Origin of the sequence: Actinomadura geliboluensis (assembly GCF_043197915.1) — a bacterium.
GTDB classification, from domain to species: Bacteria; Actinomycetota; Actinomycetes; order Streptosporangiales; family Streptosporangiaceae; genus Spirillospora; species Spirillospora geliboluensis.
The window spans coordinates 1-45,724 of the sequence record NZ_JBICUA010000025.1 but is presented as its reverse complement, the minus strand read 5'-3'; the positions used below and the strand labels follow the sequence as shown (position 1 = coordinate 45,724).

At 71.9% G+C, this 45,724-nt stretch carries 47 protein-coding genes, 1 tRNA gene and 1 riboswitch; of the genes, 9 read left to right on the top strand and 39 right to left on the bottom strand.

Going from position 1 to position 45,724, the window contains the following annotated elements:
• Nucleotides 1-420: 420 nt before the first annotated feature.
• The 9 genes from ACGFI1_RS44295 to ACGFI1_RS44255 all read right to left on the bottom strand — a co-directional run bounded on the left by ACGFI1_RS44295 (nt 421) and on the right by ACGFI1_RS44255 (nt 9,145).
• Nucleotides 421-777 (bottom strand): hypothetical protein, encoded by a 357-nt coding sequence (locus ACGFI1_RS44295; protein ID WP_392793632.1) that lies wholly within the window; start codon nt 775-777, stop codon nt 421-423.
• A 61-nt stretch (nt 778-838) separates the two neighbouring features.
• Complete coding sequence (locus ACGFI1_RS44290; protein ID WP_301177557.1) at nt 839-1,426, bottom strand: phospholipid scramblase-related protein; 588 nt, start codon at nt 1,424-1,426, stop codon at nt 839-841.
• A 345-nt stretch (nt 1,427-1,771) separates the two neighbouring features.
• Nucleotides 1,772-2,356, bottom strand: a complete 585-nt coding sequence (locus ACGFI1_RS44285) for a phospholipid scramblase-related protein (RefSeq protein ID WP_392793631.1) — start codon at nt 2,354-2,356, stop codon at nt 1,772-1,774.
• Nucleotides 2,357-2,512: 156 nt separating this feature from the next.
• The gene (gene groL / locus ACGFI1_RS44280) at nt 2,513-4,141 is read right to left on the bottom strand and encodes a chaperonin GroEL (protein ID WP_089330919.1); all 1,629 of its coding nucleotides are present in this window, start codon (nt 4,139-4,141) and stop codon (nt 2,513-2,515) included.
• Nucleotides 4,142-5,570: 1,429 nt separating this feature from the next.
• On the bottom strand, nt 5,571-5,921 hold the full coding sequence (locus ACGFI1_RS44275; RefSeq protein ID WP_392793630.1) for a hypothetical protein: 351 nt from the start codon (nt 5,919-5,921) through the stop codon (nt 5,571-5,573).
• A 27-nt stretch (nt 5,922-5,948) separates the two neighbouring features.
• Nucleotides 5,949-6,341: a DUF5959 family protein gene (locus tag ACGFI1_RS44270; RefSeq protein WP_138638698.1), complete on the bottom strand. Its 393-nt coding sequence runs from the start codon at nt 6,339-6,341 to the stop codon at nt 5,949-5,951.
• 60 nt (nt 6,342-6,401) lie between these two features.
• Complete coding sequence (locus tag ACGFI1_RS44265; protein WP_089330924.1) at nt 6,402-6,677, bottom strand: MoaD/ThiS family protein; 276 nt, start codon at nt 6,675-6,677, stop codon at nt 6,402-6,404.
• 14 nt (nt 6,678-6,691) lie between these two features.
• Nucleotides 6,692-7,936: a threonine synthase gene (gene thrC / locus ACGFI1_RS44260; protein WP_387078395.1), complete on the bottom strand. Its 1,245-nt coding sequence runs from the start codon at nt 7,934-7,936 to the stop codon at nt 6,692-6,694.
• 15 nt (nt 7,937-7,951) lie between these two features.
• Nucleotides 7,952-8,092: riboswitch (SAM riboswitch) on the bottom strand.
• A gap of 114 nt (nt 8,093-8,206) precedes the next feature.
• Complete coding sequence (locus ACGFI1_RS44255; RefSeq protein ID WP_386877061.1) at nt 8,207-9,145, bottom strand: cation diffusion facilitator family transporter; 939 nt, start codon at nt 9,143-9,145, stop codon at nt 8,207-8,209.
• Between the two features lie 131 nt (nt 9,146-9,276).
• Between ACGFI1_RS44255 and ACGFI1_RS44250 the strand changes: the two genes are divergently transcribed.
• On the top strand, nt 9,277-10,767 hold the full coding sequence (locus ACGFI1_RS44250; protein ID WP_387078398.1) for an alpha,alpha-trehalose-phosphate synthase (UDP-forming): 1,491 nt from the start codon (nt 9,277-9,279) through the stop codon (nt 10,765-10,767).
• Nucleotides 10,768-10,789: 22 nt separating this feature from the next.
• Here ACGFI1_RS44250 and ACGFI1_RS44245 read toward each other — a convergent pair whose 3' ends face one another.
• Together ACGFI1_RS44245 and ACGFI1_RS44240 are read right to left on the bottom strand one after the other, a co-directional pair.
• Nucleotides 10,790-11,812 (bottom strand): sulfotransferase family protein, encoded by a 1,023-nt coding sequence (locus tag ACGFI1_RS44245; RefSeq protein WP_392793629.1) that lies wholly within the window; start codon nt 11,810-11,812, stop codon nt 10,790-10,792.
• 115 nt (nt 11,813-11,927) lie between these two features.
• Complete coding sequence (locus ACGFI1_RS44240) at nt 11,928-12,479, bottom strand: RNA polymerase sigma factor (RefSeq protein WP_089330928.1); 552 nt, start codon at nt 12,477-12,479, stop codon at nt 11,928-11,930.
• Here ACGFI1_RS44240 and ACGFI1_RS44235 point away from each other — a divergent pair.
• A complete protein-coding gene (locus tag ACGFI1_RS44235; protein WP_392793628.1) occupies nt 12,473-14,566 on the top strand; it encodes a serine/threonine-protein kinase in 2,094 nt (697 codons plus the stop codon). The two genes, ACGFI1_RS44240 and ACGFI1_RS44235, sit on opposite strands and share 7 nt — an antisense overlap.
• Before the next feature lie 157 nt (nt 14,567-14,723).
• Nucleotides 14,724-15,341: a PadR family transcriptional regulator gene (locus tag ACGFI1_RS44230; protein ID WP_392793626.1), complete on the top strand. Its 618-nt coding sequence runs from the start codon at nt 14,724-14,726 to the stop codon at nt 15,339-15,341.
• A gap of 69 nt (nt 15,342-15,410) precedes the next feature.
• Here ACGFI1_RS44230 and ACGFI1_RS44225 read toward each other — a convergent pair whose 3' ends face one another.
• The 3 genes from ACGFI1_RS44225 to ACGFI1_RS44215 all read right to left on the bottom strand — a co-directional run bounded on the left by ACGFI1_RS44225 (nt 15,411) and on the right by ACGFI1_RS44215 (nt 18,037).
• Nucleotides 15,411-16,217: a hypothetical protein gene (locus ACGFI1_RS44225; protein WP_392793625.1), complete on the bottom strand. Its 807-nt coding sequence runs from the start codon at nt 16,215-16,217 to the stop codon at nt 15,411-15,413.
• A 619-nt stretch (nt 16,218-16,836) separates the two neighbouring features.
• Complete coding sequence (gene otsB, locus ACGFI1_RS44220; protein WP_392793624.1) at nt 16,837-17,661, bottom strand: trehalose-phosphatase; 825 nt, start codon at nt 17,659-17,661, stop codon at nt 16,837-16,839.
• Between the two features lie 19 nt (nt 17,662-17,680).
• Nucleotides 17,681-18,037 carry a DUF3263 domain-containing protein gene (locus ACGFI1_RS44215; protein WP_387078406.1) on the bottom strand — a complete coding sequence of 119 codons (357 nt, stop codon included), beginning with the start codon at nt 18,035-18,037 and terminating at the stop codon, nt 17,681-17,683.
• Nucleotides 18,038-18,361: 324 nt separating this feature from the next.
• Between ACGFI1_RS44215 and ACGFI1_RS44210 the strand changes: the two genes are divergently transcribed.
• On the top strand, nt 18,362-19,024 hold the full coding sequence (locus ACGFI1_RS44210) for a MarR family winged helix-turn-helix transcriptional regulator (protein WP_364547568.1): 663 nt from the start codon (nt 18,362-18,364) through the stop codon (nt 19,022-19,024).
• Nucleotides 19,025-19,103: 79 nt separating this feature from the next.
• Here the strand turns inward: ACGFI1_RS44210 and ACGFI1_RS44205 are convergent, their stop codons facing one another.
• The 7 genes from ACGFI1_RS44205 to ACGFI1_RS44175 form a co-directional block, all read right to left on the bottom strand.
• The gene (locus ACGFI1_RS44205; RefSeq protein WP_364547565.1) at nt 19,104-19,406 is read right to left on the bottom strand and encodes an SHOCT domain-containing protein; all 303 of its coding nucleotides are present in this window, start codon (nt 19,404-19,406) and stop codon (nt 19,104-19,106) included.
• Nucleotides 19,407-19,515: 109 nt separating this feature from the next.
• On the bottom strand, nt 19,516-21,729 hold the full coding sequence (locus tag ACGFI1_RS44200; protein ID WP_392793623.1) for a S8 family serine peptidase: 2,214 nt from the start codon (nt 21,727-21,729) through the stop codon (nt 19,516-19,518).
• A 273-nt stretch (nt 21,730-22,002) separates the two neighbouring features.
• Nucleotides 22,003-23,667, bottom strand: coding sequence for a solute symporter family protein (locus ACGFI1_RS44195; RefSeq protein ID WP_392793622.1), 1,665 nt, complete (start codon nt 23,665-23,667; stop codon nt 22,003-22,005).
• A complete protein-coding gene (locus ACGFI1_RS44190; protein ID WP_301176146.1) occupies nt 23,664-23,951 on the bottom strand; it encodes a DUF485 domain-containing protein in 288 nt (95 codons plus the stop codon). Before ACGFI1_RS44190 ends, ACGFI1_RS44195 begins: the two co-directional genes overlap by 4 nt.
• A 133-nt stretch (nt 23,952-24,084) precedes the next feature.
• Nucleotides 24,085-26,058: a TerD family protein gene (locus ACGFI1_RS44185; protein WP_392793621.1), complete on the bottom strand. Its 1,974-nt coding sequence runs from the start codon at nt 26,056-26,058 to the stop codon at nt 24,085-24,087.
• A gap of 208 nt (nt 26,059-26,266) precedes the next feature.
• Nucleotides 26,267-26,551 (bottom strand): GlsB/YeaQ/YmgE family stress response membrane protein, encoded by a 285-nt coding sequence (locus tag ACGFI1_RS44180; RefSeq protein WP_301176148.1) that lies wholly within the window; start codon nt 26,549-26,551, stop codon nt 26,267-26,269.
• Nucleotides 26,552-26,581: 30 nt separating this feature from the next.
• Nucleotides 26,582-27,241 (bottom strand): TetR family transcriptional regulator, encoded by a 660-nt coding sequence (locus ACGFI1_RS44175; RefSeq protein WP_392793620.1) that lies wholly within the window; start codon nt 27,239-27,241, stop codon nt 26,582-26,584.
• 196 nt (nt 27,242-27,437) lie between these two features.
• On the opposite strand from ACGFI1_RS44175, the gene ACGFI1_RS44170 reads away from it, so the two are divergent.
• Complete coding sequence (locus tag ACGFI1_RS44170; RefSeq protein WP_392793619.1) at nt 27,438-28,610, top strand: FAD-binding oxidoreductase; 1,173 nt, start codon at nt 27,438-27,440, stop codon at nt 28,608-28,610.
• A 34-nt stretch (nt 28,611-28,644) separates the two neighbouring features.
• Nucleotides 28,645-30,105 carry a DHA2 family efflux MFS transporter permease subunit gene (locus tag ACGFI1_RS44165; RefSeq protein ID WP_392740031.1) on the top strand — a complete coding sequence of 487 codons (1,461 nt, stop codon included), beginning with the start codon at nt 28,645-28,647 and terminating at the stop codon, nt 30,103-30,105.
• A 36-nt stretch (nt 30,106-30,141) separates the two neighbouring features.
• Here the strand turns inward: ACGFI1_RS44165 and ACGFI1_RS44160 are convergent, their stop codons facing one another.
• The 4 genes from ACGFI1_RS44160 to ACGFI1_RS44145 are packed head-to-tail and all read right to left on the bottom strand — an operon-like array spanning nt 30,142 to nt 33,826.
• Complete coding sequence (locus ACGFI1_RS44160; RefSeq protein ID WP_392793617.1) at nt 30,142-31,431, bottom strand: cytochrome P450; 1,290 nt, start codon at nt 31,429-31,431, stop codon at nt 30,142-30,144.
• A 46-nt stretch (nt 31,432-31,477) separates the two neighbouring features.
• The gene (locus tag ACGFI1_RS44155; RefSeq protein WP_301176152.1) at nt 31,478-32,137 is read right to left on the bottom strand and encodes a response regulator transcription factor; all 660 of its coding nucleotides are present in this window, start codon (nt 32,135-32,137) and stop codon (nt 31,478-31,480) included.
• Nucleotides 32,134-33,591: a sensor histidine kinase gene (locus ACGFI1_RS44150; RefSeq protein WP_392793615.1), complete on the bottom strand. Its 1,458-nt coding sequence runs from the start codon at nt 33,589-33,591 to the stop codon at nt 32,134-32,136. Before ACGFI1_RS44150 ends, ACGFI1_RS44155 begins: the two co-directional genes overlap by 4 nt.
• Nucleotides 33,575-33,826, bottom strand: coding sequence for a small secreted hydrophilic protein (locus ACGFI1_RS44145; RefSeq protein WP_138642342.1), 252 nt, complete (start codon nt 33,824-33,826; stop codon nt 33,575-33,577). The genes ACGFI1_RS44150 and ACGFI1_RS44145 overlap by 17 nt, the downstream gene beginning before the upstream one ends.
• 119 nt (nt 33,827-33,945) lie before the next feature.
• Here ACGFI1_RS44145 and ACGFI1_RS44140 point away from each other — a divergent pair, with 119 nt between their 5' ends.
• From ACGFI1_RS44140 to ACGFI1_RS44130, 3 genes are all read left to right on the top strand, one after another.
• The gene (locus ACGFI1_RS44140) at nt 33,946-34,527 is read left to right on the top strand and encodes a DUF4956 domain-containing protein (protein ID WP_138642341.1); all 582 of its coding nucleotides are present in this window, start codon (nt 33,946-33,948) and stop codon (nt 34,525-34,527) included.
• Nucleotides 34,524-35,363, top strand: coding sequence for a polyphosphate polymerase domain-containing protein (locus ACGFI1_RS44135; RefSeq protein WP_392793633.1), 840 nt, complete (start codon nt 34,524-34,526; stop codon nt 35,361-35,363). The genes ACGFI1_RS44140 and ACGFI1_RS44135 overlap by 4 nt, the downstream gene beginning before the upstream one ends.
• A tRNA-Thr gene (locus tag ACGFI1_RS44130) sits at nt 35,326-35,398 on the top strand. Before ACGFI1_RS44135 ends, ACGFI1_RS44130 begins: the two co-directional genes overlap by 38 nt.
• 69 nt (nt 35,399-35,467) lie before the next feature.
• Here the strand turns inward: ACGFI1_RS44130 and ACGFI1_RS44125 are convergent.
• From ACGFI1_RS44125 to ACGFI1_RS44060, 14 genes are all read right to left on the bottom strand, one after another.
• The gene (locus tag ACGFI1_RS44125; RefSeq protein ID WP_392793614.1) at nt 35,468-36,796 is read right to left on the bottom strand and encodes a site-specific integrase; all 1,329 of its coding nucleotides are present in this window, start codon (nt 36,794-36,796) and stop codon (nt 35,468-35,470) included.
• Nucleotides 36,796-36,978, bottom strand: coding sequence for a helix-turn-helix domain-containing protein (locus ACGFI1_RS44120; protein WP_243714359.1), 183 nt, complete (start codon nt 36,976-36,978; stop codon nt 36,796-36,798). The genes ACGFI1_RS44125 and ACGFI1_RS44120 overlap by 1 nt, the downstream gene beginning before the upstream one ends.
• Nucleotides 36,972-38,381, bottom strand: a complete 1,410-nt coding sequence (locus ACGFI1_RS44115; protein ID WP_392793613.1) for a replication initiator — start codon at nt 38,379-38,381, stop codon at nt 36,972-36,974. The genes ACGFI1_RS44120 and ACGFI1_RS44115 overlap by 7 nt, the downstream gene beginning before the upstream one ends.
• A 99-nt stretch (nt 38,382-38,480) precedes the next feature.
• Nucleotides 38,481-38,636: a hypothetical protein gene (locus ACGFI1_RS44110; protein WP_392793612.1), complete on the bottom strand. Its 156-nt coding sequence runs from the start codon at nt 38,634-38,636 to the stop codon at nt 38,481-38,483.
• Between the two features lie 14 nt (nt 38,637-38,650).
• Nucleotides 38,651-38,839, bottom strand: coding sequence for a hypothetical protein (locus ACGFI1_RS44105; RefSeq protein ID WP_392793610.1), 189 nt, complete (start codon nt 38,837-38,839; stop codon nt 38,651-38,653).
• On the bottom strand, nt 38,839-39,273 hold the full coding sequence (locus ACGFI1_RS44100) for a hypothetical protein (RefSeq protein WP_392793608.1): 435 nt from the start codon (nt 39,271-39,273) through the stop codon (nt 38,839-38,841). The genes ACGFI1_RS44105 and ACGFI1_RS44100 overlap by 1 nt, the downstream gene beginning before the upstream one ends.
• A 19-nt stretch (nt 39,274-39,292) precedes the next feature.
• Entirely contained in the window at nt 39,293-40,159 is an 867-nt protein-coding gene (locus ACGFI1_RS44095) for a DUF2637 domain-containing protein (RefSeq protein WP_392793606.1), read from the bottom strand.
• On the bottom strand, nt 40,156-40,476 hold the full coding sequence (locus tag ACGFI1_RS44090; protein WP_392793604.1) for a hypothetical protein: 321 nt from the start codon (nt 40,474-40,476) through the stop codon (nt 40,156-40,158). The genes ACGFI1_RS44095 and ACGFI1_RS44090 overlap by 4 nt, the downstream gene beginning before the upstream one ends.
• 107 nt (nt 40,477-40,583) lie before the next feature.
• The gene (locus ACGFI1_RS44085) at nt 40,584-41,924 is read right to left on the bottom strand and encodes an FtsK/SpoIIIE domain-containing protein (RefSeq protein WP_392793603.1); all 1,341 of its coding nucleotides are present in this window, start codon (nt 41,922-41,924) and stop codon (nt 40,584-40,586) included.
• A 14-nt stretch (nt 41,925-41,938) separates the two neighbouring features.
• A complete protein-coding gene (locus ACGFI1_RS44080) occupies nt 41,939-42,319 on the bottom strand; it encodes an SCO3933 family regulatory protein (protein ID WP_392793601.1) in 381 nt (126 codons plus the stop codon).
• Nucleotides 42,320-42,453: 134 nt separating this feature from the next.
• On the bottom strand, nt 42,454-43,278 hold the full coding sequence (locus ACGFI1_RS44075; RefSeq protein ID WP_392793599.1) for a protein phosphatase 2C domain-containing protein: 825 nt from the start codon (nt 43,276-43,278) through the stop codon (nt 42,454-42,456).
• A gap of 10 nt (nt 43,279-43,288) precedes the next feature.
• A complete protein-coding gene (locus ACGFI1_RS44070; RefSeq protein ID WP_392793597.1) occupies nt 43,289-44,134 on the bottom strand; it encodes a sigma-70 family RNA polymerase sigma factor in 846 nt (281 codons plus the stop codon).
• Nucleotides 44,135-44,256: 122 nt separating this feature from the next.
• A complete protein-coding gene (locus ACGFI1_RS44065) occupies nt 44,257-44,670 on the bottom strand; it encodes an ATP-binding protein (protein WP_392793596.1) in 414 nt (137 codons plus the stop codon).
• A 73-nt stretch (nt 44,671-44,743) separates the two neighbouring features.
• Nucleotides 44,744-45,529 carry a Scr1 family TA system antitoxin-like transcriptional regulator gene (locus ACGFI1_RS44060; protein WP_392793594.1) on the bottom strand — a complete coding sequence of 262 codons (786 nt, stop codon included), beginning with the start codon at nt 45,527-45,529 and terminating at the stop codon, nt 44,744-44,746.
• Nucleotides 45,530-45,724: the final 195 nt, after the last annotated feature.

Genomic DNA, 45,724 nt, shown 5'->3' with positions numbered 1-45,724 from the left:
CTCCGATAACGCCCATCCGATTCCGCTTTCGCGGCGCCTTCCGGGCGGTGGTGCTATTTCATCAGATCCGGCCCGATTGTCAAAACGGAGCCTTTCCGACGCCACCACGGCACAGCGGACACAGCACAGCCATGTCGACCGATTCGTTGGTGGTTTCCCCTCGGGCCGGCCGCCGACAGGCGTCCCGCACCCCGTGGGGCGAAGTGAACAGTATGCCCAGGAGGCAGGGACGTCAAACCGGCTCGCGCAGCCGGATCGCGTCCGCGTCGACCTGCCGCCGCGCCGGCCCACGGCACCAACCCGCCCACATCACCCGTTCTACCTTGGACTTCGTCCCGATTCACTCCGCCTTGGGCGTCTCGGCCGCACATTCCGAGCAGCCAATGTTTCTTTTCGGCAACGCCGGAGGAACGGCGGAACTTACGGCTTGGCCAGGTAGCCGCCGACGAAGAGCACCGCCTCGGCGAGCACCCAGGCAAGGGCCGCGACGGTCAGGAACGCGTCCAGCCGGTCGGGTCGGCGGCGGATACCGCGGGCGGTCCATGCGACGACGGCGACCGCCGCGGCCAGAAGAGCGACGGGGGACGACAGCCTCACCGCGTCGTCGAAGCCGGCACCGCATCCCGGATCGTGCCCGTCGTCCTCGCCGCAGAACGCGGCGTCGCCCCAGCCGCCGAGCGCGGAGAAGAACCAGAGGGCGGCCAGCAGGCAGTTCGCGATCGTCGGGATCGCCGGCGAGATGCGCCAGCTGTTCGACCGGTCCGGCGTGGCCTGCACGAACGGACGGTACCCCGCCCCGCGGACGCCGTGAAGGCCCATCCGCGGGGCGACGCGCAGGTCAGGTGATCTCCTTGGCCTCGTGGAGGTTCATGTCCATGACGATCGCGGTCATGACCGCCATGGTCCGCAGCGGTTCCCGGACGGGGTCGGCGATCTCGACCGCGTACTTGTCCGCGGTCGTCAGCAGGTGCGTGGCGAGCCCGGCCCACTTCTTGCGCACGTGCGCCACGTTGCCGCCGTCGGCGTCCTTCACCTGGAAGTTGTTGCGCGGCACATCGACGTCCACGGCTCCGATGAGCGTGCCGTCGTCGTCGTAGATGACGTAGCGGCGGCCGACCCGTTCGGTGACGAACGACCCGACCCGCTCCCCGTCCGGCCGGAGGATCTCGGTGTACTCGCGCCCGCTCTGCTTGTCCACGATCAGCAGCGGCTCGCCGTCCGGAGTGGTCAGCGTGACGGCCCGCGCGTCGAGGTTCGACTTGCCCGGGAGCAGGCCCCGCATCTCTGAACGGCCCTCGTCATTCGTCTGCCCCGCGATGGCCAGGACGGTTCCGTCACCGTCCATCACCTTGTACCGCGACTTCGCGAACGGGCCCCGGCGAGGCTGTTCGATCCTGAGCACCGGGGAGCTGAACACTTCGCTCACGCGTTCTCCTGCCTCATCAGCCGCATGTGCGCGGACCGCGTCACTTCCCGACCTCCGCGCCCTCGTCATGCGACGGCGTCCAACCGGCGATCCTGCCAACGCCGGACGCGCAGGGGAAGCTCTTTCCCGGTCCGGGCCCGCCCACCGGCCGTGCCGGGCCCGGACGGCGGGTCGCTGACCTGCGGGAACGGGAGTCAAGGCATCCTTCGAGAAATACTTCTGTTCCGGTCAAGCGCGCTCTGAGCAGGCCGTGGGGCCACCCTCCGGCCGATGTGGTGATCGCTTGCTCGGCTTGGGCTCGGGGCTCCGCCCATCAGGAGGACCAGGTCGCCGCCAGTGGACGGGTCATTCGATCGGCCAGTCCTTGGACTCGTACAGCATCAGGTCGATCGCGAGCGGGGCGGCGACCACCAGGACCCGGAGCGGGTCGGCGAGCGGCCGGAAGATCTCCAGCGAGTACCGGTCGGCGGTCGTCAGCGCCTCCGTGGCGGCGCCCTTCCATTTCTTGTCGAGCTGCGCGACGTGGTTCCCGTGGACGTCCAGCACTGGGAACTTGCGGCCGAATCGGCTGCCGTTCAGGTGGCCGATGGGACGTTCCGCCGCGTCCAGCAGCGCGTAGTCGTAGCGCTCGCGGTTCTGCACCGACCCGATGTGGACGCCCTCGGCGGTGTTCACCCGGGTCCTTCTCTTGTTCTCCTTGTCCACGATGAGCAGCGGGACGCCCCGGGCGTCCTCGACATGGACGATCCGGCGGCCGTCGCTGCCGCCGAGGGCCGTCCTGACCGCCTGCCGGAGCAGCGACACATCGCGCTCCTCCGCCGCGGCGAGCAGCCTCCCGCGGCCGTCGGAGACCTTGTACCGGGAACGGGCCGCCGGCGCGCCGCGCGGCTGGTCGATTCGCAGTACCGGGGAGTTGAACAGGTCGGTCATGCGCCCGAATGATGGCAGCACCACCACGGCTCGCGGAACCGGTGCCGCACCGCCTCCCGCCCTCGTCCGCCGTGATGGTCCTCCGGACGCCGGGCGCACAAAAGGGGCGGCCCGCGGGGCCGCCCCTCTCATGTCGCGTCGGTTACGCGTCGCCGATCAGAAGTCCATGCCGCCGGCGTCGGGCATGCCGCCCGCCGGGGCCGGGTTCTTCTCGGGCTTCTCGGCGATGACGGCCTCGGTGGTCAGGAACAGCGCGGCGATCGACGAGGCGTTCTGCAGCGCGGACCGGGTCACCTTGGCCGGGTCGAGGATGCCCGACTCGAACATGTTGACGTACTCGCCGGTGGCGGCGTTCAGGCCCTCACCCGGGGTGAGGTTGCGGACCCGCTCCACCACGACGCCGCCCTCGAGGCCGGCGTTCACGGCGATCTGCTTCAGCGGCTCCTCCAGAGCGCGCTTGACGATGTTGGCACCGGTGGCCTCGTCGCCCGCGAGCTCCAGCTTGTCGAACGCCTTGGTGCCGGCCTGCAGCAGCGCGACGCCACCGCCGGGGACGATGCCCTCCTCGACCGCGGCCTTGGCGTTGCGGACGGCGTCCTCGATGCGGTGCTTGCGCTCCTTGAGCTCGACCTCCGTCGCGGCGCCGGCCTTGATGACCGCGACACCGCCCGCGAGCTTGGCCAGGCGCTCCTGGAGCTTCTCGCGGTCGTAGTCGGAGTCGGTGTTGTCGATCTCGGTGCGGATCTGGTTGACCCGGCCCGCGATCTCGTTGGCGTCACCGGCGCCGTCCACGATGGTGGTCTCGTCCTTGGTGATGACGACCTTGCGGGCGCGGCCCAGCATGTCGGTCGTGGTGTTCTCGAGCTTGAGACCCACGTCCTCGCTGATGACCTGGCCGCCGGTCAGCGTGGCGATGTCGCCCAGCATGGCCTTGCGGCGGTCGCCGAAGCCCGGGGCCTTCACGGCCACGGACTTGAAGATCCCGCGGATCTTGTTGACGACCAGGGTGGCCAGGGCCTCGCCCTCGACGTCCTCCGCGATGATCAGCAGCGGCTTGCCGGACTGCATGACGCCCTCGAGGACGGGCAGCAGGTCCTTGTTGGCCGACGCCTTGCCCTGAACGATCAGGATGTACGGGTCCTCGAGGACCGCCTCCATCCGCTCGGGGTCGGTCACGAAGTAGTGCGAGATGTAGCCCTTGTCGAAGCGCATCCCCTCGGTGAGCTCGAGCTCCAGACCGAAGGTCTGGCTCTCCTCGACCGTGATGACGCCTTCCTTGCCGACCTTGTCCATCGCCTCGGCGATCATCTCGCCGATCTGCGGGTCGCCCGCGGAGATGGACGCCGTGGAGGCGATCTGCTCCTTGGTCTCCACGTCCTTGGCCAGCTTGGACAGCTCCTCGCTGACCCGCTCGACCGCGGCCTCGATGCCCCGCTTCAGCGACATCGGGTTCGCGCCCGCGGCCACGTTCCGCAGACCCTCGCGCACCAGCGCCTGGGCCAGCACGGTCGCGGTGGTGGTGCCGTCACCCGCGACGTCGTCGGTCTTCTTGGCGACCTCCTTGACGAGCTCCGCGCCGATCTTCTCCCACGCGTCCTCGAGCTCGATCTCCTTGGCGATCGACACACCGTCGTTGGTGATCGTGGGGGCGCCCCACTTCTTCTCCAGCACGACGTTGCGACCCTTCGGACCAAGGGTCACCTTTACGGCATCGGCCAGCTGGTTCATGCCGCGCTCGAGACCGCGACGGGCCTCCTCGTCGAACGCGATCATCTTTGCAGCCATAGGCTCCAGTCCTCCCGGAACAAGGTGGCTTAGACGGATCGAGCCGACGCCCGCGACGGACGGCCCCCGCCGACGACTTCCATTCCGCCGCCGGACTGAGGCCTCATCGCCCCGACCCAGACTGTGAAGCTGTCACTCTCCACAGCAGAGTGCCAACCGTTTGTTTAGCACTCTACCCTGCCGAGTGCAAGCGCCACACATCCTCGCCGGGGGAAGGTTCACCTACCCGTCCAGACCCGTTCTCACCTGCGACGGGAGCTTTTCCGGGAGTCTCACGGGTGTGTCGCCGCGCCCCTCTGAACGTGCTCGTCCAGCGGCAACGACGTCCTGTTCCGCGCGTTCGGCAGCGGAGGTGGGAGGGGTCCAGGCCGCTACCGGACGCGCCGGCGGCCGCGCCGCGACGGTCAGGAGCGGCGCCGCGAGGAACTCGACCCTCGCTTGATGCGAGCCGCCCTCCGCTCGGACAGGTGACGGAGGAGCAGGCGAAGCACGACCAACGCCGCCTCGCGTCGCTCCGGCGTCCTCGACCACACCGCCGGGACGATGACGACGGCGATGAGAGTGAAGAGGATCAGAGCGACAAGACACGCCCCGAGCCCGGGGAGCAGCGCGATGTTTCCGAAATTATTCTGGGCCTCGCCCATGAAGACCTCCGGGCAGCAGAAAAGCAGCTCCGAAGGTCTCTCCCGCCGTGCGAACGCCACGGCCGAACGGCCCGGTCCGCCATGGACGGACGTGATGACGGGCTCGCCACTTTGGGGATACTCCCCTTCCGGGAGGTAAGCCTAGCCCGTCGCCTCTGGCCGTGCCCCGGGTGGCACGGAACAGTCACGGAACGGACAGCCTCGTGGGCCGGTCCTGTAGGGACGCACGCTGCCCGTGCACGTAGGAGACGAGGTTGCGTACCTCCTCCGCTGGCGGGGCGTAGCCATCCCGCCTGCTCCGCTGCCGCCGCCACCGCGCGGGCATCGGCGAAGCCCCCGAAGTTCGGAACGTTGATCGATGAGCGCATCCTGGCTTGCTGCCGTCCGTCAGCGAACGAGGCGGCTCATTAACGAGTTCACGCACGAACTGGTTCTCGACGGACGGATGCTCACCTTGTCACTCAATGACAGTTGCTCGGCACCTGGCTTTTGGGCGCTTTCGGAGAACGCGTTTGCGGCGACGTCTGCCCGGTCAATCTGGTCGCATTGAGAAGGGCCGGCAGATGAGTTTCTAGCGGCGCTTCAGAGCAACTCGTGATCCGGATTAGAGGGCGATGGGACGATAGGCGAGGATCTCGTCGGCGCTTTGTTCGGGGTCGTCGAGGTCCGTCGGGATATGCCGGGCGCGCTGCCTCCAGGGCGAACTCGTCGAGAGTGCGCTAGTCGCGGTAATCCGTGAAGTCACGGGCGGCGTAGCTGTGCCCGGCCCGGTCGGGCCGGAGATGCTAGAGAGCGGTGCGGGTTTGGTCGGAGAAATCGTCCACTACCTGCGCTGCTGCTTCGACCAGGGCCTTGCCCGTCGGGTCGCCGGTCACTGTCCAGACTTCGCGGTCCTCCTCCTCGACGTCCGTAACGCCGGGGACGGCGCTCAGTGCGTCGGCGATGCGGTGGCGCAGTTCGGATTCGAGGGGGTCAGTGCGGATGAATTCCATGACCCAGACGCTGACGTGCCACCACGGGCCCTCGCGGAGTTTGGAAGCCGATACGGCGCGCAGGTCCGGCTCGTCGGTCTTGCGCAGCCACTCTTCGGCTATCGCGGAGTCGAGTGGCTGAACCTGCTGGATGTCGTCGCTCACGCGGTGGAGGCTATCGGTGCGCGTCCCTTATTCGGGGAGCAGTGCGCGGACGGTCGCCAGGCGTTCGCGGTGGTCCGCCAGCCAGTCGTCGGCGACTTCGATCGTGAGTTCCACGGTCACCAGGAAAGAGTGCGAGTCGACTACGGCCACGTGAACGCGGTCGTAGTCATCGATTTCCAGGTGGATCTCGGTCGCGCGCTGGCCCTCACGCCAGGCGGCGTCGCCTCCCTGTGCCAGGGTGTCGAGGACCTTTTCCCAGGCGGTGAGGTCTTCGGCGTCCAGCCAGGTTTTGATGCCGCCGCTGACGAAATAGCTGCCGACCTCGATCTCTCCGGTGAGGCCGTGGCTCTCCTGGCCCGTCACCCGCAGCACGACGCTGTTCCCGAGGTCGTCGGCGAGGTTGATCAGTTCCGCTGGCACCGCGCCATCGTAGACCCGCGCCCGGCCCCGTGCGGACGGGACCGGGCGGCGGGCGGGGCGTCAGCCTCCGGCGACGGCGGGGATGATCGAGATCTGCGCGCCGTCGGGGGTGGCGGTGTCGAGGCCGTCGGCGAAGCGGACGTCCTCGTCGCCGACGTAGACGTTGACGAAGCGGCGGATCTTGCCGGCGTCGTCCAGGATGCGGGCGGAGATGCCGGCGTAGCTCGCCTCCAGGTCGGCGACGACGGCGCGCAGGGTCGCGCCCTCCGCCTTCACCTCGGACTCGCCGCCGGTGTAGGTCCGCAGGATCGTCGGGATGCGCACGGAAACGCTCATGGGTGCTCCTTTTCTCAGGCGAGGCCGGCGGCGCGGAACGCCTCCAGGGACGGGGCGATGTTCGCGGACGGTGCGACGACCGGGGCGACGGCGTCCAGGGTCTTCAGCCCGTCCCCGGAGTTGATGATCACGGTCTCGGCGGCGGGGTCGAGGGTGCCCGCGTCGATCAGCTTGCGGAGGGTGGCGACGGTGACGCCGCCGGCGGTCTCGCCGAAGATGCCCTCGGTGCGGGCGAGGAGGCGGATGCCCTCGACGACCTCGGCGTCGGTGACATCCTCGACGGCGCCGTTGGTGCGGCGGGCGACGTCCAGGACGTAGGGGCCGTCGGCCGGGTTGCCGATGGCGAGGGACTTGGCGATCGTGTCCGGCTTCACCGGGCGGACGACGTCGTGCCCGGCCTTGAACGCGGCGGCGACCGGGTCGCAGCCGGCGGCCTGGGCGCCGAACACGCGGTACGGGCGGTCCTCGACCAGGCCGAGCTTGATCAGCTCCTGGAACGCCTTGTCGATCTTGGTGAGCTGGGAGCCGGACGCGACCGGGACGACGATCTGGTCCGGGAGCCGCCAGCCGAGCTGCTCGGCGATCTCGTAGCCGAGCGTCTTGGAGCCCTCGGCGTAGTAGGGCCGGACGTTGACGTTGACGAACGCCCAGTCGTCCTGCTCCCCGGCGATCTCCGAGGCGAGCCGGTTGACGTCGTCGTAGTTGCCGTCGACCGTCACGAACGTCCCGCCGTACACGGCCGTCGTGATGATCTTCTGGGCTTCGAGGTTGGACGGGACGAACACGGCGCTGCGGATCCCGGCGCGGGCCGCGGCGGCGGCGACCGCGTTGGCGAGGTTGCCGGTGGACGGGCAGGCCAGCACCTTGAAGCCGAGTTCGCGGGCGGCGGCGAGCGCGACGGCGACGACGCGGTCCTTGAACGAGTGGGTCGGGTTGCCGCTGTCGTCCTTCACCCACAGGCTCTGCAGGCCGAGGCTCTCGGCGAGGTTGTCGGCGCGGACGAGCCGGGTCAGGCCGGGCTCGGTGTTGGGGGTGTCGGCGACGTTCGCCGGGACGGGCAGCAGCCCGCGGTACCGCCAGATGTTGCGGGGCCCGGACGCGATGGACTCCCGGGTGACGCCCTGGAAGTCGTAGGCGATCTCCAGGGGGCCGAAACACTCTTCACAGGCGTAGAAAGGGCCGAGATCGCGGGTGGTGCCGCATTCGCGGCAGACGAGCGCGGTCGCGGGTCCGAGGTCTGTGGCAGGCGTGAGTGCCATGAAGCGAGGCCTTTCTCCCCATCTTCCCTGCGCCACCTTGGTCGCAGGCCGGAGTTGGCACCATCTCCCGGCCGGCCTCGCAGGATCGCGACGCGCCACAGCCGGGTGGTTGCCGGGGCTTCGCAGGGCCGGTCCCTCCACCCCTCTGGATGAGCGGTATTCAGTTGTCGTCACGAGTGCTTTGAACTCGTATGCGTGACTTTACATGAACTGACCGGATGCCAGACAGCCGGGTCCACCGGTTGAGACGGTACCCGGATGAGGTCTTGATCACGCCGCCGACCCCTCGCGCGCGGGGCGCTGGGTCGGGTCGAGGAACACGTGCCGGATGATCGGGATCCGCTCGCGGAGCCGCCGGTCGATCTCGCCGGCGACGTCCTCGGCCTGGTCGGCGCTGATCGCGTCGGAGAAGTTGACCTTGGCGGCGACGAGCAGCTGCTCGGGCCCGAAGTGCATGGTGAGCAGCTCGTCCACGCCGGTCACGCCGGGCGCGCGGAGGATCTCCGCGCGGATCACGCGCTGGTCGGCGGGGTCGGCGGCCCGCCCGATGAGCAGGACGGAGCTCTCCCGGCCGATCAGCAGCGCGAGCCCGGCGAGCAGCACGCCGATGAGGACGGACGCGAGCCCGTCCCAGAAGTCCGACCCGGTCAGCTGCCGCAGCACCAGCCCGCCGGCGGCGAGCGCGAGGCCGACCATCGCGGCGCTGTCCTCGAACAGCGCGGTCTTGAACGTCAGGTCGGGCGACCGGCGGACGTGCTCGACGAGGTCGCGGCCGTTCTCGCGGGTCTCCTTGCGGGCCTGGTAGAAGGCGCGTATCCAGGACGTGCCCTCCAGCACGGCGGCGAGGGCGAGGACGGCGTAGGCGAGCCAGACCGCGGTGCCGGTGCCGCCGTGACCGGTCATGGTCAGCACGCCCTCGAAGATCGAGAACCCGGCGCCGGCGATGAAGATGCCGAACGCGGCGAGCAGCGACCAGACGTACCGCTCGTTGCCGTAGCCGAAGGGGTGCCGCCGGTCGGGGGGGCGTTCGCTGCGCCGCAGCGAGGCGAGGAGGAAGGACTGGTTGAGGGTGTCCGCCACGGAGTGGGCGCTCTCGGCGAGCATCGCGCTGGATCCGGCCAGCAGGCCGGCGACCAGCTTGACGATCGCGAGGACGAGGTTGGCCGCTCCGGCGACGAGCACGGTCTTCGTCGTCTCGGACCTGCTCATCCGAATCGGTTACCCCGCGCGCCGCCCGCTAATCGCGCCGGATCCGGCCGCCGCGGGGGCTTGCGGCGCCCGTGGTGCAAACCACGCGGGTCACTGTGGAGCGCCTGCGTCCCAACTGAGACCCTGCCGGTATGAGCCAAGTGCTGGTGGCGTCCAACCGAGGCCCTGTGTCGTTCTCGCTGTCGGAGGACGGGGAGCTGGCCATGCGGCGCGGTGGGGGCGGGCTGGTGTCGGGCTTGGCCGCCGTCACGGGCGCCCCGCGCGACCCTGGGCCGCCACGTCCCGCGCAGCAGGCGGAGGCGCCTTCTTCAGCCGCGGACGTGCTGTGGGTGTGCGCGAGCCTCGGTGAGGGCGATCGGACTGCTGCTCGCCGTTCACCGGACGGCCGCATAGACCTGGCGGGTTACGACACCGGTGGCGCGGCCGTACGGATGCTCGACATCCCGGAGGCGACCTTCGACCGTGCGTACAACGGCGTGGCCAACTCGACGCTGTGGTTCGTCCACCACCTGCTGTACGACACCCCGCGCAGCCCTCATTTCGACGCGCGCGCACGGCGTGACTGGCAGTCCTATGAGGCGTACAACGCGGCCTTCGCGGACGCCTTGGCACGGGACGCCTCCCATGGCGCGAAGGCGGCGATCCAGGACTACCACCTGTCGCTCGCTCCGCGGATGCTGCGGGACCGTCGGCCCGACTTGAGGATCGTCCACTTCTCCCACACGCCTTGGGCGCCGCCTGAGTACTTCAGGCTGCTGCCGGACGACATCGGGGCGCAGGTCCTGATGGGCATACTCGGCGCCGACCACGCCGGGTTCCTCACTGAGCGGTGGGCTTCGGCGTTCCTCGACTGCTGCGAACTGCTTCCGGGTGCGCGCGTCGACCGGTCGGCCCGGACCGTCACCTGCGCAGGGCACACCACACACGTGGGCGTCCATGGCCTCGGCGTGGACGAGGCGGCACTGCGCAAGCGCGCGTCCCAGCAGGACGTAGTGGAGCGGGCCCGCGCGCTGAAGGAGCAAGTGGGCGACCGCCAGCTCATCGTGCGGATCGACCGGACCGAACTGTCGAAGAACATCGTGCGCGGCCTCGCCGCCTACCGGGAGATGCTCGTCAACCATCCCGAGTGGCGCGGGCGCGTGGTGCATCTGGCGTTCGCCTATCCGTCGCGCTACGACCTGCCCGAGTACCGCGAGTACACCGCGGCCGTCCAGCGAATGGCCGCGCAGATCACCGAGGAGTTCGGCACGGCCGACTGGGATCCGCTGATCCTCCAGGTGAACGACGACTATCCGCGGTCGCTCGCCGCCTACGGCCTGGCGGACGTCCTGCTGGTCAACCCCATCCGGGACGGCATGAACCTGGTGGCGAAGGAAGGGCCCGTCCTGTCGGAGCAGGGCTGCGCGCTCGTTCTCTCACGGGAGGCGGGGGCGGCGTCCGAATTGTCGGAGGACGCCCTGATGGTCAACCCGTACGACGTGTCGCAGACGGCGGAGACCCTGCACCAGGCGCTGCTGATGCCGCGCGGGCTGCGGTCCGAGCGCTGCGCCCGCCTCGCCGCCGCCGCGGCGGCCCTCCCGCCGCAGCGCTGGTTCGCCGACCAGCTCGCCGCCCTGGACTGACCCGCGGCGCGCTGCGGGCGCGTCAGCCGGCGCTGGTGGACGTCTCGGTTGGCAGCTTGCACTCGACCGGGTTCGGCTCGTGGCGCTGCTTCCAGCGCTCGCGCAGCGCGTCCTTGCTCTGCGCCATCCGGCGGTGGGCGCTGACCCGGGTGAAATGGGCGAGCTGCGACGCGGGCGGCTTCGGCAGGCCGCTCGGCTCGTAGCCGTACTCGGCGAGCCGCTCCCCGAACGCGGCCTCCGCCAGGCTGATCTCCCAGGGGTCGAGCCGCTCCGCCCACGACCCGATGCGGCCCGTGTTGACGGCGTCGTGCGTCCGGCCGTGCCACCGCTTGCGGGACGGGACGGTCCGCCGCGCGAGCCCCTCCGGATGCGTCATCACCGGGTCGAAGTCCTCGCCGAGGAACCCGCAGAGCCGCGCCAGCTCGTCGGCGGGGTCCGCGACGAGCCGCTCGTACTGCAGCTCGTAGTAGGTGTCGGGGCCGAGGCGGTGCGCGAGCCGGCGGCCCTGGTCGATCGTCTCCCGCCAGAGCGAGATGGCGTGGTGGACGTCGCCGTCGTACCAGGGCATCTCCAGCAGCGAGGCGACGCAGTCCCGGCCGTCCCGGACGAGGTGGACGAACTGCGCGTCCGGGAACATCCGCAGCAGCGTGCTCGCGTACCGGGCGTAGCTCGGCCGCTTGTCGCCCCAGCGCGGCTTGCCGTGCAGCCGCGCGTAGGCGCGGAAGACGGTGCCGAGCGCGGAGCCGAGCGTGGGCGGCCCGGCGACGATCTCCTCGATGACCGCGTCGGCGTCCAGGCCGAGGGCGTGCACCTTGGTCGACCGGTCGCCCATGATCCACTCCGCGAGGGCGCGCCTGTTCTTGCTCTCCGCGAGGTCACCGAAGTCGCACCGCCCCGTATAGGCGGGGAGCACGAACTTCGTCTCCCCCGGGATCGCGATGCGCGGGTGCGAGTGGAGCATCAGCCGCAGCAGCGTCGTCCCCGAGCGGGCGCAGCCGAGGACGAAGATCGGGCGGTCGTGACGGGAGGCCGGTCCTGATGGCATGCACCGATGCTGGTGGACGCGCGCATGCCGCGGCCTGCGTTCTTGACGCACCGTGACCGGTCGATGACCGACCCTTGACGGCCGGCCCGGCGCCGCCGGGCCGCACCGCCGACCGTCAGGTGTAGGACTCGCCCAGCGTCTGCCTGACCTGCTTGCGCGCCTCGTGGATGCGGGACTTGACCGTGCCGAGCGGCAGCTTGAGCTGCTCGGCGATCTCCGCGTACTCCAGCTGGGACACGTCCCGCAGGACGAGGGCCTGGATGAGGTCGGGCTTGCGGGCCTCCAGGTCCTCCATGGCGTCGAGGATGTCGACCCGGGAACCGGCGATGACGCTGGTGCGGCGCGGGTCGGGGCGCTGCTGGGGCAGCTCGCCCGCCTGCTCGACCGAGCGCCGCTTCAGCGACCGGTAGGTGGAGCGGGCGGAGTTGGCGACGACCACGTGCAGCCAGGTGCTGAACCGCGACCGGCCCTCGAACCGGTGGATGTTGCGCGCGACCTGGAGCAGTGCGTCCTGGCATGCCTCCTCGGCGTCCTGCCGGCACGGCAGGAACCGCGAACTGTGCCGCAGCACGTCCGGCTCGATCTTGCGGAGGAGCTCGTTGAGCGCGCCCTGGTCGCCCTGGGCGGCCCTCACCGCCAGCTCCTCGGTCCTCTCGTCGAATGCCATGCCGCCTCATTGCTCGTTCGCGGGGTCACCCCGTTTGCTGGGATGATACGGGAGTGTCTTTCCCACCAGCTGTAGGCCGTTACCGAATCGATCGCGTCCTGGGTTCGGGGGCGTTCGCCTCGGTGTGGCTGGGGCACGACGACGCCCTGGAGTCACAGGTCGCCATCAAGGTCCTGAACAGCAATCTGATCGACGATCTGGACGTGCGCAACCGGTTCCTGGAGGAGGCCCGGATCCTGCGCCGCGCCGACTCCGAGCGGCTCGTCCGCGTCCACGACATCGGGGAGCTGCCGGACGGCCGCCCCTACTTCGTGATGTCGTACGCCGACCGGGGGACGCTCGGCGACCGGATGCGCGAACGGCCACTTCCGGTCAGCGAGGTGGTCGCGCTGGCCGAGCAGATCGCCTACGGCGTCGAGGTGATCAACACGCTCGGGGTGATCCACCGGGACCTCAAGCCGTCCAACGTGCTGTTCCAGTCGACGCCGGACGGCGGCGAGAAGCTGCTCATCGCCGACCTCGGCCTGGCCAAGGCCCTCGCGCACGCGTCGGGGGCGTTCACGCTGCCTGTCGGCACCCCCGGCTACATGTCGCCGGAGCAGGCGCGGTTCGGCGGCGGGCTGGACGTCCGCGCCGACGTGTACGGGCTCGGCGCGCTGACCTACCACATGATCACCGGACGGGCCCCCGGCCCGGCCCCGGTCAAGTCGCCGCCGAGCGAGCTGCGCGAAGGGCTGCCGCCCGCGTTCGACCAGGTCATCATGCGGGCGCTGGAGGTGGAGCGGGAGAAGCGGTGGCCGACCGCGGAGGCGTTCGCGGAGGCCCTGTCCACGCTGCGTCCGACGACGGCGCCTCCTGCGCAACCCGTGCAAGCCGGGCCGCCGGCGCAGCCCGCGCCCGTACCCGCGCCGCACGGCCCGCGGATCGACGCGGACGCGACCGTGCAGGACTTCTACCGGGACGGTTCCAAGGCACGTCCCCCGGCGCCCGCCGCCGGGCCGGCGGGCCCGGCCGACATGCAGACCCGGCTCGACCAGCCCATGGAGGACGACGTCCACACGTCCGAGATGCGCCTCCCGCCGCGCCCTCAGGCCGGTGCGGAGGCGACGATCGTGGACGAGCCGGGCGGACGCGCCGTCCCGTTCGGGCAGCCCGAGGGGCCCACGTCCCCGGACAACGACAATGACCGCACGGTCGCCTACCAGCAGCCGCCGCCGGCGCAAGGCGGCGACAACAAGACGGCGGTCTTCCCGACGCAGCCGCCTCCGCAGGGCGGCGGCGCCCCCGGCCAGCCGATGGGCCCGCCCCCGCCCGGCCCCTACGGCGGCCCGCTGCCGCCCACGGGCTTCCAGGCGCCCCCGGTCCAGGGACAGGGGCAGGGACAGGGCCAGGGGCCCGGCGGCAAGCAGGGCGGCGGGCTGATGAGCCGGCTCGGGGGCGGCGGCGCCGGCGGGCCCGGCGGCGGCGCGCCCAAGAAGTTCGTCACGCCGCTGATCATCACCGTGGTCGTGCTGGCGGTCGCGCTCGTCGGCGGTCTGACGCTCGGCCTGCTGTTCTCCGGCGGGGACGGCGGGGGCGACAAGGACAAGAAGAAGACGCCGGCCGTCCCGAAGGACTTCGTCGCCGTCTCCGACGCCGCGGGCAAGATCAAGACCGCGGTGCCGAAGGCGTGGCCGAAGGGCCAGGAGCAGACGTGGTCGCCGTCCACCGTCCAGCTGAACGACCCGCAGGCCCGGCCGGTGCTGCGCGCGACCCCGGACAAGGCGGCGTTCCTCGGCAACGGCAAGGGCCCCGGCGTCTTCATCGGCGTCACCACGGACCTGCGCCCCGGCCAGCTGCCGCCGCCGAGCGCGGCCGCCCACCCGCAGTGCACGAAGGCCGCGCCGGAGAACTACACGACGCCGGACGGCGCCCTCAGCGGGACGATCACCCGCTTCACCGCCTGCAAGGTCGGCACGCCGTCGGTCACGGAGATCGGCCTCAAGGACAAGGCCGGCAAGTTCGGCCTGTGGATCAGGGTCAAGGAGACCGACGACCGCGAGGCCACCAAGGACATCCTGGACCACCTGAAGGTCACCGGCCCCTGACCCGGCGCGCCGCCGAGCGCCCACCTCTCGAAACGCGCCCCGCGAGGACCACCTCGCGGGGCGCGTTTCGCATGCGCCGGCACCCGAGGCTTGCGTGCGACATGTTTCCGATATATCGTTAATGCATCGCAACCGATCACTAGTAAAGGAGACCGCGATGCACGAGCACACGATGCGAAGGCGCGACGGCTTCTGGGGACCCCAGGAGCGCGGGCGCCGCGGCGGGCCGTTCGGCCCGTGGGGCGGTCCGGGCTTCGGTCCCGGCGGACCCGGGTTCGGCCCCGGCGGTCCGGGCCCCGGCCATCACGGCCGCGGTGGGCGCGGCCGGCGGACCCGGCGCGGCAACGTCCGGGCGGCACTGCTCGCCCTGCTCGCCGAGCGCCCCATGCACGGCTACGAGATGATCCAGGAGCTGGACGGCCGCACCGGCGGCGTCTGGCGGCCGAGCCCCGGCTCGGTCTACCCGACCCTCCAGATGCTGGAGGACGAGGGCCTGGTCAGCAGCGAGGAGCAGGGCGGCAAGCGGCTGTTCTCCCTCACCGACACCGGCCGTGAGGAGGTGTCGGCGCAGACCACCGCCCCCTGGGACGAGGTCACCGAGGCCGCCGGCGAGAACGTCCTGCGTGGACGCGAGGCCGTCGGCCAGCTGATGGGTGCCCTCCACCAGGTGATGGCGGTCGGCAGCGAGGCGCAGAAGGCGCGCGCGCTGGACGTCGTCAACGACGCCCGCCGCCGCCTCTACGGGATCCTCGCCGACGACCCCGAAGCCGAGTGAACCCGGCGGCGGGTCACCCCGCACGACAGGAACCGCCGCGGCCCACAACGGGCCGCGGCGGTTCCGTGTTCAGTCTCCGCGCGGGAAGGGCGCCCGCTTGGCGAGCTGGTCCGCCATGTAGAGCTGCTTCCACACGTACAGGCCCATGTCGGAGCGCTTGATGCCGCGCTCGACGGGGACGTCCACCGTGGCGCGCACCAGGAACGCCGAGCCCGGCGGCATGTACTTGTCGCCGCCGTCCCCCGACACCAGCGCGGCGCCCGCGAGATGCCGGACGACCTGGCTCTTGGTCGGCGGCGTGCACATGTCCTCGGGGACGCCCGCCTGCGGCATGCACCGGCCGCGCGCGTCCGCCGTGACGAGGTTCCGCCTGACGAACACGTCGCCGGGGAAGTCGAGCAGGACCTGCTTCTGCGTCGGGTTGCTGAGGATGTACTCGATGTAGGCGAACGACGTCCCCGACGGCGGTGAGGACTGCGACGCCGTCTCCACGCCGCCGCTGACCCCGTCCGTCACGGCCGCGATCCTGTACTGGGACCCGTCGGCGGTGCCGACCGTGATCGGCTTCCCGGCGTCGGGCAGCTCGCCGGTGCCGGCCGGGGGCTGCTCCCCGGCGGCCGGGGCCGCGCCCGTCCCGCCATCGTCGCCCGATCCGGGGGTGAGGATGAGGCCGGCCGTGACCAACCCGGCCAGCACGAGCACGCCCGCCGCGACGAGCCCGCTGCGGCGCCCCGCCCGGCGGCGCGCCCGCCGCTCGCGCTCCCGCTCCCGCGATCCGAGCCGGACCTGCACGCCGCTCGTCTCGCGCACCCCCATCGGCCCGGTCGTGGACGACCGCTCCGCACGCCGCGAGTAAGGCTCCTGCGCCTCGGGCACCCCGGCCCACTCCGCGTCCCCAGTCCCCTGAACACCTGGCGCACCACCACCAGGCTGCGCACCTCCAACGGGCTGCGCGGTGGGGTTGAGGTCTGCAGGGCGACCGGGCTCCACGATGGGGCCTGGTTGCGCCGGGCCCGCGGGCTGGGCGGGGCTGGTGGGGTAGGCGGACGACGTGGGCATGTTGAGGGTTTGCGGGAGTCCGCCCGGCTGAGGCAGGACGGGCTCCGGCGGCGCGGCGGGCGGGGGCGTCCCCCAGACGCGCGGGGGCGCCTCGGCGGCGGGCGGCGTCTGGACGATGGGACGGTTCGGCGCGCCCGGTGGGATCGGGGCGCCCGGCGGCCGCACGGGCGTGCCCTCCCGTGGCGTGGCCCTGGGGAGGCCGTGGGCGGGCGTGTGCCCGGCTCCGTCCGGACCGCGCGGGACTCCCGGTTCCATGTCCACCGTCAAGCCTCCCCTGTCCTCGCGTGGTCCCCCGTGAACCACGCTTACCGCAGTTCACCCTATTTTGGCCCAATTGGACTTGCGGTCCACGGGCGGCCCCGGAGTCGCGCGAGATGCGACAAAGCCGGTCAGCGCACTTGTCACCTCTCCGACAAGCGCCCGGCCGGGGAAGGGGTCAGGACAGGCCGTCCACCAGACCGCCGAGGAGATCGACCACGCCGGACGGGCCGTCGACCACCACGTCCGCCCGCTCGGCCAGCGCGGTGACCTCGGCGGAACCGCTGCACACCAGCACGCCGGGCACTCCCTCACCGCGCAGCTCGTCAACGGCGTCGAACGCGGCGAGGTCGCCAAGGTCGTCGCCGGCGAACAGCACCGCGGACGGGCGGGCGCTGAGGCCGTCGACGAACGAGCGGAGCGCCTTGCCCTTGTCCATGCCGGGCGGGCGCAGTTCGAGGACGAGCCGTCCCGGCTCCACGGTCAGCCCCGTCCGCTCGGCGAGCGCGGCGAGGATGCTCCTCAGCCGTTCGAGCGCGACCTCCGGCTCGGCGCAGCGCCGCGTGTGCACGGCGAGGGCCTGGCCCTTGTCCTCGACGAAGGTCTCGGGCGGTGCGCCCGCCGCGGCGAGGACACCGGGCAGCTTCGCGCGCGCCTCGGCGACTCCCGGCGGCGGCTCCGGCTCGGTCAGCACGCCGGACTCCCAGCGTTCGAGCCCGTACTGGCCGAGGACGACGAGCCCGTCGATGCCCGCGAGGCCGCCGTACTCGACGGCCACCGACGCGGGCCGGCCGGTGATGATCAGCAGGGCGCCGACCAGCGGGGCCAGCCGGGCGAGCGCGGGGGCGGCGCCGGGATGAGCCCGGGCCGCGGCCGGGTCGGCCACGATCGGCGCCAGCGTGCCGTCGAAGTCGAAGCCGAGCACGGACCCGGCCGGGTTCGCGCGGATCGCGTCGAGACCGGCGGCGCCGGCGTCCGTCACGGAGCGGGGAGGAGAGTTCACGCCACCCAGTGTGGTCGGCTCAGGGCCGGATGCCGAGTCGGCGCGCGGCGCGGCTGCGCTGCCGCTGCGACCGCATCCGGCGCAGGCGCTTGACGAGCATGGGGTCGCACTCCAGCGCCTCGGGCCGGTCGATCAGGATGTTCAGGAGCTGGTAGTACCGCGTCGCCGACATGTCGAACAGCTCGCGGATGGCCTGCTCCTTGGCGCCGGCGTACTTCCACCACTGCCGCTCGAAGGCGAGGATCCGCCGTTCGCGGTCGGAGAGGCGGTCGGTGGGGAAGGCGGCGGCGTCCGGCCCGCCCTCCTCGTCGTCGTCGAGCGCGCCGTCGAGGGCGGCGTCGTCGGTCAGTGGTCGCGGGGGTCGGCCATCGTCCATGCTTCCGTCCTGTGGGGGGACGTCACCGCGGGGGTCTCCGGGGGCGTTCGCCGCTCGCATCAGGTCCCCTCTGTGGTTACTGATCCCGGGTCGTCCGGGTTCGGGCGGGTGCCATGCTACGCGTCCGAGCCGACAAGTTCCGGTGGTTCAGCGTGAACGGGGCCGGTGGTTCAGTGCATCACATCCCGCTTCACCTGCGGCTCTTTCGCACCGTGTGTCTCAGGGGGAACACCTGTCTCGCGGACCCCAATCATATGCAGACTACATACGTTAGAGTGGGGAGTTCCGCAACGTCCGGCGTCCGACTCGCGAACGGAGACCTGCATGGCGACGGAGACCCCCGCCACGGGACGGCCCGCCGAGCCGGACGCGCCGGTGCCGCCCGAGTCGTCGCCTGAGTCGTCGGGGGCGCCGCCGGACACGATGCCGGACGAGCAGCCTCCGGACCCCGTGCTCGCCGATGTCGCGATGGCGCTGTTCCACCTGCGGCGCGTGTGGGCCAAGCCCGACCTCATGCGGCGCATCCGCGCCCAGACCTCCGCCTGCGCGGACGGACGGCCGCTGCAGCTGTCCAACCTCATGGTGGTGAACGCCGTCGCCGCCCTCACCGCCGCCGCCCGCCCGGAGTGCGCGGGCGGCCGGCCCGGCGAGGTGACGGTCGGCGCCGTCGCGGAGCGGCTGGAGATCGACCCGTCCACCGCGAGCCGGCTGGTCGGGCACGCCATCGACGCCGGGCTGGTGACGCGGCGCCCGTCCCCCGTCGACGCGCGCCGCGCCAACCTCGGGCTGACCGAGGCCGGGCTGCGCGTCAAGCGGGTCGCCGACCGGTCCCGCCGCGCCTACCTCGACGCGCTGATGGCGGGCTGGACGGCGGGCGAGCGCGCCGAGTTCGCCCGGCTGCTCACCCGCTTCGCCGACGCCGCCGCCCGCGCCCCGGAGTACTCCGACGGCATCGGCCGGATCTTCGAAGAGGCCGCCGCCGACTGAGGCGCCCCGCAAGGCCGCCGCCGACCGAACCGCGGCCCCTGCCGCGGTCGGCCGGCGGCGCCGCCGCGCCGGGCGGCGGTCAATCGGAGTTGTGCAGCGCGGACGTGCGCCTGAGGTACTCGTCCTCGTCGATCTCCCCGCGGGCGAACCGCTCGGCCAGCACCGAGCGCGCCTTCGCGAGCGGGTCGGGCGCCGCGGTCGAGGCGCTCCCGCCGCCGGTGCGGCGGCGGATCAGGTAGAACACGGCCCCCAGCACGGCGAGCCAGAACAGCCCGAACGTGATCGGGAAGACCGGCCAGAAGGCGGGCGCGTCCCCGTCCTGCCAGCCGCCCGGGTGCATCGCCGCGACCTGCGCCGCCTGTGCCGCCAGTGTCGTCATCATGGTTCATCGACCCTTCCTGTGTGCGGATACGTCGATGCTCGGCGAGAGGTCCGGGGTGCCGCATCGGCCCGCCGGAGACACCCGGGCTACGCCCGCCGGAGTACCGCGATCACCACCAGGGGGGCCGGTAGTCCTCGTCCTCGGCGGGACGGGCGTGCCGCGAGCCCCGGCCGTGCGGGCCGTCGTCCTCCGCGGCCGCGGGCGGGCCGAACGGGCCGCCGTCCGCCGGCTCCTCGTCCACGGGAGGTACGGGCGGCGGGAGGACGTCGTCGGGCGGCTCCGGGGATACCGCGGCGGGCGGAGCGGGCGCCTCCTGCTCCGGCTCCGGCGCCGTGAGCGGGCCGAGGGCGCCGCGCCGGAACTCCTCCCAGTCGGCGTCGTCGAGGGCCTGGGCGTCCGGGACGGAGCCGTTCAGGTCGATGCCGTTCGGGTCGGTGCCGTTCAGGTCGGCCCTGTCCAATCCGGCAGCGTCCAACTCGGCGGCGTCCAGTTCGGCGCCGTCCAGCTCGATGCCGTTCAGGTCGGCGGCGTTCTGGTCGGCACCGTGGCGGCCCCCGGCGTGCCGTCCGTTGCCCCCGGCGCTGCCGTTCAGCAGGTCGTGCCCGTTGGTGCCGGACGCGAACTCGCCGGGCACGAACGGGCGCATCTCGTGCCGCATGATCGGCGGCTGCTTCGGCTCGATGGGCGGCGGAAGCGGCATGCCGCCGTGATCGGCACGCGGGGCGGGGCCGGGGCCGGGGCCGGGCGCCGCGTGACCGTCCCGGTAGTCGTCCTCGCGCTCGTCCCAGGAGATGCCGAGCCGCGGCGGGATCTCCGGTGCCAGGGGCGGGCCGCGGTACGCCTCCGTGTTCTGCCAGAGCGGCACGTTGACCGGGGCGAACCCGGGGTCGGCGGCGTCCGGCCCGGCCGAGACCGGCGCGGCGGCCGGGACGGGGGCGGGCTCGCGCGGCGCGGCGGGCGCGGACGGCAGGCCGTAGTCGGGGACGGCGTCGGTCTCCTCGGCGTCCTCCTCCGGGCGGCGCCGCTGCCGCCAGCCGAGCACGAGCCCGACGGCGACGAGCAGGCCCCCGCCGCCGAGGACGAGCGGGAGCAGGACGCCGGCGTCCCGCGCCGGGGACTCCGCGACCGGGGCCGGGCTGGGCGCGGCGGGCGGCGGCGTCTCCACCGGCCCGCTGGAGGTCTTGTTGATGTTGTGCGCGGCGACCAGCGCGCGCACCGCGTCGACCGTCCCGCGGCAGGTGGGCGAGCCGGTCGGGTGGCCGGCGCGGGCCGGGGAGCCCTGGATCAGCGCCTGCCGGACCTCGGCCGGGGACAGCTTCGGGTAGCGGGACCGGATGAGCGCCGCGATTCCGGCGACCATCGCCGACGACGCACTCGTGCCCGTCCCGACGACGTAGCCGTTGCTGGAGTCGGCGCTGACGATGTCGACGCCCGGCGCGCACACGGCGGCGTGGGAGCGGCGGTTGCTGTCCTTCCACAGGCGCAGCCGCCGGTCGAGCGCGCCGACGGCGATCACGCCCGGGTAGGCGGCGGGGAAGTTCTTGCGGTTGGCGCCCGAGCCGTCGTTGCCGGCGGAGGCGATCAGCACGACGCCCTTGGAGAGCGCGTACTTGATCGCGCTCTCCTGGGACTTGGTGCCGTTGTAGAACTGGCGCCCGCCGCCGAGCGACATGTTGATGATGCCGGCGCCGTGGTCGACGGCGTAGCGGATGCCCTGGGCGACGGCGTCGTGCTCGCCGGTGCCGGACTGGGGCCCGTTGTCGCGGCGCAGCGGGTCGTCGTTCTCCAGCGTGACGCGCACGGACAGGATCTGGCTGAGCGGCGCGACGCCCATCATGCCCTGCTCCAGCCCGGGGCCGTGCCCGTGGCCGGCGATGATGCTGGCCATCGACGTCCCGTGCAGGCCCCAGTAGCGGCTGCCGGGGTTCCGGACGCCGCCGGTGAGGTCGGGGCCGCTGATGACGCGGCCGCTGAGGTCGGGGTGGCCGCCGTCGACGCCGGTGTCGAGGACGGCGACGGTGACGCCGCGTCCCTTGGAGTACTTCCACGCCTTCTGGGTGCGCAGGACCTTCAGATGCCACTCGCGCGAGCGGATCGTGTCGGTCGGCGCGCCGACGAGGGCCCCGGCCGCCGCCCCCGCGGCCGCGCCGCGGGCGGCGCGCTGCCCGGCCTCCCGCTCGTCACCGGAGACCATCGCCACCGGCACGGCCACGGCCGCGCCGAGGGTGAGGACGGTGAGGGCCGCGGTCGCCCGGGCACCGAGCCGGTGCGGGGACAGGGCCGGTCGGGTACGCCCCGGACGGCGTCGACCGGCTTCGGACACGCCGCCGCACCTCCCTCCGGCACACCGCCGCGCTCCACGGCGGCTGACATTCTGCCACGCGAACCGGGCCCCGCCCGGGCACTCGGCACATTGAACCCCCGGCCCGGACGGTGCGGCCGCGCACTGCGGCCCCCCGTCCCGCCAGGCGTCCCATACTGATCGGTAACGGGAGGGCGGAACGGAATGTTAACCCGCCCGCACCCTCGGACGGCAGTGCCCGCGCCGGTACGGGCCCCTCGCCATGACCAACCGGTCACCGGCGCGCGGCCGCCGTCAGTGCGCGCCCGCCCCCGTGAGCGCGCGGACCGTCAGGTCGTCGTAGCGTTCGGTGTCGGCCTCGTCCCGTCCGAGCAGGGTCCCGGCGACCGCGCACAGGAACCCGATCGGGATCGAGACCAGGCCGGGGTTCTCCAGCGGGAACAGGTGGAAGTCGACGCCCGCCGGGAGCAGCGACAGGCTCTCCCCCGTCGCCGGGTCGGTCTTCCCGGACACGACGGGCGACAGGACGACCAGCACCAGCGAGGCGGTCAGCCCGCCGTAGATGCCGGCGACGACCCCGGCCGCGTTGAATCGCCGCCAGAACAGCGACAGCACGATCACCGGGACGTTCGCCGCCGCCGCGATCGCGAACGCCAGCGCGACCAGGAACGCCACGTTCAGGTTCCGGGCCGCCACCGCGAGGACGATCGCCAGCGCGCCGACCAGCAGCGCCGCGAACCGCGCGACCGCCACCTCCTGCGACTCGCGCGGCCGGCCGAGCATCAGCACCTGGCCGAAGTAGTCGTGCGCGAGCGACGTCGACGACGCCAGCACCAGCCCCGACACGACCGCGAGGATCGTCGCGAACGCCACCGCGCCGATGAACGCCAGCAGCACCTCCCCGCCGGCCCGGCCGCCGACGTGCTCCCCCACGGCCTGCGCGAGCTGCGGGGCGGCGGTGTTGCCGGACGGGTCCTGCGCGACGATCGCCTCTCGTCCGACGAGTGCCGCCGCGCCGAAGCCGAGCGCGGGCGTCATCAGGTGGAAGGCGCCGACAAGGCCGATCGCCCAGGTCACCGACTTCCGGGCGGAGCGCCCGTCCGGGACGGTGAAGAACCGGCCGAGGATGTGCGGCAGGCCGGCGGTGCCGAGCACGAGCGCCAGCGCCAGGCTGATGAAGTCCAGCTTGTTCACGATCGTCTGGTACGCGTCGCCGGGGACGTCCTGCCCGAACCGCAGGCCCGGCCGCAGGAACTTCTCACCGCGCCCGCTGGCGTCGGCGGCCGACCCGAGCAGCGCGCCGGGGTCGAACCCGAACCTGCCGAGCACGAGCACGGTCAGCACGACCGCCCCCGCCAGCAGCAGCGCGGACTTGATGATCTGCACCCAGGTGGTCGCCTTCATCCCGCCGCACGCCACATAGAAGATCATCAGCGCGCCGACCGCGACGATCGTGACCGTCTTCGCCGTGCCGGCGTCCATGCCGAGGAACCGCTCGCCCCGGTGGATGCCGAGCAGCAGCGACACCAGCGCCCCCGCGCCGACCATCTGCGCGAGCAGGTAGAACACCGACACGGTCACGGTGGACACGGCCGCGGCCCGGCGCACCGGCGCCTGCCGCCGCACCCGCCGCGCCAAGACGTCCCCCATCGTGAACCGGCCCGCGTTGCGCAGCATCTCGGCCAGCAGCAGCGCGAGCAGCCACGCCACCATGAACCCGACGGAGAACAGGAAGCCGTCGTAGCCGTTCAGCGCGATGATCCCGGCGATCCCGAGGAAGGACGCCGCCGACATGTAGTCGCCGGCGAGCGCGATGCCGTTCTGCGCGCTGGAGAACGTCCGGCCGCCCGCGTAGAAGTCGTCGGCGCCCCGGGTCCGCGCCCGCGCCCACAGCGTGATGCCGAGGGTGATCAGGACGAAGGCGACGAACAGCCCGAACGTCAGTGACCGTCCGGTCACCGCAGCTCACCGGCCAGCGGGTCCAGCCGCCGCCGCGCATAGGCGGCGTACCCGAAGGCGAGCGCGAACGTCGAGGCGAACTGCAGCAGGCCGAGCAGCAGCGCGACGTTGACGTGCCCGGCGACCGGCCGCGCCATGAAGTCCCGAGCGAACGCTGCCAACCCGACATAGACGAAGTACCACCCGAGGAACGTGCCGGCGACCACCGCCGCGGCCCGCCGGAACCGCCTCCTGAGCAGCCGGAACCGCTCGTACTCCGCCACGGGCGCGAGCCCACCCACCATTTTGGCCCCCCTGACCGAACGTGACTCTTCGCATCGATTCGAGTGCACTATGAGAGCGAAGATTCATGTCCGACGACTCACGTTTGGCGAGCCTTTGGGAAGACCCTTGCCCGCCCACGCCCCCGCCCCGGCGCTACTCCGCCTCGACCTTGACGACGCTGAGCACCTCGCTGTGGAACCGGTCCACGGCGGCGTCGACGCTCCGCACGAAGCCCGTCTCGTCCGTCCCCCGCTTGGTGCCCATACCGGTCGGCAGGGTCAGCCGGAACGCGGCCAGATCACCTGAGCCCGGCACGAGCAGGCCGGGTTCGTTCCGCAGGTTCTTGAGCAGGTCGCACGGCCCTTCACCGCGTCCGTCCGGCAGCGCCTCCACGCGCAGTTCCGATGGCGCGTCCGACAGTTGCCGCAGCAGCCACTGCACACGGGTGAGCGCGCGCGCCCGTACCGCCGCCGGAATCTCCACGCTCGTCTCGATCCGCCCGGTCCGCAGGTCGGCCTCGACGCGGACCGGCCCGCCCGCGTCCGGGATCCGCAGCTCGGCGTCCATCCGCCCGGACTCCACCAGGGACGCCGCGATCGCCGCCCGCCGGGTGGCCGCACCGGACCGCCTGCGGCGCGCCATCGGCGCCACGTTCAGCCCGGTCTCCCCACCGAGCCGCAGGCACAGCTGCCGGACGAGCCGCTCCCAGCTCTCGGCCACCCGCTCCGCGTGCCGGTCGCCGGGCCGCAGCGTGCCCGCCGCGATCGCGTCGCGCAGCGGCACCCACGACGGCCCCATGTCCCGGAAGCCCTGGCATCCCGCACCGTCATGGCGCAGGTAGTGCAGCAGCTCGCCGAGCATCCACGCGTGGACGGAACTGGCGACCCCGTGGTGGTGGCAGAGCATGTGCGCCTCGTGCGCGACCTCCGCCCAGGACAGGTGCCGCAGCGCGGTCTTGCGCAGCCGCCGCTTGTCGACCGTGAGGGGGTGCTCATCGTCGAGCGCCAGGTCGTTCGACAGCGTGATGACGGCTTCGTAGCCGTTCCTGGCCGCGACCTCCAAGTAGGTCTCGACCTGCTCCGCCTTGAGCGGGCTGCCGCCGGTCTTCGTCTCGATCAGGGCCGTCCAGATCCGGCCCGCCCGCGCGACCCGCACCACCCCATCCGGACGGACCTTGGTGTCGCCGTGCTTGAACGGCGTCTCGACGAACGTCTGCAGGGTGCCCGCCGGGGCACCGAACCGGGCGGTGAGCCGCCGCCCGAACTCGGGCACCTGCGTCATCACGGCCAGCAGCGTCGAGGTGGCCCGCACCTCGCGCTCGTGCTCGCTGCGCAGGCCCGCGACCGAGAACAGGCGTGCGCCCTGCCAGGACGGATGGTCGGCGAGGTCCACCTTGGCGGCCTTCGGCAGCGTGCTGCGCTTCTTCGCCGTCCGGACGCGCCGCCGCGGGGCGGTCCGGGCGTCCGGCACGCCGTGGGGCGCCGGCGCCGCGGCATCGGGCTCGGCGGCGGGCGTCTTCTCCGCGTGCTCTTCGGGCTGCTCGGGACGCTCCTCGTCCTCGCGGTCGTCCACGGCGATGCCGAAGTCACCGGCCAGGCCCGCGAGGCCCGTCGCGTAGCCCTGGCCGACCGCCCGGAACTTCCAGCCGCCGCCACGCCGGTACAGCTCGCCGAAGACGAAGGCGGTCTCCGCCGTGGCGTCGGTGATGTCGAACCCCAGCAGGGCGGCGCCGGAGCTGTCGTAGAGCGTGAGGCCGAGGTCGTCCAGATCGCCGAACGTGGCCCCGGCGTACCGGCTCGCCGTCAGAACGACGCGCTCCACGTCCGCCGGGAGGGACGCGAGGTCCAGCATGATGCGGTCCTCGCTGCCGCCGCCGGTGGGCGTCTTGCCCAGGAGCTGGACCGAGCCGTCCGGGGTGGCCGGCTGGTTGTAGAAGACGAAGTCGGCGTCGTCGCGGACCTTGCCGGACGGCCCGAGCAGCAGCGCGGCCACGTCGGCCTCCCCGCCGCCGGCCTCCCCGCCGCCGGCCGCCGCGCCGCCGGACGGGTCGGACCACCGCAACGCCACGGTGACCGGGCCCGCCGCCTCGGTCAGGCTCGCCAGCTCGGCATTGGCCCCTTTGCGCATCTGCTGCACCGCGCCACTCCCCGCTTCGACCGGATGTGCGTCGTCGGCCACCGCGGGCGCCGCCGCGGCCGGGAGCGGGCCTGTTCCGAGGATCGCACCGGCGCGGTGGCCGGTTCACGGGGTCGGGCGGATATGGCGGACTCCGGCCACGGAAAGTAAAGCCGCTGACACGGGGCGGCAGGCGGTGTTAGCCGGGGTGCGGGGCGGGTCAGCGGGGGATGCGGCGGTGGTGGCGGCGGGCGCGGAGGGCGGCGACCGCGGCGACGCCGAGGACCGCGAGGCCGACCTGGAAGGCGAGTTCGATCCAGTCGATGCCGGACGTCGTCGCCACGCCGACCCGCTGCGCGATCGCGGTGCCGACGATCGCGGCGACGATGCCGACGAGCACGGTCAGCAGGACCCCGATGGGCTGGCGGCCGGGCAGCAGCAGCCGGCCCAGCGCGCCGATGATCGCCCCGATGATGATCGCGCTGATGATGCCTGTGATGTTCATGCCGTCCCTGTGCCCACTGCGGACGGGCTCTCACCTGGCCTGATCGTCGCCCATCGCGCCCAGGTCGGCGAAGGTCAGGGCCGGGCCGGCGAGGCCGGACGGGGGGCCGGGCGCGGCGCGCAGGCCGTCGATGATCACGTCGAGGTGGCGGTGCGCGAGGTCGTCGGCGATGTTCCGGGGCAGCGGGCCGGGCATCGGGCGGGACAGCCGGACGAGCAGCATCCCGACGTCGCCGTGGGTGACGTCCGGGCGCAGGTCGCCGTCGCGCTGCGCCGTGGCGACGAGGTCCTGCATGACGGCGACGCCGTCGGCGCGGACGGCGGCGATGTCCTCGTCGTCGAACGGGATCTCCTCCAGGAGGACGGGGAAGACGGCGCCGATGCGGATGTCCAGGACGCGGTGCAGGTAGCGGACGAGGGCGGCGAAGGCGGTCGGCTCCTCGTTCCGCGCGCGCTTGGCCTCTTCGGTGCTGCGCTCTAGGGCGTCCAGGGCGACGGCCCTGGTCAGGGCCTGCCGGTCGGGGAAGCGGCGGTAGAGCGTCGCGATGCCGGTACCCGCGCGCTTCGAGATCTCCTCGAGGGGTGCGCCCGGGCCTTGCTCGACGAAGACCTCGGCGGCCGCGGCGAGGATCCGCCTGCGGTTGTCGCGCGCGTCGGCCCGCAGCGGGCGTTCTTTCTGCTTCTGCCCCATGGCCTTGAGCGTAGCAAGCATGTGGAGGGAGTTCCTCCAATTCCCAAGTAGTCATGATTATTGACTATCAAGAATAGTGACTATAGCGTCGGCGGAGTCGGGCACCGAGAACGTCCGGAAGTAAGTGGAGACAAATCCTCCGTTCGGTGTTACGGTGCGAATAAGTGGAGAAAAAACCTCCGGAAGGATCGAGATCATGAACACCACCGCCCTCCCCCGCCGGACCGGACCGCTGACCGTCGACGCCACCGGGCCCGCGGACGTGCGCGCCGCGGTCCTCGCGTCCCGCGAGCGGGGCCTGCCGCTGACCGTCCAGGCCACCGGGCACGGCACGCTCGTCCCGACGGACGAGGGGATGCTGCTCAGGACGTCCCGCATGGCCGGCGTGCTCGTCGACCCGGCCCGCCGCGTCGCCCGCGCCGGGGCCGGCGCCCGCTGGAGCGACGTCATCGCCGCCGCCGCGCCGCTCGGGCTCGCCCCGCTGTCCGGTTCGCACGCGTCCGTCGGCGTCACCGGCTACACGCTCGGCGGCGGCGTCGGCCCGCTGTCCCGCCGCTACGGGTTCGCCGCCGACCACCTGCTGCGCGCCCGGATCGTCACCGCCGACGGCCGGTACCTGACCGCCGACGCCGACCGCCACCCGGAGCTGTTCTGGGCGCTGCGGGGCGGCGGCGGCAACTTCGGTGTGGTCACGTCGCTGGAGTTCCGCCTCCACCCGGTCTCGACGGTGTTCGCGGGGACCGCGCTGTTCCCTGCCGAGCGCGCCGCTGACGTGCTCACCCGGTTCCGGGACGAGGCGGACACCCGCCCCGACGAACTGACGGTGTCGGTCGCCCTGGCCGACCACGACGTGCACGGCCGGGTAGTCGTGCTGCGCGGGGCCTACGCCGGTTCCGCCGAGGACGGCGTGCGCGCGTTGCGCTCGCTACGCGAGGCAGGCGGCCCGGCCCTGCACGACGACTTCCGCACGATGCCCTACGCCGAGACCGAGTCGCTCGGCGGCACCGCGCCCCACCACTTCCACCTGCACGCCGCCCTCCCCGACCCCTTGATCGCCGCGATCGCCGCCTCCCGGGCCGCCGGCATCGAGGTGCGGCACTGGGGCGGCGCGATGGCCCGTCCCGCGCCGGACGCGGGCCCGGTCGGGCACCGGGACGTCCCGTTCTCGCTCACCGTCGACGGCACCGCCGACGACGACGCGGCGCTCGCGCCGTTCGCGACCGGCGGCTCGTTCCTGAACTTCCTGCACGACACGTCCCGGACGGCGACCGCCTACACGCCCGGCGACCTGCGGCGGCTGCGCGAGGTCAAGCGCGCCTACGACCCGCAGAACGTGTTCCACCGCAACCACAACATCCGGCCCGCCTGACCGCCCGGCCCGTCTGAAATGCGAGGAAACCGCCATGACCGCAACGCACACCGCACACGCACCCGCCCCCGACTCCGCACAGAAGCTCGACCGGGGCCTCGTCGCGCTCGGCATCGCGGTGGTGCTCGGCGCCATCATGTCGATCATCGACGCGACCGCCGTCAACGTCGCCACCCGCACGCTCGCCGCGGACTTCGGGGCGCCGCTCACGTCCGTCCAGTGGGTCCTGACCGGCTACATGCTCGGCCTCGCCGCCGTCATCCCGGCCACCGGCTGGGCCACCGACCGGTTCGGGGCCCGCCGCGTCTGGATCGCCGCGCTGCTGCTGTTCCTCGCCGGCTCCACGCTGTCCGGCCTCGCCTGGTCGCTGCCCGCGCTGATCGGCTTCCGGATCGTGCAGGGCGTCGGCGGCGGCATGATCATCCCGGTCGCGCAGACCGTCCTCGCGCAGGCCGCGGGCCCCGCCCGGATGGGACGCGTGATGGGCTTCATCGGCCTGCCCATGCTGCTCGGCTCCGTCGCCGGCCCGATCGTCGGCGGGCTGATCCTCTCGTCCGCCGGCTGGCGCTGGATCTTCCTCGCCAACCTGCCGCTCGGCGCCGTCGCGGTCGTCGCCGCGCTGCGCCTGCTGCCCCGCTCGACACCGCGGCCCGCCTCGCTGGACGTGCGCGGCCTGCTCCTGCTGTGCGGCGGCGTGGCCCTGTTCACCTACGGCACCACCGAGGCGGGACGTCCCGGCGGACTCGGCGAACCGCGCACCTGGGCGATCGCCGGCATCGCCGCCGCGCTGATCGCGCTGTACGTCCGGCACGCGCGCCGCCGCCCCGCGCTGATCGACATCGCGCTGTTCCGGCACCGCGGCTTCACCGCCGCCGCGGTGACCAACGTCGTCGTCGCCGTCGCGCTGTTCGGCGTCCTCGTCCTGCTGCCGCTGTACTGGCAGGTCGTGCGCGGCCACGGCCCGCTCGCCACCGGGCTCCTGCTGGCGCCGCAGGCGCTCGGCGCCGCCGTCGCCATGCCCCTCGCCGGACGGATCACCGACCGGCTCGGCGCGGGCGTCGTCGTCCCCGCAGGCATCGTCCTCGGCCTGATCGGCACGGCCGCCTACACCCAACTCGGCGCGGACACCCCGGTGGCCGTCCTGGCCGCCGCCCTGTTCGTGCTCGGCCTCGGCCTCGGCGCGACGATCATGCCGTCGATGGCGGCGGCCTACCAGTCGATGCCGCCGCACCTCATCCCGCGGGCGACCAGCGCCATCAACACCCTCCAGCGGATGGGCGCGTCCGTCGGGACGACGGTGCTCGCCGTGGTCCTGCAACGCGAGATCAGCGCCCGGACGCCCGGTCTCGCCGCCCTCGGCCCGCTGCCCGACGCGACCCGCGAGGCCGTGGCGCCCCAACTGGCGGCCGCCTTCGGCCACGCCTTCTGGATCGCGCTGGGCATCGCCGTCCTGGCCCTGGTGCCGGCGCTGCTGCTGCCCCGCACGAAGTCCTGACCGGCCGGGGGTCCCGGGTCCCGCGCGGGCCCGGGATCACCTGCGCGAGACCCGCATGGGGACCACCCCGGCCGGACGGTACGTGATCTCCGCGCGCGCCCGCACGTCCACGCCCGGCACCAGGTCCAGCCGGTGGGTGCGGCTGATCGCGGCCAGCACCAGCGTCGCCTCCAGCATCGCGAACCCGGCCCCGACGCAGATGCGCCTGCCGCCGCCGAACGGCAGGTAGGCGTACCGGGGGCGCTGCTGCTCCCCCATGAACCGCTCCGGCTGGAAGCCCTCCGGGTTCGGCCACACGTCCACGTTCCGATGCACCAGGTACGGCGGGACGGCGATGGTCGACCCGGCCGGGATCCGCACCCCGGCGACCACGTCGTCCTCCACCGCGTCGCGCTCGATCGTCCAGGCCGGCGGGTACAGGCGCATCGCCTCCGAGATGACGGCCTTCGTCCACGGCAGCTGATCGGCGTCGTCGGCCTTCGGCTCCCTGCCGCCGAGGACGTCGTCGACCTCCGCCTCCAGCCGGTCCCTGGCGGCCGGGTAGCGCGACAGCAGCATCAGCGTCCACGCCAGCGCGGCCGCGGTGGTCTCGTGCCCGGCCAGCAGAAGCGTCAGAACCTCGTCGCGGAGCTCCTCGGCGTCGAGTTCGCCGCGCTCCTTGAGCAGGACCAGCATCTCGCCGCCGTCCGGCCCCTCGACGACCCGCTGCACCATGCCGTCCAGGTAGTCGAGCGCGCCGCCGAGCCCCGGCACCCGCCGGTAGATCTCCCGCTTCGCCAGTCCGCCCGGCAGGAACGTCCCGACGACGGCGCCGCGCTGCAGCGCCTCCAGCGCCCGCCCGACGCGCGGCGCCTCACCGGCGAGCGCGCTGCCGAAGAGCGCCCGCCCGACGATGTCCAGGGTGAGTTTGCGCAGCTCGGCCGCCGCATCGAGCGTCACCCCGTCCGGCCACCGCTCGACGCCCGCGACGGCCGTCTCCACCATCTGCGTCCCAAACCCGACGACGTGCCGCTGGGAGAACACCGGTTGCATCAGCCGCCGGTGCCGCCGCCAGATGTCGCCCTCACTGGTCAGCAGCCCGTCCCCGAGGACGGCCCGCAGCGGCCGATACGTGAACGCCTTCACATAGTTGTCCTGGTTGGCCACCAGCACCCGCTCGGCGTGCTCGGGCCGCGACAGCAGGTAGAACGCCCGCCGCGGCCCGAACGGCACGCGCACCGCGTCCCCGTACCGCCGGGCGAGCCCCCGGTACGTGTCCAGCGGATCCCGGGCCATCCGCCCCCACCAGCGCGCCGCCTCAAGGTTCCCGGGCCCCATGACGTCCATACCCCCACCGTAAAACCGGCGCCTGCCTCCGGCCACCCCGCCTGCTCTAGGGGCGCAGGCGGTAGCCGGTGCCGCGCACCGTCTCGAACCGGTCGGCGCCCAGCTTGCGGCGCAGGTAGCGGACGTAGACGTCCACGACGTTGGAGCCCGGGTCGAAATCGAAGCCCCACACGTGCGCGAGCAGTTGCTCCCGCGTCAGCACCTGGTCGGGGTTGCGGCAGAACATCTCGGCGAGGGCGAACTCTCGGGAGGTCAGCTCGGCCGTCCGTCCGGGCACGTGGGCGCGGCGTGTCCGCAGGTCAAGGGACAGGTCGCCGACACGCAGCAGCGTCGGCTCGGGGATCCGGTCGGCGCGGAGCCGCAGCCGCACCCGCGCGAGCAACTCCTCGAACGCGAACGGCTTCGCGATGTAGTCGTCGGCGCCGCCCTCCAGGCCCGCGACGGTATCGGCCACGCCGTCGCGGGCGGTCAGGATGATGACGGGCAGCCCGACGCGCTCCTCGCGGAGCCGGCGCAGCACGGTGAACCCGTCCCGCAGCGGCAGCCCGATGTCGAGGATCATCAGGTCGTACGCGCCGCCCCGCGCCTGCTCGTAGGCGGCGACGCCGTCCGCGGCCACGGCCGTGCCGAACCCCGCCGCGCCCAGGCCCTTCTCCAGGAACGAGGTGATGCGCGGCTCGTCCTCGGCGATCAGGATCCGGCTCATGCGTCCTCCCTCTCGTACCCGTCGCCCGCGAGAACCTCCACAGAGCCCTCCCGAACCGGACGCAACGGCAGCTCCAGAACGAAGCAGGCGCCCCCGCCGACCGGGTGCTCGACCCGGGCGCGCCCGCCGTGCGCCCGCGCGATCGACGCCACGATCGCCAGGCCGAGCCCGGCCCCGTCCGTCGGCCGCGGCCCCTCCCCCGCCCGGACGAACCGGTCGAAGATGCGGACGGCGTCCGCCTCGTCCACCCCGGGCCCGGCATCGCGCACCCACAGCACCGCCATGGACCCGCGCACCGTCGAACCGATCTCGATGACGTCGTCCTCTCCGGTGTGCCGGACCGCGTTCGCCGCCAGCTGCATGAGCGCCTGCGTGAGCCGCTGCCGGTCGGCGACCGTCCGCACCTCCGCCACACCGCCCACCCGCCACCGGCGCGGCGCCATCCCGCGCGCCTTGGCGACCGTCTCGACCGTGAGGTCGGCGAGGTCCGTCACGTCCGGCGCGAGGAAGTCGGGACGCTCCGCCTTCGCCAGCACGAGCAGGTCGTCCACGATGCGGCCCATCCGGTCGAGCTCGTCGAGGAGCAGCGCCCGCGTCTCCGCCCGCCCGGCCGGATTGTCGTCCATCAGCTCCAGATGCCCGCGGATCACCGTGAGCGGCGTCCGCAGCTCGTGCCCGGCGTCGTCGACGAACCGGCGCTGCGTCGCGAACGCCGCCTCCAGCCGGTCGAGCATCACGTTGAACGTGGCGGCCAGCGCGGCGACGTCGTCGTTGCCGCGCACCTCCAGCCGCCGCGTCAGATCCGACCCGCTGATCCGCTCCGCCGCCTGCCGCACCAGCCGGACCGGCGCCAGCACCCGCCCCGCGACCAGCCACCCCGCCGCCCCGGCCACCACGAGCGCGCCGAACGCGGTGATCCCGAGCACCCGGGTCGCCTCCACCACCTCGTCCCGCTGCCGGTCGCGGAACTCGACCACGACCAGGGCTCCCCGCGCCGGGTCACCCGCCACCCGCACCGGCACGACCGCGTACCGGACGCGTCCCGCCGAACTGTCGGCCCACCCGTGAGCGGGACGCTCCTCCCGGGCGACCCGCGCGACGAACGCCGCGTCACGATCCAGCCGCGCGGGCGGCGGATACGGGCTGCGCCGGTCGGCGCGGCCGTCGACGACCGTGAAGAACGTCTCCTCCTCGTCCGGGAGGTTCTGGGCGAGATAGGCGGTCAGCAGCGTCCGGACGTCCCGCGCCTCAACACCGCCCTGGGCGTACTCACGCAGCTTCGCGGCCTCATGCCCCAACTCCTCGTTGACCCGCTCGTCCAGCCGGGCCGACTGCACCGACCAGGTAACGAACACCGACCCGCCCAGCGCAAGCGTGACCAGCAACAGCATCCACCCAACGATGCGGGCGCGCGCGCTGACGCCATGCGTCCCGGCCTCAGTCGTCGTCGGCATCGTCGTCATCGTCGTCGCTGTCCGGCGGACGCGGCGGCGCGACGGGCCGCACCGTCCGCTCCGGCGACGGCCGCGCCGACCTGGACACCGTGGGACCGCTGGACGCGGGCGACACCCGCACGGTGTCGCCGAGCCGTGGCGGTGCACTCGTCTGCGCGTGGGCGAACGCGGCGGCAAGACCTAACGTGACGAGGGCCGCCGCGCCCGCACCGGCGATCGCCGCTCGGGTGGCCATCCGCCCACTATCCCCCCGAGCCCGCGCCCAAGCGACGCGTCGTGGATGAGAACCCTCTCATGAGAACGCCCTAACAGTGCCCTCACCGCGGCCTCATCCCCCCGCGCCAGCCTGACCTCATGCGCGACGACATCCTGTACGGCCTCACCGCGGACCTACTGGCGATCGGGGTGCTGGCGCACCTGATCTACTTCAGGCGCCACCGCAGGCGCGACCTGCAACTCGCCTACATCGCCGTCAACGCCGGCGTCTTCACGGTCGTGTCACTCCTCCTGGTCCAACGAGCGGACCTGGCCATCGGCTTCGGCCTGTTCGGGGTGCTGTCGATCATCCGCCTGCGCTCCAGCGCCCTCACCCAAGAAGAGGTCGGCTACTACTTCATCGCCCTGGCACTCGGGCTGGTCAATGGCCTAGCCGCCCAAACCCCATGGCTGGCGCTGACCCTCGACACCGTCCTCCTAGCGGTCATGTACGCCGCGGACCACCCCCGCCTGGCGCCCCGCACAGAACACCGCCTCATCACCCTCGACGTAGTGCACCACGACGACAGCGCACTACGCGCCGACCTAGAGAGCCGCCTGGGCGGCACCATCCTGCGCCAGTCAGTGACAGAGGTCGACTACGTCCGCGACGTCATGGTGGTGGACGTCCGCTTCCGCCGCGCAACCCACCGCACCGCTCTCACCCGGAGCCTCACATGAACCTGACGGCCTTCCCCACAGTCGGCCTCCCCGAAGTACTGGCGCGCTCCGCACTACAACTCCGCCTAGACCGCAAGTACATCGTCCCCACCAACCTCATCCCCGCCCTACTCACCCAACTGACACCCACACACGCGGCCCTGGAAATCGACGGCCTCCGCACCTTCCGCTACACCTCGACCTACTTCGACACCCCCGACCTGCTCACCTACCGGCACCACCTGCAAGACAGACGCCGCCGCTACAAAATCCGCACCCGCACCTACCTGGACACCAGCGAGTGCATGTTCGAAGTCAAGATGAGCGGCACCCGCGAAGCCACCGACAAGCGCCGCCTCCCCCACGCCCCCACCCACCGCGACGAACTCACCCCGTCCGCCCACGACTTCCTCTGGGAGACGCTCCTCTCCGCCTACCGCACGAACCCACCATCCCCGCTACTCCCCACAGCGACCACGTCCTACAACCGCACCACCCTCGTCCAACGCCACGGCACAGGCCGCGTCACCCTGGACACCAACCTCATCTGCACACACCACAACACCCACCAAGCCGCCCGCGACGACTGGGTCCTGGTCGAATCCAAGTCGTCCACCCCGGACACCCCAGTGGACCGCCTCCTACGCCGCATGGGCCTGCGCCCGGTGAGACTCAGCAAGTACTGCCTGGCAGTAGCCGTCCTCTACCCGGGCACCACCGCCAACCCCTGGCACCGCTCCCTACGCCGCTGCTTCCCCCGACCACACCAGCACGATGAGCACGACTCCCACCAAGTCGACTACGATGCGGGACGAGCCCGCCGGCGTAGCTCAATTGGCAGAGCATCTGTCTTGTAAACAGAAGGTTAGGGGTTCAAGTCCCCTCGCCGGCTCGCACGTGAAAGGCCCCTTCCGATCTTGGAAGGGGCCCATTTGCTAACAGGTACAGCAGCGAAGTACAGCTACGCGGACGCCTCCCCGCTGTCGTCGACGGACCCCAGGTGTTCGCCGAGCCGCTTGAGCGCCGCCCTGGTCTGCTCGCTCGGAACCTCGGTGTAGATCTCCATGGTCAGGCTGATCTTGCTGTGCCGAAGAATCTGCATCGCGACCCGAGGATGGACGTCCAGCGCGGCCAGCAGCTTGCCGCATGTGTGCCGGGTGTCGTGAACCCGGATCACCTTGACGCCAGCAGCGGCACAGCGCGACTCGAAGGCCCGGTTGACGTTGCGCGGCTCTATCGGACGGCCCGTCCTGGTCGTGAAGACGAGATTGTTTTCGTGCCAGTCGTCGCACGCCACACGTTCTGCTTTCTGCTGTGTCTCACGGAGCCGCAGCGCAGCCGTGCAGAGGGAGGGAAGCGGTAGGACGTCCGTAGAGCCGTCCGTCTTGGTCCGCTCCTTGTGAATCAGGCGGGAGCCGACGCGCTGTAGCTGCCAGCCGATGCTGAGTTCCTCGGTCGCGAAGTCGACATCGGCCCACCGCAGGCCGAACACCTCGCCCTTGCGCATGCCCATGAGCAGGATCAGAACCCACGCGGCATACAGCGGGTCATCGCTCTGGCGCGTGTGCTCCAGGAACCGGCGCGCCTCCTCTACCGTCCAGGTGGACGACTTACGAGCGCGCTTGCGGGCCGCCGGCACCTTGGCCAGACTCGCCACGTTCCGCACGAGGATCTCTTCCGTCATGGCGTGGTTGAGCGCGTTCCGCAGCGTGTTGCGCGCGAGCGTGATCGTCCGCCGACTCGGGAAGTCCTGGCAGCACTTCCCGATCGCGCAGCACCGCCGCCGCTTGCGAGGGTCCTTGTGCTCTACGGGCCGCTTCGCGTCTTTGCCCTGTGCACAGCACTGACAGGCACCGGGAAGCTTGTTCAGCCAGGTCTGGACGTCCCGGACGGTCAGCCGGTCGAGTCGCTTCTTCCCCAGACCGGGGACGATGTGAAGGCGGCTCATCAGCTCATAGTTCGAGTAGGTGTTGGGCTCACGGTTGGGCTCGACCACATCGCGCAGCCAGTACGCCAGGTACGTCTCAACGGTGGGCACGGAGGTGGCGACCGGCCGCTGAGCCGCTGTGCTGAGGAGCTTGACGTACTTGCCGTGGACGATGTCGCGCGTCTTCCCGTAGACGTACTTACGCTTGCGCTCCCCGGTGGGAGTGGTCACCCAGGCGTAAGCCGCGTAGCCGTTCCGGTAGGGGTAGATCGAGCCTTCCCCGTTGGCTCGACTGCGCCGAGTGCCCTTGCGCTTCTTGCCGTCGTCCGGCTCGTCAGGGGTGGCGATTGCGGTTCTCGGCATCAGGCGGCCTCTTCCATGAGCTGGTCGATGTACTCGGCGAGGGCATTGACGGGGACGAGTCGGCGGCGGCCGATCTTGACGGTGCGGAGCTGGTTGGAGCGGATGAGGTTGTAGAGCGTCCAGCGGCTGACGCGGAGCCGTTCGGCCGCTTCATCGACGGTCAGAACCAGGTCGGTCAACACGTGCTCCCTAGTGGCGAGGTGGACGGGTCGAGAGGAGGCAAGGGCTTGCCGGTAAGGGCAGCGGTGAGCAGTGCTTCGCCGGGCGTCATGCCTTGGCCGAGATAGCGCCAGTGCGCGACAACAAGGACCTGGTCGTCATCGAAGGGCAGACGGCCGGTCGTGATGTCGAGGTGGCGCCGTGTGTGTTCGGTGCGTGCGGCGCGGAGGCGGCCGAGGGTGGTGGAGTAGCGGCGGGATTTGGTGGAGAAGTGGCCGCGGAAGCCGAGCATGTGCGCCCACTCGGCCAGCCGCAGCCCGGCGTAGTCCTCGATCGCACCCAAGCGCAGGCATTCGGCGATGAGCCGCCTAGCGTGGCCGGCCACGGGAAGGTCGGCCAGGTCGTCAGTCGGTCTGATGCGCCGGTCGAGGGTTCCGACGCACTCAGCCGCCTTGGTGGCGTACTTGGCGATGTAGCCCGCCACCGCCGTGTCGGTCAGTTCGCCGGTGGTGGTGATCGGTCGTACGTCGATCTGCGTCCCCCACACGTGCTCTTTGGCCGGGACGTCCCCGGCCGCCGGAGTCGACACGGTGACGGCGCCCGCCGCGTGGTGCACGGCCGCGTTGAGCAAGTCGAGGGTCGCCCAGGCGGGCGGAGAGTTGTCGGGGCCGCCGGGTCCGTCGAGGCGGATGACAGCGTGGAAGTGGACCAGGCCGCGCCGCTGGTACTCGGCGACCTTGGCAAACGACACCGTCAGCACGTCCCGCAGGTCGGAGACCCGCAGCCCGGCCGACCGGGCGACGTACCGGCGGAAGGCCAGGGTGAACCGGCGCCACAACTCGGGGGCGTGCGCGTTCCACAGCACCGCGCCGGAGTAGTCGAAGCAGTCCGGGCAGATCGGCTGCCCGAGCCGAGGGTCGGCGTCGGAGTGCCGGACGGTGCAGGAGACCGGCCGCCCATGTGGGCACGTCCCGCCATCGCGGCGGGGACGGCACGCCACCACGCCCCCGCCCTTGCCAGTACGCCGGGAGTGGACCGGCCCGAACGAGGGCGCGGTCAGGGTGACGAACGCCGCCGGATGCGACGACACCGACGAGGGCACGCCCTTACCGCCGACCAGGCCCGCCCGGACGAGTTGGTAGGTGTCGGCCCGGTAGATCTCTGCACACGCCGGGCATCGGGACGCGCGCCGGGTCTTGCAGGCCACCCGCAGCACCCCGCCCGGCTCACGCGCGGTGGAGTAATGGTGCAGGATCTCGCCGGTCAGCGGGTCAAGGTGGGTGACGCGGCCGCGCAGGTGGACCGGTTGAGCACAACCGCCGGTGGAGTGTGCGCGGCGCGCCCAGGCGCGGAAGTCGGCCCGGTTGTAGCGGTTGGCCATGTCGCGTGCGGCAAGTGGGCTGATGGCGGGTGCCGGGTCGGGCATGATGGGGCGGTCTCCTCGCCTGTGCGGGTGGTTGCGGGTGGTGGGGCGACCCCGGCGTGGCCGCGGATGCTTGCCGGCGACAGCGGCCACGCCGGGGATCTAGAAGGCGGTGGTGAACCGCGCGAGGGCATCGGCGACCAGGGCCAGGCCGCCGACGATGGCGCGGACGGCGTGAGCGGCGCGTTCGGGTTGGCGGACCAGGAACAGGCCCAGGACGAGCCAGAAGGCGGCGAAGGCGCAGCGGCGCAGGAACATCGGCGGATCCCCTTTCAGATGGTGTGGCCGTGGCCGTGGCAGTCGGCGCAGGTGGAGCCGTCGGAGGCGACCCCGCCCCCGCCGCACGTCCCGCACACCCACCCGACGACCGGAACGGCGGCCGAGACGAAGGCCGGGCTGACGAGCCGGGCGAGCCGAACGGGCGTGGGCTGCGGTCGCGGGTGGCCGGTGGCGGTGTGCATCAGGCGGCCCGCCCGTTGTCGCTGGTGTCCTGGTCGTCGTCCTGGTGGAGGTCGGGGACGATGTTGTTCCGGTAGCTGTCGCGGGCGCGGTACTCGCGGTGGCGTTGTTGGGGGATGTGGACGACGCTGTAGGAGATGCGGCCGAAGGCGCGGGTGGCGGTGTAGTGCCCGCCCCGGCGGGTGTCGTCGTCGACCTCGACGCCCAGCAGCACCGCCAACTGGTCGACTCGCGCGGCGGCCGAGGCGTCGTCCATGTTGCGGACGCTGATCATGAGGTCGTGCCCGTACTCGTTGACCGGCACGGCCGGGTTGGCCTCCAGGAAGTCGGCCAGGGCGCGCAGACCGGCGATGGTCTGGTGCCGGGCGAACAGGTCACCAGGCACGATCGGTGCCGTCTGGCCGGTCGGGTCGGTGGGGTGAGTGTGGGCGGTCATGGCGGTTTCCTCCAGCGGGTCAGGCGAGGGATGCGGTTTCGGTGCGGAGCTGGCGGAGCAGGTCCGAGGCGAGCTGGTTGGAGACGCCGAGGCGGGCGCGGAGCGCGTCACGGGTGATGGGCCGCCCGTGCTCGGTTTCGTGTTCGGCAGCGACGCGGCGCGCGAAGTCGACCAGCGGACCCGCCGGAGCCGAGGAGCCCGACGAGCCCGACGAGGGCGAGGCGGCCGAGGACGACGCGGACGGTGTCGAGGCGGCGCGTTCGGAGGGGATGGGGATGGAGGTCTGGCCGTCCTGCTCGTCCTCGCCCCGCTCGGTGGTGTCGTGCTGGACGGCCGGGACGGCGGCGGTGACCGTGGGCCGCTCGTCCTCCCACACCACCCACGGCGACGAGACCGAGGACAGGCCGGACGAGCCCGCCGAGGACGGGGGCGGGGACGGCGTCGAAGCCGAGGACGGGCGGCCGAAGGAGTCCGGAACCGGCAAGGGACGAGCCGCCGAACCGGGGCCGACTTTGCGGCGTTCCAGCATCGAGACGGCGACCAGGAACGCGCCCGCCGGGGTGCCCGCGGTGATCCAGCCCCAGACTGACGGGTCGGCCTGTGCGAGGTTGGCGGCCAGTGACAGCAGGATCCCGCCGACGAGGACGACGGTCGGCCAGGACAGGTGCCCGGTGTCTCGTCCGGTGCGCTTGTCGCGCTGCCGTTCCCCGGCCGCCATGACGCAGGTCAGGTCGATGCAGACCGCGATGGCCCAGGCCATCCAGCCGCGTTGGCCGTGTTCGGTGGCGGTGTCGCGGATGTGGGTGAACGACCCGGCGGCCGCGATGCCCGCGAGCACCACCACCGGGCCGGAGTCGGCGACCGTGCCGAGGATGCGGCGGGTCATGCCGCCCGCCGGGAGGTGACGAGGGCCGGGAGCGCGGCCAGTTCCGGGTCACAGTGGTGGGTGTCGGCCCAGTCGTCGACCTCCCCGGAGCGGGAGGAGGCGAAGGAGTCGGCGCAGCGCTGGCAGCGGGCGAGGTGCAGGGAGCGGAACTCGTCCCACTCGACGCCGACCGGCCACACGTCCCAGGACGACACCACCGACGACCGGGACGAGCCCGAAGACGACGAGGACGACGAGCCGGACGGCGAGGACGGGGACGGGACGACGCTGAACCGGGGACGAGGACGGGGACGAAGGACACGGACGCGGACGACCATCGGGCAGCCTCCAGGGACGGTTTTCGGGCATGGGTCGGGTAGGGACATGGCGCGATCAGGGCTCACGCCGAGCCGAAGGAAGGGAGAGGGAAGGGAGCGGGAGCCGGTTACGCGGCCGGGTCGACGGCGGGGACCGAGCCGATCAGCGCGTCCCAGTCCGGGGTCAGGTGCGCGTACTCACGCGCCGCGTGTTCGGCCTCGCTCTCGGGGACGTAGACCGAGCGGGCACGGTGCCATGAGCCGTCCTGCCCGGAGACCACGCACACCCCCGGAGTCTCGGCGGGGATGGCACGAGCGGTGTCGCTGGCGGCCGGGTCGAGGTCGCTGAGGGTCATGTTGGCGGTTTCGGGGTCGTTGACCCGGTGGCACACCCGCCCGGAGAGCTGGGCGCGGAGGGCGGTGACGCCGGGGCCGAGGTCGGAGCCGATGCGCTGCCCGCACACGATCAGGTGGACGGCGAACGCGCGGCCGAGCTGGGCCAGGCGCAGCAGTGCGGTAGCGGTCCGCGATACCTCCTCTTTCTCGGACTTGTCGGCCATCAGGAACAGTTCGGCGACCTCGTCCACCAGGACCACGACAGGGACGGGTCGCAGGTGTTCGGGGAGCGTCCAGACGTTGCGGGCACCGTGCGCGCGGCAGGTGGCCATGCGGTTCTCGACCTCGCCGACCAGATCGGCCAGCAGGTCGACGGACTCTTTGCGGGTGGTGGCCAGCGCCGACAGTCGCGGGGCGTAGGGGGTGAACTCGACGCCGCCTTTGAGGTCGAAGCCGACCAGGGCGACCGGTTGCGGGGCCAGGTCACGGAGGATGGCGTTCGCCAGGTTGGACTTGCCTGACTGTGTCGCCCCGGCGTTGAGCCAGTGCGGCACGGTCCGGAAGTCCATCACCCAGTCGTGTCCGTTCTCCAGCTTGCCGGGACGCACCCGCAGCAGTTCCACCGGCGCCGGCGACACCGTGACCTCGGTGAGCGGGTCATGCATGGTCGCCCACAGGGTGACGTAGCCGGGCCGGACGTCGACCACCCGAACCGAGTGGACGCGCCAGGCGTGCGCGATCCCCTCCGCCGCCTTCTCGTAGTCCGCCGGGACTTGCCCATCGTGAAGGCGCAGCCGCATGCGCCAGCCGAGCCGCGTCGGGCCCAAAAGGCCGAGGCGGGGAGCGCGCTCGACGTTGACCCACCGCACCCGCCGCTTCTGCTCGACCACAGTGGGCGCCGAGCGGGAGGCCGGGCCGACGAGCGGGACGGCGTCGAGGGTGAGCCGGAGCCGCCGCCGGTTACGGGTGAGCTTGCAGCCGGAGGCGACGTGATGCCACGTCAGGTACACCAGCGCCGCGCGGAGCGGGAAGCCGATGCCGTACCAGAACGAGGCCGGGTGCCAGCGGCACCAGGCCCAGAGCCCGGCCGCCGCAGCGGCCAGGGCCCCGAGCACCACAAGCAGGTCAGTCATGACCGGGCCGCCGTTCAGGCCACGCCCGCCGGAGCGGACGAGTCCGACGCCGCCGACGACGAGGGCGATGCGGCCGAGGAGACGGGGGCGATGCGGTCGGCGCGGTAGGCCACACCCCACCGCTTCTCACCCCCGAGCACCGCTTCCCACGGGAAGGCGACGAGGCCCACCGGTGTCACGACCTCTCCGATCGTCACCGACTGGTCACCGGTCACCGCCACGTTCAGCAGGTCCACCCGCCCCGACGTGTCGGCGGCCGACAGACCCACCGTGAACACCGTCTGGCCGTTGCGGTCCGTCTTCACCTCCCCCGTGTCCTGATTGACCAGCTTGGGACGCGGCGCCGACACGCACACGAACGTCAGCGCCGACACGTCCACCGGGATGTTTCGCATGGAATCCTCCAGTCGTCCACCCCCCTAGACACTGGGATCCATCCCGTTCGGCGAGAGGAGTGTCTAGAGGGGTACACAGTGAAGGTAAGCGACGAACCGAGCGACTGTCTAGGGGGTCTACAGAATCTCGGAGATCAGTTCCGGACGGCCCAGTAGACGGCGCTGGCGTCGTCGGATGTCTTGCCGCGTGGCCAGCGCACGCCGTCCGGGTCGGCTGCTTCGGCCTCACGGGTCCGTGCGATCAGTTCCCCAGGTCCGTCCTTGCGGAGGACGCCGAGCAGGTCAGGCCAGCTCATCAGGTCGAAGCGGTCGGCCAGGCGGCTGGCACCGTCGCTCAGCAGCGCGACCGCGTCCAAGTCGCCGAGAGGCGTCGACCCCATCAGCGACTCACGTGCCGCTTCCGGTTTCGTACTCGCCACCCAGAACCCGCCCGGTTGATTGCGGTACGACGCGAGCCGTTCGACTCGATGCCGGAGGCGGCCCGCGTGTTCGTCACTGCCGACGGCGGGACGGTCGCCCGGTTCGTCCAACCGCGCGATCACCTCGGCCAGCCGATCATCAGTGACGACAGTCGGCTCCTGGTCGAGGCGATCGAGGACAACAACCGAGTCTGCGAGCACCAGGTGTTCGAGCTGCCCGTCATGGACCCTTGCAAGCGCCACGGTTGCCGAGGGCGAGCCGGGGTGCCCAAGGTCGCATGTCGTCGCGTGCAGAGTGTTGATGCGTTCGATGCTCACCGCAAGCGCCTCGTCCAGGCCGACGCCGACGTCGGCAGCAGCGGCCAGCAGCAGCCCGCCGAGGTTGCGTGCGTACCAGGAGACCGAGTGCACGCACCCCGACTCGACTCCGGCCGGAGCGCCGGCCCCGTCGACCACGAGCAGCAACTCAGGCGCCGCCGCCGCGAAGTCCTCGTTGTCCCGCTCAAGTCGTCCCGGTTCGCTGGCGATCAGCACACGCATACGTTCCTCGTCAGGTCGGCGCCTCGTCGTGCCGGTAGATCGGGGTCAGCAGTTCCGTCCGCACCGGCTCATGGGTGTCCGGGGCGTACTCGGTGCCGACCGCGACCGAGAACCGGTCGTTGCCGACTTGCCCCCACAGACTGCCGATATCCGTAGTCAGCAGATGCACGACACCCAACGACCCCTCCGGATGGACGCCCGCAATCGCGATGAAGCTGCCCTTGCCGTCCGGCCGGGGCAGCCGCCCGAGGTATCCGATGTCGTACGGCCGAGGAGGGTCGTCCTCCTGCCCCGACCGGTGCTCGTCGCCCGTCCGGGTGTCGCGCAGTAGCCATCCAACCTCGTCCCGCTCCCACTCCAGGACAGGATCCTTGTCGTACACCTCACGCATCGCAGGCGACATCCGAGGCCCGCAGATCACCAGCAGACCAGGCCGGTTGAGATCGATCGCACCATCGAGCCCTACGTGATCAGAGTTCACCGACAGGTCGAACGTCCGCGCCAGCTCTTCCAACCGCTGTCCGGTCTTCAAGTCGTCCAGTGCGACGTACGTCCGATCACTGGCAGGGTCGGGCCGCAGCGGAGTCACCACGGTGACCTCACCCGAACCGAGGAACGCCCCTTCAGGTGCCGGCCCCGTGTGCCGAATCTGATGGATACGCCCGCGGCTCAGCCCCGCCGCCTGCGCGATCTGCGCGTACGACATCCCCTGTGCGTGCAGGTCCTGAATCAGCCGCCGCCGGAGTCGGGCCAGTTCGGTGACCTCCTGCTGGGCCTCCGCCAGGCGCTCAGTCGCAGCGCGCAGCAGCTCGTACGGGTCATCGATCTGCGCGATGCGCTCCAACTCGCCTGGCATGACACCTCCTCCGGCCGCTACCAGGGAGTCTAGGACCCTAGACACGGTGCCGGATAGCTCACGCCCCGTTGAAGAGCTGACAGCGCGCAGCCGCCGCCGACGGCGCGGTACCGGCGGACCGCTCACACCGCCGCGCCGACGACGTCCGCCCAGACCCGTCGGCCGACACGTACGGATTCACTCCCCCATGCCTTGGAGACGGACTCGACGATGAACAGCCCACGCCCGGACACCGCATCCGGGCCGCTCGGTTCATCGTTCACCGCTGGCCGGGTCTGCGCTCCCATGTCGACCACGGCGACCCGGACATGCCCGTCCTGCAACTCCAGTTCGAGGACGAAGCTCCCGCCGTCCTCCCCGCTGGCCGTGTGCTCCACGGCGTTCGTGCACAGCTCACTGACGACCAGTTCGACCAGCCCGGCAACCTCGTCCGGGACACGGTCGCCGATGAAGGCCCGCCCGAAGGCTCTGGCCTCACTGACCGATTCCGGTCGGCCCGCGAAGAGCCGAGACAAGCGCATCACGTCGATCACCACCCGCGCGTCTAGGGGGCTAAACACCCCGAGGGAGACGCAGCGTATGACAGATCTAGGGGGCTATTCAATACGCTCAGTGAATAGAGTGCAGAACTTTCTGCAGATCACGGCCCGCCCGCTCGACCAGCCGCCGCGCCTCGTCCCCGAACACGGCCGCCCGCTCAAACCCCTCGAAGATCTCCACGTACGCCCGCACCTCGTCCGCATCGGTCAAGGTCAGCTCACGCGTGAACGTCTCCACCGACACGGCCGCATCGTCGTACACCGAGAACCCATGCAGCGGCACACGAGGCAACGCCACCCCAGGCACAACCCCGAACCGCACGTTCGCCCACCCCGACACCTCCACCAGCCGTGCCAACTGCCCCGCCATGCACTCCCCCGACCCCGGCCACGTCCGCAAAGCAGCCTCAGCCACCACGACCACGAACCGCCGCCCCTCGTCCTCCAGCACCGACGCCCCGTCGACGGCCGCGCCGACCGCAGCCGCATACTCCGCCGTCCACAACAACTGAGGCACCACCACAGCCTCAAACGCCCGCACTACCCGAGCAGCCGCCAGCAGTTCAGCACCGACCCCGCCCCGGAACGACACCCCGGCATCAACCCGACGGGACGTCTCCGCATAAGCCTCACGAACCAGCCCCAGCAGCCGCTCAACCTCAGCCGGCCCCACATCGAGAGCCCTGACCAACCGGGCAACCACCTCCGGATCAGCGACCCGCCGCCCAGTCTCCACCCGAGACACCGTCGGCTGAGGAACCCCAGCCCGAGCCGCCAACCCAACCCCGGACAACCCCGCAGCAGTCCGCAACCGCCGCAGCTCCCGCCCGATCTCCTGTAGCCGCTCAGCACCCATAACCGAGCGTTCTACCACCCGAGAGACACAGCCAAGGCCACCACGACGAGACCAGCCGCATCACCAACCAGACCCGCAGGTCAGCACACTCCCCAGCCTCTGTCAGGTCTCAGGAGGTTGGTGACAGATCTGGCTCGGGAGATGGGTGACACTCCGGCTAGATGATCGCTTGTGGTCCACGTTAGTCCTTGCCTG

What these genes read in the sequence shown, in the direction of transcription:
- ACGFI1_RS44285 (WP_392793631.1), bottom strand. Translation starts at nt 2,356, where the DNA reads ATGACCGACCTGTTCAACTCCCCGGTACTGCGAATCGACCAGCCGCGC.
- groL (WP_089330919.1), bottom strand. Translation starts at nt 4,141, where the DNA reads ATGGCTGCAAAGATGATCGCGTTCGACGAGGAGGCCCGTCGCGGTCTC.
- ACGFI1_RS44265 (WP_089330924.1), bottom strand. Translation starts at nt 6,677, where the DNA reads ATGAGCGTTTCCGTGCGCATCCCGACGATCCTGCGGACCTACACCGGC.
- thrC (WP_387078395.1), bottom strand. Translation starts at nt 7,936, where the DNA reads ATGGCACTCACGCCTGCCACAGACCTCGGACCCGCGACCGCGCTCGTC.
- ACGFI1_RS44255 (WP_386877061.1), bottom strand. Translation starts at nt 9,145, where the DNA reads ATGAGCAGGTCCGAGACGACGAAGACCGTGCTCGTCGCCGGAGCGGCC.
- ACGFI1_RS44250 (WP_387078398.1), top strand. Translation starts at nt 9,277, where the DNA reads ATGAGCCAAGTGCTGGTGGCGTCCAACCGAGGCCCTGTGTCGTTCTCG.
- ACGFI1_RS44245 (WP_392793629.1), bottom strand. Translation starts at nt 11,812, where the DNA reads ATGCCATCAGGACCGGCCTCCCGTCACGACCGCCCGATCTTCGTCCTC.
- ACGFI1_RS44235 (WP_392793628.1), top strand. Translation starts at nt 12,473, where the DNA reads ATGCCATGCCGCCTCATTGCTCGTTCGCGGGGTCACCCCGTTTGCTGG.
- ACGFI1_RS44240 (WP_089330928.1), bottom strand. Translation starts at nt 12,479, where the DNA reads ATGGCATTCGACGAGAGGACCGAGGAGCTGGCGGTGAGGGCCGCCCAG.
- ACGFI1_RS44230 (WP_392793626.1), top strand. Translation starts at nt 14,724, where the DNA reads ATGCACGAGCACACGATGCGAAGGCGCGACGGCTTCTGGGGACCCCAG.
- ACGFI1_RS44215 (WP_387078406.1), bottom strand. Translation starts at nt 18,037, where the DNA reads ATGGACGATGGCCGACCCCCGCGACCACTGACCGACGACGCCGCCCTC.
- ACGFI1_RS44210 (WP_364547568.1), top strand. Translation starts at nt 18,362, where the DNA reads ATGGCGACGGAGACCCCCGCCACGGGACGGCCCGCCGAGCCGGACGCG.
- ACGFI1_RS44205 (WP_364547565.1), bottom strand. Translation starts at nt 19,406, where the DNA reads ATGATGACGACACTGGCGGCACAGGCGGCGCAGGTCGCGGCGATGCAC.
- ACGFI1_RS44190 (WP_301176146.1), bottom strand. Translation starts at nt 23,951, where the DNA reads ATGGTGGGTGGGCTCGCGCCCGTGGCGGAGTACGAGCGGTTCCGGCTG.
- ACGFI1_RS44185 (WP_392793621.1), bottom strand. Translation starts at nt 26,058, where the DNA reads ATGCGCAAAGGGGCCAATGCCGAGCTGGCGAGCCTGACCGAGGCGGCG.
- ACGFI1_RS44180 (WP_301176148.1), bottom strand. Translation starts at nt 26,551, where the DNA reads ATGAACATCACAGGCATCATCAGCGCGATCATCATCGGGGCGATCATC.
- ACGFI1_RS44175 (WP_392793620.1), bottom strand. Translation starts at nt 27,241, where the DNA reads ATGGGGCAGAAGCAGAAAGAACGCCCGCTGCGGGCCGACGCGCGCGAC.
- ACGFI1_RS44170 (WP_392793619.1), top strand. Translation starts at nt 27,438, where the DNA reads ATGAACACCACCGCCCTCCCCCGCCGGACCGGACCGCTGACCGTCGAC.
- ACGFI1_RS44165 (WP_392740031.1), top strand. Translation starts at nt 28,645, where the DNA reads ATGACCGCAACGCACACCGCACACGCACCCGCCCCCGACTCCGCACAG.
- ACGFI1_RS44160 (WP_392793617.1), bottom strand. Translation starts at nt 31,431, where the DNA reads ATGGACGTCATGGGGCCCGGGAACCTTGAGGCGGCGCGCTGGTGGGGG.
- ACGFI1_RS44155 (WP_301176152.1), bottom strand. Translation starts at nt 32,137, where the DNA reads ATGAGCCGGATCCTGATCGCCGAGGACGAGCCGCGCATCACCTCGTTC.
- ACGFI1_RS44150 (WP_392793615.1), bottom strand. Translation starts at nt 33,591, where the DNA reads ATGCCGACGACGACTGAGGCCGGGACGCATGGCGTCAGCGCGCGCGCC.
- ACGFI1_RS44145 (WP_138642342.1), bottom strand. Translation starts at nt 33,826, where the DNA reads ATGGCCACCCGAGCGGCGATCGCCGGTGCGGGCGCGGCGGCCCTCGTC.
- ACGFI1_RS44140 (WP_138642341.1), top strand. Translation starts at nt 33,946, where the DNA reads ATGCGCGACGACATCCTGTACGGCCTCACCGCGGACCTACTGGCGATC.
- ACGFI1_RS44135 (WP_392793633.1), top strand. Translation starts at nt 34,524, where the DNA reads ATGAACCTGACGGCCTTCCCCACAGTCGGCCTCCCCGAAGTACTGGCG.
- ACGFI1_RS44125 (WP_392793614.1), bottom strand. Translation starts at nt 36,796, where the DNA reads ATGCCGAGAACCGCAATCGCCACCCCTGACGAGCCGGACGACGGCAAG.
- ACGFI1_RS44115 (WP_392793613.1), bottom strand. Translation starts at nt 38,381, where the DNA reads ATGCCCGACCCGGCACCCGCCATCAGCCCACTTGCCGCACGCGACATG.
- ACGFI1_RS44110 (WP_392793612.1), bottom strand. Translation starts at nt 38,636, where the DNA reads ATGTTCCTGCGCCGCTGCGCCTTCGCCGCCTTCTGGCTCGTCCTGGGC.
- ACGFI1_RS44105 (WP_392793610.1), bottom strand. Translation starts at nt 38,839, where the DNA reads ATGCACACCGCCACCGGCCACCCGCGACCGCAGCCCACGCCCGTTCGG.
- ACGFI1_RS44100 (WP_392793608.1), bottom strand. Translation starts at nt 39,273, where the DNA reads ATGACCGCCCACACTCACCCCACCGACCCGACCGGCCAGACGGCACCG.
- ACGFI1_RS44095 (WP_392793606.1), bottom strand. Translation starts at nt 40,159, where the DNA reads ATGACCCGCCGCATCCTCGGCACGGTCGCCGACTCCGGCCCGGTGGTG.
- ACGFI1_RS44090 (WP_392793604.1), bottom strand. Translation starts at nt 40,476, where the DNA reads ATGGTCGTCCGCGTCCGTGTCCTTCGTCCCCGTCCTCGTCCCCGGTTC.
- ACGFI1_RS44085 (WP_392793603.1), bottom strand. Translation starts at nt 41,924, where the DNA reads ATGACTGACCTGCTTGTGGTGCTCGGGGCCCTGGCCGCTGCGGCGGCC.
- ACGFI1_RS44080 (WP_392793601.1), bottom strand. Translation starts at nt 42,319, where the DNA reads ATGCGAAACATCCCGGTGGACGTGTCGGCGCTGACGTTCGTGTGCGTG.
- ACGFI1_RS44075 (WP_392793599.1), bottom strand. Translation starts at nt 43,278, where the DNA reads ATGCGTGTGCTGATCGCCAGCGAACCGGGACGACTTGAGCGGGACAAC.
- ACGFI1_RS44070 (WP_392793597.1), bottom strand. Translation starts at nt 44,134, where the DNA reads ATGCCAGGCGAGTTGGAGCGCATCGCGCAGATCGATGACCCGTACGAG.
- ACGFI1_RS44060 (WP_392793594.1), bottom strand. Translation starts at nt 45,529, where the DNA reads ATGGGTGCTGAGCGGCTACAGGAGATCGGGCGGGAGCTGCGGCGGTTG.